Raw genomic sequence first — 57,671 nt, 5'->3', positions numbered from 1 at the left:
TATCCTGCACAGTCTCTTTCACAGAAGGTAAAAGACACTATTGCGGAATACACAAGAAGACTTGCAAAGGCACTTCATGTAATAGGCCTTATCAACATTCAGTTCATCGCAGTAGGAGATGAGGTATATATCATCGAGGCTAACCCGAGATCATCACGTACCGTTCCTTACATCAGTAAGGTCACGGGTATTCCGATCGTTGATCTTGCAACTCAGGTCATGCTTGGTAAGAAACTAAAAGACCTTGGCTATGAGCCGGGACTTCAGAAGGAAGCAGACCACATCGCCATCAAGATGCCTGTATTCTCCTTTGAGAAGATCAGAGGCGCTGAGATCAGCCTCGGACCTGAGATGAAGAGTACCGGTGAGTGCCTTGGAATCAGTAAGAGCTTCAACGAGGCTCTCTATAAGGCATTCCTTGGAGCCGGAGTAAACCTTCCTAAGCACAAACAGATGATCATCACCGTCAAGGATGCAGACAAGGGTGAAGTCATTGAGATCGCAAGGCGCTATGAGAAGCTGGGGTACATCATTTATGCAACAAGATCCACAGCCCAGACTCTCAACGAAAACGGCGTCAAGGCGAGAAAGATAAATCGTATCAGCCAGGAATCTCCTACAGTCATCGACCTTATCCTGGGACACAAGATCGACCTTGTAATCGACACTCCTACCCAGGGAAGAGACAAGACAAGAGACGGCTTCATGATCAGAAGAACAGCCATTGAGACAGGTGTTAATGTTATCACTGCCCTTGATACTGCAAGAGCCCTGGTTACAAGCCTTGAGTGCGCAGTGGGTGAAGAAGGTCTTGAACTGGTTGATATAAGTAAGATATGATTTAATAGACTTATAAAAATCTGATTGGAGATACAAATCTTTATGCCTAGAGTTATTTATGAGAATGCTCTAAGTAGTGAATCGGATATAAAGGATTTAGTACTTGAAGGGGACGCCGATATTTCTTTTTCCAAAGACGCATTGTGCATCAGCTCTTTGGGAGAAGCAGTACTTTGGTACTTAAAGCCCATTCCTGCGGACGTGAGAATAGATTTTGAGTTCAAGCCTCTTTCGGATGCCGGAAGAGCACAGCTTCACTTTGCTGCCAAGAATGCAGGGGACAGGATCTCGGAGTTTTTGCTCTCTTACTACAACAGAGAGTCGGAGAGGGAGAGGTCTTTTCACACCTGTGCACTGTACAAGAACGGATACGAAAACCTGGTTTATAGAGGTGCAGACCCCATGGCAGGCGCCGGAGAGGATGAGTGGTATCATCTCTCTACAGTAAAGCGCGGAAAAGACGTGTTCTACGGAATAGACAATCTTGAACTCTTACATTATCACGACGACGGAATTACTCTCGGTGACATCCTGACAGGAGGCAACATGGGCCTTGGCCAGCTTCCGGGGACAGTTGCTCTATACAAAAACTTAAAGGTGAGCTGGATATGAAGATACTTGTGATCAACGGACCAAACCTCAATTTCCTGGGGATCAGGGAAAAGGCAGTCTACGGTAATCAGGACTACAATTACCTGTGCAACATGATAAAAGACAAGGCAGCAGCCGACGGAGATGAGGTGGAGTGCTATCAGTCAAACCACGAGGGAGCCATTATCGACAGGCTTCAGGAGGCTTACAGCGATGGCACAAAAGGGATTGTCATAAATCCCGGAGCATATACCCATTACAGTTATGCTATCCATGATGCACTTAAGAGCCTTGAGAACATCATCAAGGTTGAGATCCACATCTCGGATATCCAGTCCAGGGAGGAGTTTAGAAAAGTTTCCGTAACAGCTCCCGCCTGCGATAAACAGATTTACGGACATGGCCTTAACGGCTATCTTGAGGCTATGGACTACATACACGAAGCACTAAAATAAACCACCAAAGGACTACTTACATGGCAAAGACAGTTAAGATGGCAGATATAGCCAAAAAAGTTGGAGTAAGTGTTGTCACAGTATCCAAAGCCCTCACAGGACAGAAGGGTGTCAGTGAGAGTACCCGTCAGCAGATCCTAAGGCTTGCGGATGAGATGGGATACGTTCAGCCCTCCGCTGCTATCCGCAGTGAAACAAAGGGCCATAACATAGGTATCATCATTCACGACAAGTACTTTAGTAAATACAATTCATTTTATCTGCAGATGTATCAGATGCTCACAAGCCGGCTTGGTGCTCAGGGAGATTTCACTATCTTAGAGCTTATAACCCATGACATGGAAAAAGAGCTGACGGCTCCGAATCTTCTTAAGGAAAACAAGATAGATGCCCTGGTGATGCAGGGCGAATTTTCACGGCAGTACTGCGAGTTCATAAAGAGCGTAGCAGGAGATATTCCTCTTGTGTATCTGGATTTCTGCGACGAGTCCAGAGATGAAGTGTCTGTTATATCAGACAGCTTCTATGGTTCTTACTATATGACCAATTATCTGTTTGAAAAAGGTCACAGAGATATAGCCTTTGTGGGATCTCTTTTGCAGACAACATCCATCACCGACAGATATCTGGGATATGTAAAGTCCATGATGGAGCATGGAATTCAGGTAAGACCTGACTGGCAGATTGAAGACAGAGATAAGAATACGGGAATCATCTTTGAACCGGATAAGCTCCCGCTTCCGCTGGAACTTCCGACAGCTTTTGTATGTAACTGCGATCTTACGGCAGGAGTACTTATTAAGAGGCTGGAAAAAGAGGGGTATAAGGTTCCCCGTGATTTCTCGGTAGTAGGATATGATAATTTTATCTTCCCGGGAGTATGCGACGTGGAGATAACCACTTATGAAGTAGATATGCCTGTTATGGTGCAGAAGGCAGTTTCCTATCTGACATCTCTTTTAAAGGGAGAGGATGTGAAAATGGGAACGCACATTATAACGGGACATCTTATAGAAAAAGACAGTGTAAAAGCTCTTAGCTGATGCTAAGAGCTTTTGTTTTTTCTGTATTCTGCAGGTGTCTGCGAGGTTTCTCTCTTAAAGAGTTTGATAAAATGACTGGTGTTGGCGATGCCAACGTCGTACCCGACAGCATTTACCGTTATATCTGTCTGCTCAAGAAGTGTCTTGGCCTGCTGGATCCTGACATTGTTGAGATATTGAAGTGGTGAGTGGCCGTAGTAGTTTTTAAACTCACGACAGAGCCTGTATTTACTTATTAGGAGCCTCTGCTCAAGGTTATCTAAAGTAATAAAGGTGTTATATTCCTGATCAAGTATTGACTTCATCTCCTGGATATAGCCGGGAATACCGGGAGTAGCTGAGGGGGCAAGGGCCTTTGAACCTGCAAGATACCCTTCCGTGAGGATATCGGTCAGGATTCTGGCTCTTAGAAGCTCTGAGTCCGCTCCCTGCCTTAGCAGCAGCCTTTGCAGGTAGGAGAGCTGCGTTCCAATATGCTTTTCTTTAAATTCTATAACCTTGGATGAATGCTCTGTATATAATCTTAAGGATTCCCCTGATAACAAAAACAAATGGAAATAGCAGGGAGTACTCTTGGTGTCGAAGCGGAAATTCTCGTAAGGCCTAAGAAGTATCATGCTTCTCTCCGGCATCGTTATGCTGTCTTTTGTCTTTATCAAGGCATCCCCTTTTTCGATATATAATAATAAATAGAATGGACTATCGATACATTCAAAGGTGGTTGGGATACCGTAGGTAATAGCTCCTCCAAAGACTGCTCTGAGGATAAGAGGATCCAATGACTCGCAGCCACAGGCCATGAATCTCTTGGTGTCAAGGACATCGGTAAAAGACGTACCACTACCGAAGAGTCTGTGGAAACGGAAGATATTATTCAGTTCATCGATCGTGGTGTATTTTGCCGGTGTCATGATATTACTCCTGTTTATGGGAACATTATAGTAAGTAAAAAGGGAAATATCAACCTAAAATTAACTAAAACGTTTAAGTTAGTTAGGTAAAAAAGATTAAATAATTAAGTAAAAAGCTAAAAAAGCAACAAATAAATTCATTAACGCAAGAATGAGCTATAAAACGCAAGAATAATAGATGATTAAAAAAAGTAAATAATGTATTCTTCAATCAGTAAATGAAACAGAGCTCGTTTAAAGGAGGATGAATATGAAATTGAAAAGAGCTTTAGCGGTTACACTTATTACAATCATGGCAGCAGGTGCGGTTGCCTGCGGGGAGACAACCGTATCTGAAAGCGGTCAGGAGACAGGCACAGATACAGGTGCAGTAGCACAGGCAGAAGACGAGCAGGTAGCTACAGCAGATGCTCCTGTATCTGATGCAGAAGGAGTTAAGCCTTATGCCGATCTTGTTCTCGGTGAAGACTTTACTGATCTTAATACAGAGATCTCTTTCTTCAGCAACAGAACAGACCTTGATTCAGAGGATTATGGCGGAGTTACATGGAAGGAATACATTGAGGCCTTCAATGAAGTTTATCCTGATATCACAGTAAACGTGATCACAGATACAAACTACGCAGAGGATGCCAAGACACATCTTCAGTCAGGAGATTATGAGACAGTAATCCTCATCCCTGCAATTGACAAGGCAGACCTTTCTTCATACTTTGAGTCATTCGGAACTCTTGATGTTATGAACGGACAGATCAACTACGCAGATCACTGGGAGTACCAGGGTGAGGTTTACGGAGTACCTTCAACAGCAACAGCTCAGGGTATCGTGTACAACAAGAGAGTGTTTGAGGAGGCAGGCGTAACAGAACTTCCCAAGACTCCTGAGGATTTCATTGCTGCTCTTAAGAAGATCAAGGAGCATGATCCTTCCATTATTCCTCTCTACACCAACTACGCAGCAGGATGGACAATGGGAAGCTGGGATGATTACACAGGAATCAGTGCAACAGGTGATGTAAACTACACCAACGGAACACTTCTTCATGAGAAGGATCCTTTCAGAGATTATGGCGATTCAACCCACCCTTACGCTGTATACAAGATTCTCTATGATGCAGTTGCGCAGGGACTTACAGAGGATGACTACTCAACAACCGATTGGGAAGGCTGCAAGGGTATGATCAACAGAGGTGAGATCGGATGCATGGTTCTTGGATCATGGGCTTATCCTCAGATGGAAGCTGCCGGAGATAATGCAGCAGATATCGGATACATGCCATTCCCTGTAACAGTAAATGGCAAGCAGTACGCTCTTGCAGGTCCTGACTACTGCTACGGTATCAACAAGAATGCTCCCGATGATGAGAAGCAGGCAGGAATCATCTTTGTAAAGTGGATGACTGAGCAGTCAGGCTTCGTATACAACGAAGATGGTCTTCCAATCAAGGCCGGAAGCACAGAGACAAAGCTTTCATTTGACAATGTTGAATTCCTTCAGGAAGCACCTGCAGCAGAGGGAGAAGAGGATCTTCTCAATGAACTCAACTCCGAGTCAGAGCTCAACTACAGAGCAGGCGGTGACAGAAGAATCCAGCTCATCATCGAGCATGCGTCAATGGGCGATATGGAATTCGATGACATCATGAACGAGTGGAACGAGAAGTGGACACAGGCTCAGGAAGTTCTCGGCGTATCAGTAAATGAGTAACTGTTAAAACCAAGGAGGATGGGGCAATGAAATGGCTTAAAAGTAGAAAGGGACAACAGACTGTAATAATAATCAGCTTTATCACTGTCCCATTACTTCTTCTTGCTATCTTTACCTACCTGCCCTTTGCGCAGATGGTACAGTTTAGCTTTTACAAAATGAAATATCTTACACCACCGGACAAAAGAGTCTTTGTGGGATGGAAAAACTATATTGATGTGTTTACCAGAGACGATTGTTTCAAGGCATTAAAGCTCAGTTTCTATTACTGCGCCGGTGCACTGTTTCAGCTGGCACTGGCACTGTTTCTAGCAACGATCTTAAGCTTTGGGGTAAAGGGCGGAAACATCTTTAAAGGAATGATGTTCTTTCCTTATCTCATAAGCGGAATTGCTATCGGTTTTATCTTCAAGTTCTTTTACACAAGAGGATTCGTCCTTGATTCAATATTGGGGATCATTGGAGTGAACAAGGACATTCTTCCCTACTGGCTAAAAGATCAGAGTGTAAATAACTGGTCCCTGGTGGCGACCTCTGTATGGCGTTACTTTGGACAGAACATGGTCCTTTTTATCGGAGCGATCATGTCGGTGGATGCTGAGCTATATGAGGCAGCTTCCCTGGACGGAGCAAATCGCTTCCAGCAGTTCTTTCACATAATTCTTCCGAGTATCAAGACCATTGTCACCTTAAACGTGATCCTGTCAATAACCGGATCCTTAAGTGCTTTTGAACCTCCGTTTGTAATAACGGGAGGTGCTAACGGAACAGGAACCTACTTCGTTATCATGAACGAGATAGCTCATGTCACGCAGAAGGTTGGACTTGCAAGTGCCATGGCTGTGGTACTTCTGGTGATCATATTCATAGTCACCATATTGCAGAAACTGTTCTTTAAATATGTTTTCAGAGAGGCAGACGCATGAAGATAAGAAAGTTATTAATAAACATAATTAAATACCTGATCCTTGTATTCTTTGCGTTTGCAGCTGTGGTACCTGTAGTATCCTGCATATTTACGGCATTCAAGACATCGGAGGAGTATCAGACAACAAATGTAATTACACCCCCCTCAAACTGGTTATACTTCAATAACTTCGTCAAGGCCTTTCAGACAGCAAACATGGGCAGGGCATTTATGAACTCCCTTATAGTAATGGTGGTTGTTCTCGTGGTCTCTGTTGTAGTCGGAACACAGCTTGCTTATGTACTGAACCGCTTTGAGTTTTTAGGAAATACCCTCATAAGAAATCTGTTTTTGTTTGCATCACTCCTTCCGTCAATTGCCATGCAGGTTACAGTGTACAAGATCATGAGTACCTTGGGATTTGTAAATCACCTCTACGGCTACATCATCATGATGTGCGGAACTGACGTCATCTCCATTTATATCTTCATTCAGTTTATGGAGAATATATCAAATTCAGTGGATGAGTCGGCAATCATAGACGGCGCTTCCTACTGGACAGTTTATTGGAAGATCATTCTGCCGCTTTTAAAGCCCGCAGTTGTGACGGCGTGCATATTAAAAGGAGTATCGGTCTACAACGAGTACTACTGCGCCAATCTTTATCTTATGGACAAGGAGATACGAACCATGTCCACTTCCCTTTATACCTTTGTTGGTCCCATGGGAAGCCAGTACAACCTGATCTGCGCAGGTGTCCTTATTTCGATCTTCCCGGCGTTTTTGGTATTTATCCTTTGCCAGAAGCAGATTTACAGCGGAATAACGCAGGGTGCAGTTAAGGGATAAAAGAGTTTTTGAGGTTTTGAAATGTTACAGGAAATACAAAAAGAGTTAACGGAACATATCATACCCTTCTGGAAAGGGCTTAGAGATGATGAATACGGCGGCTACTACGGCCTTATGGATTTTGATCTTAAGTTGGATAAAAAAGCCGAGAAAGGCGCCATACTAAACAGCCGCATTCTCTGGTTCTTTTCAAGGGCATTTAACGAGTTAAAAGACATATCGCTTCTTGAAGAAGCAGACCACGCCTACAGGTTTTTAAAAGACAAACTTGCAGGTGATGGAACAAAAGGAATCTGCTGGTCTGTTACCTACGACGGCAAGGTTCTCGATAGCACAAGACATACGTACAATCAGGCATTTGCCATATATGCTTTATCGGAATACTACAGAGCAACAGCTGAACCGGAGGCGCTTAATCTGGCGCACAAGCTCTTTTTCCTGATAGAGGAGATGTGCAGGGACAATGACGGTTATCTTGAGGCTTTTGATGAAGACTTTAACCTTCTTCCCAACGACAAGCTCTCCGAGAACGGAGTTATGGCTGAAAGAACCATGAATACAGCGCTTCACGTGCTTGAAGCCTACACGCTCTTATATGATGTGACAGATGATCCTGCCATCAAAAAGTGTATAGGAAAGAAACTCTCAGACTTGCTCCTTATCTTTAAGGACAGAATCTACAACAAAAAGAAACACAGGCAGGAGGTCTTCTTTGACATAAACTACAACTCTCTGATAGACCTTCACAGCTTCGGCCATGATATTGAAAGCTCCTGGCTTATCGACCTTGCGCTCGATACTCTTGGCGGTGAGTACCTAAGAGCAAAAGATGCAGAGGAGATTCGGAGTATGACCCTTGATATGTTGGAGAACACCTATAAAAAAGCCATGGTTGATGGATCTTTTGTAAATGAATGCGAAGCCGGAGTAAGGGATGATACCAGAATCTGGTGGGTGCAGTCGGAGGCCATGGTAGGGTTTGTAAATGGCTACCTAAGAAGCGGAAAGCCTGAGTATTTGCAGGCTGCAAAGAGCATATGGCAGTACACAAAGAGCCATATCATCGACAAGAGAGAGGGCTCGGAGTGGTTCTGGCAGGTTGATGAAAATGGAAATCCGGGCAAAAGACCTATAGTAGAGCCCTGGAAGTGTCCCTACCACAACGGCAGAATGTGCTTTGAAATGATAAACAGACTTAAAAAAGGAGCAGCAGATGATTCACGAAAAGTATTACGAGGAGCTTGAAAAGCAGGAGAGGCTTATCACAAGGAAGAATGAGCCGTCTGATTTTTATAACGGTCTGTATAACAGATATAAATATCCTGTTCTCACAAGAGAACATATTCCGCTTACCTGGAGATACGATCTTGATAAAGACGAAAATCCCTACTTCATGGAGAGACTTGGCGTAAATGCAGTCATGAATTCAGGAGCTATCTATCTGAACGGGAAGTATTACCTTGTTGCACGAATTGAGGGAAATGACAGGAAGTCATTCTTTGGAGTTGCAGAGAGTGAGAATGGAATAGACGGTTTTAGATTTTGGGATCATCCGGTTCTGTTGGAGGATACCTGCAAGGAAGAGACAAATGTTTATGACATGAGACTTACCCAGCATGAAGACGGATATATCTACGGAGTTTTCTGCTCGGAGAGTAAGGATACATCTGTAAGTGACCTCTCTGCAGCAGTGGCTTCGGCAGGAATTGTGAGAACAAAGGATCTAAAGAACTGGGAGAGACTTCCGAATCTTGTCACCTTGAGAAGCCCCCAGCAGAGAAACGTTGTTCTTCATCCTGAATTTGTAGATGGCAAGTATGCCTTCTATACAAGACCGATGGATGATTTTATTGAGACAGGAAGCGGAAGCGGAATCGGATTTGGGCTTTGCAGCGATATCACTCAGGCAGTGATTGACGAGGAGAAGATGACGAGCCTTCGTAAGTATCACACCATCACCGAGGCTAAGAATGGAGCCGGTGCTGTGCCTATAAAGACAGCAAGAGGATGGATACATATAGCTCACGGAGTAAGAAATACGGCAGCAGGGCTCAGATACGTTCTTTACTGCTTTGTGACAGATCTTAAGGACCCGTCCAAAGTTATCGCTGAGCCGTCAGGTCTTTTAATTGGACCCAGAGGTGATGAGAGAGTAGGAGATGTCTCCAATGTTGTGTTTACAAACGGAGCGATAGTTAATGAGAAAGAAGAGGTGTTTATTTATTATGCATCATCAGATACAAGAATGCATGTTGCAACAACCACAGTGGACAAGCTACTTGACTACTGTTTCAAAACCCCGCAGGATCCCGGCAGGTCGGTCCTGTGTGTAAGACAAAGAGACGATTTGATAAACAGAAACCTTGAACTATTGGGTAGTATAAACCAATCGTGAAGACAGTAGACCGTCCTAAGGAATCCACCGCAAGCGGTACCCCCTTAGGACCAAAAAGGAGAGAAAACTAATGAAGTACGAGATTTTCGGACCCGGAACAGAGCGCATGCCCTGGCAGGATAAGCCTGAGGGACTTAAGGGAGCTCCTATCTGGAGATACAATGCCAATCCCATAATTGACAGAAATCCTGTGGAGGGAGTTGCAAGAATATTTAACAGCGCAGTAATGCCCTATGAGGACGGATTCATAGGAGTTTTCAGAGGAGAGCAGACAAACGGTATTCCTACGATCTACATGGGCAGAAGCGCAGATGGAATTAAGTGGGATATTGATAGTGAGAAGATTCCTTTTACGGATGAAGATGGAAATCCCTTTATGCCTCAGTACGCTTATGATCCGCGTCTTGTAAAGGTTGAGGATGATTACTATATCATCTGGTGCCAGGATTTTTACGGAGCATCCATAGGAATAGCAAAGACAAGAGACTTTAAGAAGTTTGTGAGAATTGAGAATCCTTTTATTCCCTTTAACAGGAATGCAGTTCTTTTCCCAAGAAAAATAAACGGAAATTATATGCTGCTCTCAAGGCCGTCAGACTCAGGCCACACTCCTTTCGGAGATATCTTTATAAGCGAGAGCCCCGATATGACTTACTGGGGTAAGCACAGACATGTCATGGGCCCCAACGAGAACTGGTGGGAATCGCTTAAGATAGGCGGAGGAGCAACTCCGATTGAGACAAGCGAAGGCTGGCTTTTGTTCTACCACGGTGTTACCGGAACCTGCAACGGATATGTGTATTCCATAGGAGGTGCAATCCTGGATATAGACAACCCTTCTGTTGTTAAGTACAGGTGTGAGACATTTCTTTTGACTCCGCAGGAGTGGTATGAGGAGAGAGGCTTTGTGCCCAATGTCTGCTTCCCATGTGCAACGGTACAGAACAGGGAAACCGGACAGATCGCCATCTATTACGGAGCTGCCGACAGCTATGTTGGACTGGCATTTGGATATACCGATGAGATCATCGACTATATTAAGGAGCACAGTAAAACTTCCGAGACGGACCGTGAGATTGGAAGGCGGTGATTTGAGCGATGAGAGAAAAACCAATCATCACTTATTCAAAAGAGCCTGTGCTGGAGCCAAAAGAGGGTTGTGCCTGGGCGGATACGATGGTGCTGAATCCTGCGCTGGTTCTTGATGAAGACGGAAAGACCATTCACATGCTCTTTCGGGCAACAGGCCCCTGGCCGGAGGCTAATCTTAAAGGAAAGTCAGATCCATATCCGATATTCCTTGGATATGCAAAGAGTACCGATATGGGAGAGAGCTTTACAGCTGACTTTGAAAGACCTGCTCTTGCCCCGAAGCTTGCCTATGATGAGCAGGATATGTACGTGATAAATGATAAGGGAGAGAAAGTCATTAACTATGCCAACGGGTGCATAGAAGATCCAAGGCTCTTTTACATAGGAGCGCAGCTCTATCTGACCGTTGCCTGCAGACTCTTTCCTCCGGGACCTTACTGGGAAGGGGATAAGAGAAAAGACAACCTGCCTGACTGGGTTATGAATCCGGACTCTCCGGTGGGAGTTCTTGCCAGGAGAAATGATACTGTCACGGTTCTTTATAAAGTCAATCTTAATAAGCTGAAAAAAGGAAAATACGAAGAAGCATTCTCTTATGTAGGACCGCTTACGGACGGGAATCTTAGTGATAACAGGGACGTTTTCTTTTTCCCAAAGAGAATGAATATCGGTGGAACAAAGAAACTTGTTATGCTCCACAGGCCTGAGAGAAGCTATGAGTTTCCGACAGGTGAAGGTGTAGAAACTCCTGCTATCTTCCTGGCAGCAGCGGATGAGTTTGAAGACTTTGTCACGGCGGATGCTACCCACAAGCTGCTGGCAAAAAGTGAGTTTGACTGGGAAGAGGAGAGAGTCGGAGCAAGCTTTCCTCCACTGGATTTAGGAGATGGAGAGTGGCTCGTATCTTATCACGGAAAAGAGCTTCCGACTTACGGCTACACACAGTCATTCATGATACTTAAGGAAAGAGACGGTGACTTTCCCGAAATAAAACACCGTATGTCTGAAAGACTGATTTATGCAAGACAGAAATGGGAACTTCCCGATAAATTCCCATGCCCCTGTATCTTTACAACCGGAGCGGTGGTGGCAGGTGATGAACTGATCATGGGCTATGGAGCAGCTGATCAGAAGATCGGGATAGCTAAGGTAAATCTAAAAAATCTGACGGACTATGTTCGCGGATTTGACGCATGCGGAAACAGGACGGATTGACCAAGTAAACAGCGATTGAATTTGCGGTTTTGCAATCGCTGTTTTTTTGTTGCCCAAAATTGGAGGAGAGAATGAAAGAAAACAATCTTGAGATACTATTTTTGGAGCCTGTCTGCAAGCACACCATCTGGGGCGGAACAAGGCTGAAGGACGAGTTTGGATGCAATGAAGAAGGAAATGATATAGGAGAGCTGTGGGGAATATCGGCTCATCCAAGCGGTGATGTAACGGTGAAAAATGGAAAGTATAAGGGCATGCATTTGTCTGAACTGTGGGAGAAGCACAGAGAGCTCTTTGGAGATGAAGAAAGTGATGTGTTCCCGCTTCTGGTTAAGATCATTGATGCCAGAGACGATCTTAGCATACAGGTTCATCCCGATGACAGGTACGCTGCAGAACATGAAAACGGGGCTCTTGGAAAGACTGAGTGCTGGTATGTCCTTGATTGTCCGCCGGAAGCAAGTCTTGTCATCGGGCACAGCGCCAGAGACAAAAGTGAACTGGATGAGCTTATAGATCAGGGCAGATGGGGACAGCTTATAAATAGAGTTCCCGTAAAGAAAGGGGATTTTTTGCAGATAGATCCCGGAACGGTGCATGCGCTTACGAAGGGCTGCCTTATTCTGGAGACTCAGGAAAACAGTGACATCACCTATCGCGTCTATGATTACGACAGACTTGAAGGCGGAAAAAAGAGAGAACTTCACCTTGAGCAGAGTAAGGATGTGATCATGACTCCGGCAAGACCCATAGAAGAATGCCTGGTTCCTGCATGCAAAAGGGACAGAAGAGCAAACACCCTTCACAGTATTTACGGATGTGAGTATTACCACGTCTATGAGATGAAGGTTGAAGGACGGGCACAGATTTTAGGTGTGTCTGAATTCATGCTGGTAAGTGTTGTGGAAGGATACGGAGAAGTGGATGGATGCGCCATCTCAAAGGGAGATAGTTTTATCATACCAAAGGGATATGAGAAGGCGGGCTTTATAGGCAGCATGAAGATCATAGCATCAACACCGGGACAGAAGGAGCAGAGGAGAATAGGATGAAAAGAGATTACAGAGATGAGTTTGGAAAATGGAAAGAGGCAAGTCTTCTTGATGATGATCTTGTAGCTGAACTTTATGTTATGGAAGAGAATGAAGCAGAAATGGAGGATGCCTTTTATAAGGATCTTTCCTTTGGGACGGGAGGCTTAAGGGGCGTTATAGGCGCCGGTACAAACCGTATGAATGTCCATACTGTCATAAAGGCCAGCAAGGGAATAGCGGATTATTTAAATGACGAATTTGGTGATGAGAAAAAGAGCATCGCTATCTCTTTTGACTCAAGGATAAAGTCGGAACTCTTTGCAAATACAGCTGCAAAAGTCTTTGCCGGATGCGGGATCGATGTGTACATATATAAAGAGCTTATGCCAACTCCCTGTTTGTCTTTTGCAGTGAGAAAACTTGGGTGCAAAGCCGGAGTCATGATCACAGCCTCCCACAACCCTGCCAAATACAACGGTTACAAAGTATACGGTCAGGATGGATGCCAGATAACCACCGAGGCTGCAGCAAAAATCCAGGGGTATATCGATAAAGCAGATGCACTTGATGTGAGAATGGTCAGTGAGAGTGATGAAAGGATTTCTTTTGTGCCTGATGAAGTCTATGAATCTTTTATCAATGAGGTGTTAGGACTCTCGTTGATCGGCGAAGAAGATGGCGATAAAAGTGCGAAGATAGTCTATACTCCTCTAAACGGAACCGGAAGAAAGCCTGTTACAGATGTCCTTAAAAGAGCCGGATTTGTGGATGTCCATATTGTAAAAGAGCAGGAGAATCCCAATGGTAATTTCCCGACATGCCCTTATCCCAATCCTGAGATTCCCGAAGCGATGAGGTTAGGAATGAACTATGCGGAGGAAATAGGTGCAGACCTTCTTCTGGCGACTGATCCCGACTGCGACAGAGTTGGAGTTGCGGTAAGAGATAAAGAAGATTTTGTCTTGCTCACCGGAAATCAGGTGGGATGTCTTTTGCTAAACTACGTATGTGAACGCAGGATCAGCATGGGAACTATGCCAAAGAACCCTGTTATGGTCAAGACCATTGTCACCAGTGATCTCGGTGAAAAGATTGCTGATCACTACGGCGTAAAGACCGTCAATGTCCTCACGGGATTCAAGTTCATCGGAGAGCAGATAGGCCTTTTAGAATCACAGGGCAGAAAAGATGATTATGTCTTTGGATTTGAGGAGAGCTGCGGATATCTTTCGGGCACTCATGCAAGGGACAAGGACGGAGTTAACGCGTCTCTCCTTATTTGCGAGATGTTTGCATATTATAGAAAGATGGGTAAAAGCTTGGTCCGTGTACTTAATGAGCTCTATGAAAGATACGGTTACTATCTGAATACACTCTATAGCTTTGAGTTTGAAGGCCCCAAAGGGCAGGAGAAAATGAAGAACATCATGGAGAGATTCAGAAACCTTAAAGGAGAGCTGTGCGATCAAAAAGTTGCCCTGACCCTTGATTATCTTGATGGAGTAGATGATCTTCCAAAGTCAGATGTCCTTAAGTTCTCTCTTGAAACAGGTGCAGGCATAGTTGTAAGACCCTCAGGCACAGAGCCCAAGATCAAGATATACCTCTCGGTTCCGGGAGATGATAAGGCCGGTGCACAGAAAGCGGAAAAAGAGCTGTCTGATAGATTAAAGGCTATGGTGGAAACTGCGTGACTTAAGGGATTTCTTTGATGATGCGATTCTTGCCGTTGTTTTTGCCGTAATAAAGCATTTGATCAGCAGTGTTTATCACCTGCTCATATTTATGGAGATCATTACCACTTGCAAGACCGATGGTGGCAGTGAAGTTGATGGATTTACCAGCGAAATTAACCTGATGCTCTCTGATACTCTCCAGCATTTTCTCGAGCATTTTTTCTGCTGAGTTCATATCTGTACCGGGCATAAACAGGATAAACTCTTCTCCACCCCATCTGACCGCGATATCATTTTCACCCATGGAGTTCATCAGAATCTCAGAGAGATCTTTTAACACGGCATCGCCGACTTCATGGCCATAGGTATCGTTGATCTTTTTGAAATTATCCAGGTCCACCATGGCGAGTGAAAACTCTTTGGTGGATCTTTTGATGGTTTCTATGGCTGAATAGAAATACCTTCTGTTATAGAGTCCGGTAAGCTGATCATGGTTTATATTGTACTCAAGTATGGCCCTGTTCTGTTCCTGCTCGGTTATATAAAGATAGGAAACATAAACCATGGTGATAACTGTTACCAGCAGGTTGGCGAAGACGATAAAAGGCTTGTGGTATCCTAAATCTATTGCTATATTTTTAATTGGTACATAGTTTGTAATGTCTATGAGATAGATGATGAAAGTACCTATGATGCTCATGACCTGAAGCAAGGTTTTCTTGGCCCTGGTGGTTGATACAAGGTGAAAGATCACCGCCACCATGCCAAGCGGATAGTAGATAAAACCGCAGCTTCCAACGGTGAGAAGCTCGCAGATAACAGAGTATATCATGATCTCTAAAAAGGCTATCATGATATTTCTTTCGTTTCCCGATTTTGCTATTATCAGCAGAATAATATAGAGAGCTGAGCTAAGGACATTGACAATGGCAAGATAAGTGGCACCGTAGTACAGATAGTACATAAAAGCTGTGACGTGTACATACAGACAGGTGGATAAAAATACAGTATTTTTCTTATTTGCCAGAAAGTCAAAGATCTTGCTCATTGGTTATTCTCCTGTGTGAGAAAAACGACGAAAAACAGTGACTTATTATATAATTTTAAGTTCATCAAACCTATAGTTCAATAGATATAAATATTAAAAGATTGTAACGTCAGGAAGTATTTAACTTTGGCAGAAAGAGGATTTTATGAATATCTATGCGGTTGAGAGATACAGGCATCTGAATAGGGGCGTAAGGAAAGGACAGATACTTTTTGTGGGTTCATCTCTCATGGAACACTTTCCTATAAATGAGATTCTGGTAAACAGAGGACTTGACCTGGCAATCTATAACAGAGGCATAAGCGGATACACAATCCCTGAGCTTCTTGAGTCAATGAATGAGCAGATCTTTGATCTGGAGCCTTCGGTTATTTTCATTAATATCGGAACCAATGATATTAGCAGATCCGAGGAGACCAAGGAGGATCTGTACAGGGATTATAAGGAAGTCCTGCGGCAAATAAAAGAAAAGCTTCCTTTGACGAAGGTCTATATGATGGCATATTATCCGGTAAATCCGGCTCTTGCCAAGGAGATACAAGCCTGGCCCGAGGCAGCAGAGGCAGCAAGGCTTCGTAAAGAGCGCCTTCCCGGCGCCAATGATATTGTAAAAAAGCTCGCAGCAGAATTTTGCTATGAGTATATAGATGTAAATGAAGGTCTTTATGATGACGCGGGAGAGCTAAAACGCGAGCTCTCAACAGATGGAATTCACATGTGGCCTGAGGCCTATGAGCTAATTTTTGACAACATGAAGGATTACTTGTCAAAAACAGTTGAAAAATGATTAAGGATAGTTTATACTATCTTAGTTGTTTGAGTTATGTATTTTAGGAGGAATATTTATGATTTCTGCAAGTGATTTCAGAAATGGTGTAACCATCGAGATCGATGGCAACGTATGTCAGATTATTGAATTTCAGCATGTTAAGCCTGGTAAGGGCGCTGCTTTCGTAAGAACCAAGCTCAAGGATATCATCAATGGCGGTGTTAAGGAGACAACCTTCCGTCCTACTGAGAAGTTCCCTGCAGCTCGTATTGATAAGAAGGATATGCAGTATCTCTATCAGGATGGCGACATCTTCAATTTCATGGATTCAGAGACTTATGAGCAGATTGGTCTTACTAAAGATCAGATCGGCGATTCTCTCAAGTTTGTTAAGGAGAACGAGACCTGCAAGGTTATGTCTTACAACGGCAACGTATTCGCAGTTGAGCCACCTATGTTTGTAGAGCTTACAATCACAGAGACAGAGCCCGGATTTAAGGGTGATACAGCTACAGGTGCTACTAAGCCTGCTACTGTTGAGACAGGTGCTAACGTATCAGTTCCTCTTTTCGTTAACGAGGGAGACGTTATCAAGATCGACACAAGAACCGGTGAGTACCTCTCCAGAGTTTGATAATACGTAACCATATCTGATGCAGTAAAGGTCATATTTTAATAGAAACTAATTAAGACAATAGGATTTTCGGCATTAAGCGCCGAGGGACTATTGTCTTTTTCTTTTACAAAAAAATTTGATTTTAAAGGAGATTATTCAGATATGGAAATTAAGGAATTTAGCCGTGTAATGGCAAGAGAAGTAAGCGATAAATTAGGAGAGGGTGTTCAGATTGAGTGCACTGAGGTTTTAAAGAATAATGGAGTTGTGTACCACGCTCTTACCATCAGGAAACAGGACCAGAACGTAGCACCAACAATTTACATCGATCATATGCTTGAGAAGTACAACAGAGGAGCTATGCTCATGTCGCTCGTCGATGACGTGGTGGGCATGTATAAACAGTGTGCACCGGCTACAGATACAAATGTGGACTTTTTTGATGATTTTTCAGTGGTTTCAGAGCGCCTTTTCTTCAAAGCAGTGAATTATAAGAAAAATGAGAAAAAGCTTGAGAATGTGCCTATAAAGAGAGTATTGGACCTGGCACTGGTTCCGCTTGCACTTTTCGAGCATCCAAAACTTGGATCGGGAACAATAATGATTGAGAACTCACATCTTGATATCTGGGAGATAACAGCTGAGGAACTCTGGGAAAATGTGATTGATAATGCTCCGAAATTTCAGAGTGTGAAGATCAAGGGAATCATGGATGTACTTGAGAAAATGACCGGGATGCCTGCTCCGATACCGGGCGGTGGGGATGAACTCTGCGGCATATATGTGATATCAAATAAAGAAGAGTGCCTGGGGGCTGCCACTATCTTTTATCCCGACGTACTTAAAGGCCTTTCTGAGGACTTTGAGAGCGATATTTTTGTTATACCCTCATCAATCCATGAGTGTATTGTGATCCCTGATACGTTCCTCGGACTTGATGTGGAATATCTTAGAAGAATAATTCATGAGGTCAATGTAACTACTGTGGCTGATGAGGAAATCCTGAGCGATAACCTCTACAAATACGACAGGGACAGCGACAGACTCTTTATCGTCAAAGAGGCATGAAAAATGCACCCGACTGGACTCGAACCAGCAACAAAGGCGTCGGAGGCCTACGTTTTATCCATTAGACTACGGGTGCAACATAGATTATGATACCACACAAATGGTGACGCGTCACTAGTGCCAATTGGTGTACCAAGGCCTTCAAACTTGACTTGACCTGGGTTTACCATTAAAATCTTTTTGGTGGTTTGCGCCAAACCAAAATTTCGAGGTTTTATTTTATGAGAAAAAAGAAGAATAGTGTAACAAATTGGAGAAATGAAAAGAAGGATATATTTGCTATCCTTGGTGATAATAAGAAATTCCTGATGCCGGCTATTTTAGTTATTGCAGTGATCATCACAGTAGTGATCGCAGTAAGTGCCAATCACAGAGCGACAGAGATCGCAGCAAACACTGCTGCTGAGGCAGAATCTACTACCTTTGAAGTAACAGAAGCTGCAATGGAAGAGAATGCTCATCCCGAAGTTAATGCCCTGGTTGAGAAATACTATGAGGCTTCCGCTGCAGGAGATGCAGATGCTCTTAAAGAGATATACAAGGGACTTGATGAGACAGAGATCCTAAAGGCTGTTGCTACTTCAGAGTATATTGAGAAAATCGATAACATAACAGTATATACCAAGCCCGGTCCTGTTGAGGGAAGCTATGTTGCTTACGTATACAATGAGGTTAAGCTCTTTGATTATGAGGGCAAGGTACCCGGTCTTGAGACTTTGTACATCTGCACAGATGAGAGCGGAAATCTCTACATCAACGGTGATATTGCCGATGCAGGTGAACTTGATTACATTAAGCAGATAAGTGTACAGGCAGATGTTATCGACCTTAATAACAAGGTTGCTTCAAGCTATAACGAGATGGTCAGCGGCGATGAGGCTCTTGCAGAGCTTCTTACCAAGATGCGTTCAGGAGTTCAGGTTTCCGTAGGAGAAGCTCTTGCTACATCAGAGGCTACAACTCCCGAGGATAATGCTGCAGAGGAAGCTTCGGAAGAAGAGACAGAACCAGGCAAGACAACCATTACCACAAGGATCATCAAGGCTACAGATGTTATCAATATCAGAAGCTCCGATTCAGAGACTGCGGATATTTTGGATAAGACTACACAGGGCCAGGAGTTTAAAGAGCTGGAAGCTCTTGCGAACGGATGGAGTAAGGTTGAGTATAAGGGCAAGGAAGCTTATGTAAAGACTGAGTTCTTCGAGGTTGTTTCTGAGGAGACGACAGTAGTTGATAACGGCGAAGAGAATACAGAAGAGGCTGACAATGCATCAGCTGCAGCTGCTTCTTCAGCATCAACGGATTCATCAGCTGCTGCTTCTTCATCTGCTTCAACGGAGAGTTCAACCAAGGTTTCATCTGCCAAGACAGGTAAGATGACAGTTACGGATTCTGTTAAGTTCCGTAAGGGACAGAGCACTGACAGTGAGGCTATTACAACAATTTATGCCGGTTCCACTGTAAATGTTATTGAGCAATATGCCAGCGGATGGGCTAAAATAGAGTATAATAATAAGACAGGATACGTTAAATCCGAGTTCCTCAAAGACTGATAAATACATATTTCCTTCCAAGGAGGTAACATCTATGTTTGGACGTTTGAAAGTTGCTATCATGGGAACCGGCAAGATTGCCGGAACAATGGCAGAGACATTAAAGGAAACCAAAGGTGTTACGTGTTATGCAGTTGGATCACGAACATTAGAAAATGCCGAGAAATTTGCCAGGGACTATGGCTTTAAAAAGGCCTACGGTTCTTATGCGGAGCTTGTTGCAGATCCAAAAGTCGATCTAATCTATGTTGCAACTCCGCATTCGGAGCATTATGAGAATGTTAAGCTTGCTATTTCCGCAGGCAGAAACGTTATCTGCGAAAAAGCTTTCATGCTCAATGAAAAGCAGGCAAAAAAGATCTTTGAATTTGCTGAGGAGGAAAAGGTTCTTGTCACAGAAGCTATCTGGACAAGATATATGCCCATGAGGACCAAGCTCATGGAGATCCTTGCCAGCAATGTCATCGGTGAGCCCACTATGCTCACAGCTAATCTCAGTTACAATATCGCTTATAAAGAGAGAATCCAGAAGCCTGAGCTCGGTGGGGGAGCTCTTTTGGATCTTGGTGTTTATTGCCTTCATTTTGCATCCATGGTATTCGGAAATGATGTAAAAGACATTGCATCAATATGTACCTTTAACAATCTCGGAATGGATATGCAGGACAGCATCACCCTCAGATATGCTGATGGCAAGATGGCTGTTTTAAATGCCTCAGTTCTTTCAACGGGAGACAGAAACGGTGTCATCTACGGAAGCAAGGGCTTCATCGTAGTTGAGAACATCAACAATCCTGAGGCTATTGCTGTATATGACAACAACTACAACAAGACTGCCTATTACAAGAGACCCAAGCAGAAGACCGGCTATGAGTATGAGATCGAAGCCTGTGTTAAGGCTATCGGAGAAGGATGGCTTGAATGCCCGGATATTCCTCATGCCGAGACTTTGAAGATTCTTAACATGATGGACTTTATCAGGAATAACAATCACATCGTATTCCCGGGTGAAGATGATAATAGTGAAGCTATAGAAACACCCGCAGAGACTACTGATGAATCTGTAGAGGTAATTGAAACTATACCGGAAACAGAGGCTGAGGCTTCTGAAGAAATTTCAGAAGCAGTGGAGCAGGGAGAGTATGAAGAAGAAGTTAATTCTGGGGATGATACTTCTGGCACTGACGTTTAATCAGTTTTCTTTCGTCAGTTTCGCAGATGAAACTGATGATGCTATTTCTGAGATGAGGGAGAGGGAGGCCGAGACACAGGCAGCCATCTCCAATCTTCAGAAGCAGACCAAGGAAACAAAGGAAGCAATCAGTGCCCTTGAAGGTCAAAAAGAGCAAACACAGCAAAGCGTAAGCAATCTGGAAAGCCAGAAGAGCTCTCTTCAGAGCACCATAAATGGCTATTCAAGTAAGCTTGAGACGCTTAACAATGAAATTGACGAGGCTGAGGCAGCAATGGCCGTAGTCTCTTCTGAAATTGTCCGCCTGAATAATGAGCTTGCAGAGGCTCAGAAGCAGGAGGCAGACAGATATGCACTTCTCAAAAAACGTCTGCAGTCTACCTACGAGAGTGGAGGCTCATCAGGACTTATCCGTGTTCTACTTGAATCCGGGTCTATTGGTGAACTTCTGACCAAGTTTGAGTATCTAAATGCAATTGTCAGATATGATCGCACAAAAATAGCTGAATATCAGGGACTTCAGGCTCAGATCGAGGAGCAGAAAAGAGTTGTTGAGGAAAAGGAAGCAGAGCTGGATGCTTATCAGGAACAGCTTGATGAGAAGCACACAGAACTGTCAAACCTCACTGATGAAGTAAAGGGGCAGCTCTCTTCAACCAAGAATTCGCTTTCGAGTGAGAAGAACAAGCTTTCAAGCTATGAAGACCAGCTAAAAGAGCTTGATAAGAAAATGAAAGATCTCGAAGCTCAGACAGCTGCAGCTCAGGCAAAGCTGGCTCAGCAATTGGCAGAGCGCCTTGCTCTTTCAAAGGAAAACCTGGGTGGTTCCTATGATGCCAGTGAACAGGAGCTTATCTGGCTGGCAGCTACCATACAGGCCGAGTCGGATGGCGAATCCTATACAGGTAAACTTGGTGTCGGCTCAGTTATCATGAACAGGGTAAAGAGTTCGGCTTTCCCTAATACAGTCATAGGAGTTATTACACAGCCTATGCAGTTTGCACCCTACAGATCGGGAAAGGTTGAGTTCATCATTGCAAATGGCCCAAATTCCACCTGTATAAGGGCAGCACAGGAAGTTTTGGCCGGTGCCCGTATCGGAGACTACCTTTTCTTTATGACTCAATATTGGGCCGATTATTACAGAATAAAGAACTATACAATGATAGGTCACCATGCCTTCTTTTATCGCTGGGAGACCTACGATCCGCCTGCAGAGGAAACTCCACAGGAAGACCCTGCACCACCTGAGGAAAATCAGGACAATGGCGGCGGTGAAAATACAGAAAATACAGAGAACACAGAAAACCAGGAAGAAAATTCCGAGTCCTCAGAAGGTGGCGGCGATAGCGGCGAGAGCAGTGAAAACAGTGAGGATGGCGGAGAAAACAGTGAAGAAAGTTCCGGAGACGGAGGATAAATTAAGCCCCATTACAGCGTAAAAACTGTAATGGGGTATATTTATAAAAAACTCTTGCGCTTTAAACCACCAAAGTGTATAATTGTATACAATTATTGATGCTAACGAAATATAGGAGGAAGTAAAGCTATGTCATACGTAGATGAAGTCTACAACTACGTTGTAGAGAAAAACCCGGCTCAGCCTGAGTTCCATCAGGCAGTTAAGGAAGTGCTTGAGTCACTTCGTGTTGTTATTGAGGCTAATGAAGAGGAGTATCGTAAGGACGCTCTCCTTGAGAGACTTGTAACTCCTGAGAGACAGATCCTTTTCAGAGTACCATGGGTTGATGACAAGGGACAGGTACAGGTTAACAACGGTTTCCGTATCCAGTTCAATTCAGCAATCGGACCTTACAAGGGAGGACTTCGTTTCCATCCTTCAGTAAACCTTGGTATCATCAAGTTCCTTGGCTTTGAGCAGATTTTCAAGAACTCACTTACAAGCCTTCCAATCGGCGGTGGTAAGGGTGGATCTGACTTCGATCCTAAGGGCAAGTCTGACAGAGAAGTAATGGCATTCTGCCAGAGCTTTATGACAGAGCTTTTCAGACATATCGGTGCTGACACAGACGTACCTGCCGGAGATATCGGTGTAGGCGGACGTGAGATCGGCTTTATGTACGGACAGTACAAGAGAATCAGAGATACATACGAGGGTGTTCTTACAGGTAAGGGACTTACATACGGCGGATCACTTGCTCGTACACAGGCTACAGGATACGGCCTTCTTTACCTTACAGAGGAGCTTCTTAAGTGCAACGGCTCTGACATCAAGGGCAAGACAGTAGTTGTATCAGGTGCTGGTAACGTTGCTATCTACGCTATCGAGAAGGCTCAGCAGCTCGGTGCTAAGGTTGTTACATGTTCAGATTCAACAGGCTGGATCTATGATCCTGAAGGAATCGATGTAGCTCTTCTTAAGGAAGTTAAGGAAGTTAAGAGAGCAAGACTTACAGAGTATGCAGCTGCAAGAAGCTCAGCAGAGTACCACGAGGGCAAGGGTGTTTGGTCAGTTAAGTGTGACGTTGCTCTTCCTTGCGCAACTCAGAACGAGCTCCTTCTTGACGATGCTAAGCAGCTGGTTGCTAACGGCGTTCAGGCTGTATGTGAGGGCGCTAACATGCCTACATCTATCGAGGCTACAGAGTACCTCCAGAGCAACAAGGTTCTCTTTGTTTGTGGTAAGGCTTCAAATGCCGGTGGTGTTGCAACATCAGCTCTTGAGATGAGCCAGAACAGCGAGAGACTTTCATGGACCTTCGAAGAAGTTGATGCTAAGCTTAAGCAGATCATGGTTAACATCTATCACAACATTGATGACGCTGCAAGAAAGTATGGCATGGAAGGCAACTACGTTGCAGGTGCTAACATTGCAGGCTTCCTTAAGGTTGCTGAAGCTATGAAGGCTCAGGGTATTGTTTAATAAATAACCCTCCAATTTGATTTAACCGACAATAATAAATCCTCCGGTAATTGCTTACCGGAGGATTTTTTATTTATTGCTTTATTATTCTTTAGCAGATTCTTTTAATAACTTTTGTATCTCACCTTCTGTATCAAGAGCCATAACCTTGGCTGCAAGATCGTCAGCTTCCTGCTTGGTCCACTTGGAGATGATACATCTCGCTGTAAGAACAAGAACAGGATTTACTGAAAACTCAGTAAGACCAAAGGAGATGAGAAGAGGTATCATAAGCGGATCTGCAGCTGCTTCTCCGCACATTCCAACAGGTATTCCCGCTTCAACACCGCACTCTATTATGTGCTTGATGGAGCGAAGAACCGATGGCTGGAAGGTTGAGTAGAGATATGCAACATCTGCATTTCCTCTGTCAACGCTCATGGTGTACTGGGTCAAGTCATTGGTCCCGATTGAGAAGAAGTCGGATTCTTTTGCAAGAAGATCAGCGATGAGAGAAGCAGAAGCTGTCTCAATCATGCAGCCAATCTCGATATCCTTGTCATAGGCTATACCGTTTGCATCGAAGTCTTTTTTGATCTCGGCAACCATCTCTTTTACTGCACGAATTTCTTCCACGCAGGTTACGAGAGGAACCATGATCTTAACCTTACCGAAAGCGCTGGCTCTCACAATAGCACGAAGCTGGATCATGTAGTTGTCTCTGTTTCCGAGACAGTACCTAACAGCTCTGTATCCGAGGAAAGGATTCTCTTCCTTCTTGATATTGAGGTAAGGAATATCCTTGTCTCCACCAACATCCAGAGTTCTGATTATAACAGGCTTGCCACCAAGAGTCTCAGCTGCCTCTTTATAAGCTGCAAACTGCTCGTCCTCTGTGGGCATCTTGGTGTTGTCCATGAACAGGAACTCTGAACGGAAAAGACCTACACCTTCACCGTCACATTCTACAGCCTTCTTGGCATCTTTTGGAGTTCCGATGTTGCAGAAGAGTTCGAGATTAATTCCATCTGCAGTCACAGTCTCTTTTCCAAGGAAGCCCTTGAGCTCAGCCTGTTTCTTGATGTAATCCTCACGCTTAATGATGTACTGTGAAAGAATGTCTCCCTCGGGATTGATGTAAACATTTCCTTCTGTTCCGTCTACAATAGCAGTGTCCTTGTCTTTTACAAGGGTTGTAATGTCAGGGACGGAGAGTACTGCGGGAATTTCCAGAGCCCTTGCAAGGATAGCGGAGTGGGAGGTCTTGCCTCCAACCTCTGTTATGATACCTGCTACGTTCTCCTTGACTATCTGTGAAGTCATGGAAGGAGTCAGGTCTCTTGCAACCAGGATAGTTCCCGGTGCAACCTTGCTGATATCAATGTCTTCAATCCCAAGAAGGATCTTGAGAAGGCTGACCTTGATATCGCTGATATCTGAAGCTCTCTGACGCATCATGTCATCATCCATTTTGGAGAACATTCCGATGAACATGTCGCAGACAGCTTCTACAGCAGACTCCGCGCACTGACCTGCGGCGATCATCTTACCCATTTCTCCGGACATGGAGGGGTCAGACATCATTACAAGGTGTCCCTCAAGGATCTCAGCCTCTTTGGGACCGATGCGCTTTCTGATATCCTCAGCCATTTCAGCGGTTTCTTTTTTGAACTGCTCAACAGCTTTGTCAAAGCGCGCTTTTTCGCTTTCTGTGTCTTCTACTTTGACAGCATCATACTTGAGCTCGTGCTCAGTAATAACACAGATGCTGCCGATTCCGATTCCGCGGGATGCGGCGATTCCGTTGTACATATCAGTCTCCTAATCCACTCTCAACAAGTTCAATAGCTTTCTTAAGTGCATCCTGTTCGTCAGCGCCGTCGCACTGGATCTCGATCTCAGCGCCGCACTTGATGCAAGCGCTCATAAGCATCATAACGCTCTTTGCATCATAAGCTGTTCCGTTAAAGACAACCTTTACATCACTTGCAAAGGGAGTCATAGCCTGTGAAAAGACACTTGCCGGACGCATGTGCATTCCCTGTTCGTTTGTTACTGTGATTTTCTGTGATACCATAATCTGTTTTTTCCTTTCTGTTAATCAGACAATAATAAAGCTGTTAGTTTATTTTATGCTTCCTGAGCATTCTTTTTAAGAATACCAAGAAGAAGACATCCAACTGCAGATCCTACTAAAAGAGCTACCAGGTACATTGCAACGTTTCCTACTACAGGGAATACGAAGATTCCGCCGTGAGGTGCCATAAGTGTGCACTTGAAGGCCATTGAGAGAGCACCAGCAACTCCTGATCCAACAAGGAGTGAAGGAATTACATGGAGAGGATCAGCTGCTGCGTAAGGGATAGCACCCTCTGTGATGAATGAGAGACCCATGATGAAGTTAACAGGACCGGACTTTCTCTCAGCTGCAGTAAATTTGTTCTTAAAGAAGATGGTTGCAAGAGCGATGGCAATAGGAGGAACCATTCCGCCTACCATGATTGCTGCCATAATCATGTAACCTGTCTCGTTCTGGTTAGCAAGTGAAGCAAGACCGAATGCGTAAGCAGCCTTGTTGAGAGGGCCACCCATGTCTGTTGCCATCATTGCTCCAAGGAGTGCACCAAGGATGATGATTGATCCGTTTGACATTCCTGTAAGAACACCTGAGATCCAAGCGTTAAGTGCACCAACAACAGGATTGATGAGGCACATAACAAGACCGATAAGAAGTGTTCCGATGAGCGGATAGATAAGTACAGGCTTGATTCCCTCAAGAGCAGGAGGAAGAACCTCACATACCTTGCGAAGACCAAGAACAATGTAACCACCTACAAAACCTGCTACAAGAGCACCAAGGAAAGCTGAAGGAACGTCGCCTCCGGGAGAAGCGAATGTAGCACCGGTTGATGCAAGATAACCACCTACGAAACCAACTGCAAGACCTGGACGGTCAGCAATACTCTGTGCAATAAAGCCTGCAAGAATAGGAAGCATGAATCCGAATGCAGCGCCGCCGATTGACTTAAACCATGCAGCTACAGGTGTGTTTGAACCAAAGTTACTTGGATCGATTGAGTAGTCATCCAAAAGGAATGCGATAGCAATAAGGATACCGCCACCGATAACGAATGGAAGCATATGTGATACACCGTTCATAAGGTGTTTGTATGCTTTTCTTCCTGCACTCTCATTTGATGTTGTCTCTGACTTTGTAACTGCGCCTGTGTGATGGTAAACAGCTACGTCACCTGCCTGAGCCTTCTTGATGAGATCTTCAGGACCGTGGATAGCTTCTTTGGTAGAAGCGATGATAACCTTCTTACCATCGAATCTTCCCATTTCGATGTTCTTGTCAGCTGCTACGATAACAGCATCAGCATCAGCGATTTCTGCTGCTGTAAGGACATCCTTTGCTCCGCCTGAACCGTCTTTTTCTACCTTGATGTCAATGCCCATCTCTTTAGCCTTGAGCTCAAGAGCCTCAGCTGCCATGAAGGTGTGAGCGATTCCGGTAGGACATGCTGTAACACCAACGAGCTTTCTAATTGAAGGAGCAGCAGGAGCAGCAGGAGCAGCAGCGGCTGCTTTCTTCTGAGCTTCTTCAGCATCCTTTGCAGCTTCCTTACTATCAATTATAGCAAGGAATTCATCAGCTGTTTTAGCATCGATGAGCTTTTGTGAAAAACGCTGATCCATGAGAAGTGTCATCAGCTTTGAGAGCACTTCAAGGTGTGTGTCTGCTGCTGTATCAGGTGCAGCTATCATGAAGAAGAGCTTACTTGGGTTTCCATCAAGTGACTTGTAATCAATTCCTGCAGGAATTGTCATAGCAGTAACACCTGCTGTTGCTACAGCTGCTGACTTTCCGTGAGGAACTGCGATTCCCATACCAACTGCTGTTGAACCCTTTTCTTCTCTTGCGAGGATTGCTTTCTTAAACTCCTCCGCATCCTTTAAGTTACCAACCTTTGAATGGAGCTCGATGAGCTTGTCGATTGCTGCATTCTGGTCAGCGGCATCTACGCCGAGCGCAATGCCATCCTTTCTTAGTAAATCTGTGATTTTCATAGACCCTCCTTTTGGCTTTTTGCCGTCATAGTATCCCCTTTACAAAATCTTTTCCTCTTTAAAGATTTTTATAAAGCTCGAGAATTGCTTCTCCTGTGGCGAGATCGTCTGAGAAAGCAGTAGCTGATCCTGCTGCAGTACCCATCTTAAGAGCTTCTTCATAACTCTTATTCTTAAAGTATCCTGCGATGAAGCCTGCTACCATTGAATCTCCTGCGCCAACGGAATTTTTAACCTTGCCCTTTGGAACTCCGATGCGGAACTTTTCTCCGGTCTCGGCTATGAGCATTGCTCCGTCGCCTGCCATTGAGATAAGTACGTTCCTTGCACCAAGCTCCTGGAGCTTTTTGGCGTAAAACTCAATCTCGTCATCAGTCTTAAGCACTGTGCCAAACATCTCACCAAGCTCGTGATTATTTGGCTTTATTAAGAATGGATGATATTTAAGGACATTCTTTAAAAGATCCTTTGTCGCATCCACAACGACATCAACTTTTTTATCTGCAACCAGAGCGATGAGCTTTTCATAGACATCGTTTGGAAGAGAATTCGGAATGCTGCCGGCCAGAATGATCATGTCGCCGTCTTTAAGAGCAGCGACCTTGTCAAAGAGCTTTTTCCTAGCATCTTCAGGAATCTTGGGCCCCTGAGCATTTATCTCTGTTTCGGCTTCGCCCTTGATCTTTACATTGATCCTGGAGATTCCTTCATCCAGCTGGATGAAATCTGCGATGATACCTTTTCCGATAACGCTTTCCTCAATAGCCTTACCGGTAAAGCCTGCAGTGAATCCAAGAGCAGTGCTCTCAAGACCGAGGTTTTTAAGAATTGTTGAGACATTAATGCCTTTGCCACCAAAGTAACAGTCTTCGGAATCTGAACGATTGGTCATCCCCGGAAGGAGTTTGTCGCTCATTCTTACGATGTAATCAATGGCAGGATTAAATGTAACCGTATAAATCATTTGTGCCTCCCTTTTTATTCAACTACCTTGATAATGGTCTTACTGTGGTAGTTCTTGCCGACTTCTTTGTCGGTGATAATGCAGCAACTGGAAATGTCTGCAAAAGTAACTGAACTTATCTGTCCAAACTTGCTGTGATCAGCAAGGATGTAGGAGATATAAGCGTGCTTTACCGCTTCCTCTTTTACAAGAGCTTCATCCACGTCCGGGGTGGTGTAGCCTGCATTTATGGAGATTCCGTTGGTTCCCATGAAGGCTTTTGTGAAGTGATACTTCCTGATGCCTTCGATACAGTCTGGGCCGATGATAGCCTCAGTGGCTGCCTTGCATCTTCCGCCGATTATCATGGTGTTCAGGTTCTTCTCAAGGAGCTTTTTGGCATGGACAATACCGTTGGTGATGTATTTTGCCTTGGTGTTGTCTATATACTTGATCATCTCCAGGGTGGTGGTACCTGAGTCAATGTAAACGAAGTCGTCATCATTTATCAGCGAAGCTGCATACTTACTTATGAGGTCTTTCTCCTCGACATTTAATGTGGCCTTGGCTGATACTGTGGGCTCGAGTGTGATTACATCACTTGCTGAAAGAGATGTGGCACCACCGAAGACCTTTAAGATCTTTCGCTCATCGTGAAGGACGGATAAGTCTCTTCTGATGGTGGCTGCCGAAGCATCAAACTCTTCCATGAGCTCGTTTACCGTGACGGCGTTTTTTTCGTTTATATATGAAACAATCAGATCTCTGCGTTCCTGAGTGAGCATATAACCCTCCAAACAAAAGTCAGCTATCTTATAGATTGAGGATAGCACTTTAAAAAATCAAATTCAATCAAAATAAATCACAAATAATCAATGAGCTTTTTATTAAATAATCACAAATTAATATAAAATGATAAAAATCAATCAACAAAAAAGCATCAAATGATCACTCCCGAAAGCACAGTATATTCTAAAAAAAGCATAAAGCTTTTCTTATAACCGTATATCTGCCTTTACAAAAGCTCCCCAAATAAACTAAAATAGAAGAGGATTCTGTACAAAAGACATATTGGAGGTGACTGACTTTGGAAGATTTTATGCTGAACAATGAACAGATTGATATTCTCGGTGAGATTGCAAATATCAGTATGGGTAACTCAGCAACAACCCTTAGTATGATGGTCAATAGAAAGGTAGACATCACTACTCCCAATGTTAAGGTCATTAAGAGGAGCGAAGCTCTCGATGACTATGAAAAGACATGCATTTTTGTTCAGATTCATTATGTAAAGGGACTTCAGGGCAACAATGTGCTTGTCCTTAAGGAGCATGATGTAAAGGTTATGACCGACCTTATGATGGGCGGAGACGGCACAAATACATCAGGTGATATTACAGACCTTCATCTTTCCGCAGCGTCTGAAGCTATGAACCAGATGATGGGAACCTCTGCAACCAGCCTTTCATCTATGCTGGGAGTTGCTACTGATATCAGTACGCCTATTGTTAATCAGATAGATGTAGAGAGTATTAAAGTTTTTGAAAAAATGTTTGATACTACTTACGATAAATTTGTTAAAATAGCATTTAGGATGACCATAGGAAATCTTATCGATTCCATTATGGTCCAGCTTTATCCAGTGGATTTCGCAGTGGATATGTGCAACAAATTTATGAGTAAAGGAAAATAAAGTATCAAATGAATAAGGCAGAAACACTAGAGATCAAGAAACAGTTTACACAGGAGAGATGTACTATCGACCACATTTGCGGATGCTATGTGGACCATGAAAAGAATAAAAAGCTTACCTTCAGGAAGGCCTTTGGCCAGCTGCCTGAGGAGGAGACTTTCAAGTATCTGGATATATTCCAGCACACTCTGACAGGAACCTTTGGCAAAAATCTAATAAGTCTTGAGTTTCCGCTTGACCAGGAGATGCCTGGAGGTACTCAAGACTTTCTTTTGACCTTAAGAAACTCAAAGCTTGAGGATGACGAACTGGTTGATGAGTGCTATGACAAGATCATCGCCAACTATGTCAACGGTGAGAATTACTACATTATCCTCGTTCATGCAGCCTATGATGTTCCGGGTATTACAAGGGACGGCATAGAGATGGAAGATGCCTCGGATAATGTTTATGACTACATCCTTTGCAGTATCTGTCCCGTTAAGCGCTCAAAGGCAGGTCTTGGCTATAACGAATCCGAAAACGTGATAGAGGAAAGATACAGAGACTGGGTCGTTGAAGGTCCGGTGAAAGGATTTCTTTTCCCGGCATTTATAGAGAGAAACACAGATATTCACAATATGCTTTACTTCACCAAAAAGCCTGAGGATCTTCAGCCTGAATTTGTTGAGGCGATGTTTGGCGGAAGAGCTCCGATATCAGCTCCCGAGCAGAAGGATATCTTTGATGCAGTCGTGCAGGAAACCATAGGTGAAGATGCCGACTATGATATAATGAAGAATGTCCATGATAACCTCAATCAGATGATCGAGGATCACGCAGAGGATGCTGAGCCTTTAGAGCTTACCAAAAATGATGTGAAGCAGCTCCTTTCAGACAGTGGTGTATCTCAGGAGCGCTTGGGATATTTTGACGAGAACTATATAAAGTGTGCAGGAGATGAGGATTATCCTCTGCTTGCAAGTAATATAGCTCATACAAAGAAATTCGACATTGAAACCCCCGATGTTGTCATCAAGGTTAAACCCGACAGAACAGACCTTGTTGAGTCAAGAATTGTTGACGGAAGACAGTGTCTTGTTATTGAAGTGGATGATCATATTGAGGTCAATGGTATCAATGTCAGAACATTTATGAACAAGTGATATGATCCATACCCTCTTAAATTTTATTCAAGTTAATAATGCTGAGATTTGCGAGATAAAAGAGTATTTCGATATTTGCAGCGATGAGATAGACAAACGTAATCTGTTCATGTTACGCAGAGTGTGTATGTACACTTCTCTGGTATACCTGGGCATGATTGCTTTGGCCTTTATGATTGTGCCCGGATTTAAAATGAATCCCGGGCACATTGCGATTATTCCGGTGCTTGTTGTGTATATGTTCATCAATTCATATACAAGGAAAAGGAATGATATCGTTGGCCCTATGGCAAGCGCTATATGCCTTTGTTATTATGCTCTGATGCTGATCTGTCTGATAGCTGTAGATCTGTCCTATACTACAAGGCCGGCTTTATGGCTGCCCTTGTGTCTAATGGTCTATTCGGTCATCTACATTGACAGGCTCTTTATGTATGGTATCGAAGAAACTATCGCAGTTGTTATATATGCTGTCATTTCATACCAAAAAAAAGCATACCCGCAGTTTATAAATGAACTGTACATGATCATAGCTGCCTATGTCCTTTCTTTGATAATCGGGAGAATCATCCTTGGTGTAAGAAGTAAGGAAGGACTTGCCATGGCTGAAGTCAGAAGATTCAGCAAGGTGGACAAGCTTACCAATGTTCTCAACAAGGGAGCGCTGGTGTCTGAGATAGACAATTACTTCAATCACAGAAGAGAAAACATTCCCTGTGCAATGTGCATCTTTGATGTGGATGATTTTAAGCAGGTCAATGACGGAATAGGACACGGAGGCGGAGATATACTCCTTGAGCATGTGGGAGGCCTTCTTTTAAAGAGCTTTAGACCCTCTGATATCATCGGAAGATTCGGCGGAGATGAGTTCGTTGTATTTATGCCTAACATGAAAGAGATTTCTCTTGTTGAATTCAGGTGCAAATCTCTTCAGATGATGCTCCATGAATTTACCATCGACGATAAGGGCCCATTTACATTAAGTATCGGAGCTATCGTAGATAAAGGCGGACACAGCCGTGACGAAGTATTCAGAATGGCGGATGATGCCCTCTATAAGTCCAAGATAGGCGGCAAAAACAAATGTAGTTCCTGGGTTGTGGATAAGGATACTAAGTTTACAAGGCCGGTAATGGTTTTCCTTACATCACTGGATGAAGAAAATGCACTGATTCTTTTTAAGGAAGAGTCAGACAGATTCGATATTCTTCCCTGCAATGACAACGATGAAGCCATAGGATATATCAGCCAGTACCATAACAATATTAAGATAGTTGTGGTTGAAGTAAATGATGAGAGCCTCATGGGAGGCCTTGCGATCAGATATATAAAGGAGAGGGAGTTCTTCAGATCAATTCCTGTCCTTGCTGTTGTAAGTAACGATGACACCATTTCGCTGGCAAAAGAGTTCGGTGCAGATGCCGTTTTAAAGACAGATGATCCTAATGAAACATTTGCTCTTACAATAAAAGAACTTTCGGGTGTATGATAATATAGTTATTTACTTATAGAAGGGAAGACATAAATGTTAAAGACACTATTATCGCAGGTTAAGCAGTATAAACTTGCATCCATTCTCACTCCGCTGTGTATGATCGGCGAAGTAATCTGTGAGATGATCATTCCTGTTCTCATGGCGGGAATAGTGGATAAGGGTATCTACGGTAACAACATGGGATATATCTTTTCCACCGGAGGAAAGATGATCGTCATTGCTGTTTTGGGACTTCTGGCAGGACTTTTAGGAGCTTACTATGGTTCCATGGCATCCACCGGATTTGCCAAAAACTTAAGAAAGGCCATGTTTGATAACATCCAGACCTTTTCTTTTTCCAACATCGACAAATTCTCAACTTCAGGTCTTGTAACAAGACTTACCACCGATGTTTCCAACATTCAAAATGCATATATGGTTACACTCAGAATGGCTATGAGAGCACCGGCATCTATGATAGTTGCCCTGGTCATGAGCTTTATCATCAGCCCTGAGCTTGCAAGAATATATCTGGGAGCAGTAATATTCCTGGCTGTTGTTGCAGTTCTTCTTATGAGAAGAGCTACCAGATACTTTAAGCAGGTGTTAGAAAAGTACGATGAACTCAATGAGAGCGTACAGGAAAATGTATCAGCCATCAGAGTTGTTAAGGCTTATGTAAGGGAAGACTATGAGAACGCCAAATTTAAGAAAGCTGCCCTTAATATCTACAACATGTTCGTTAAGGCAGAAGGAAATGTTGTATACGTATCTCCTTTAATGACAGGAACCGTTTACGTATGCATTCTTCTTATCAGCTGGTTCGGTGCACACATGATAGTGGCCGGAAACCTCTCGACAGGAAGCCTTATGAGCCTTCTTACCTACTGCATGAGTATCCTTATGAGCCTTATGATGCTGGCTATCATATTTGTAATGATGACCATGGCTGAGGCAAGCGGAAAGCGTATTGCAGAGGTTATCGAGGAGAAAGCCGATCTAACAAATCCCGAGAATCCTGTAATGGAAGTTGCGGACGGAAGCATCTCTTTTGACCATGTATATTTCTCATACAATAAGAGCTCGGATGAACCTGTGTTAAAAGACATTACTCTTGATATAAAGTCCGGTGAAACGATAGGTATCATCGGAGGAACAGGTTCAGCCAAGTCATCTCTTATAAACCTTATCAGCAGACTCTATGATGTTACGGATGGCTCTGTAAAGGTCGGCGGAGTGGACGTAAGGGACTACGATATGGAGGTCCTCAGAGACCAGGTATCTGTGGTTCTGCAAAAGAATGTCCTGTTCTCCGGAACTATTCTTGATAACCTCAGATGGGGCGATAAGAATGCTACTGAAGAAGATGCAAAAAGAGCTTGTGAAATGGCCTGTGCAGATGAGTTTATTGAGAAGATGCCCGATGGCTATAACACAGTTATAGAGCAGGGCGGAACCAACGTATCAGGCGGACAGAGACAGAGACTCTGTATTGCAAGAGCTCTTTTAAAGAAGCCTCGCATACTTATTCTGGACGATTCAACAAGTGCCGTAGATACTGCTACGGATGCCAAGATCAGAAAAGCATTTGCTACGATGATCCCCGGTACTACCAAGCTTATAATTGCTCAGCGTATCAGTTCAGTTCAGGATTGTGACCGTATAATCGTTATGGATGACGGTAAGATCAACGGCTTTGCAAGCCATGATGAACTTCTTAAGACCAACGAGATCTACAGAGAAGTTTACGAGTCACAGACCGGAGTAAGCGGAGATGCTGATTTTGATTCAGCTTCAGGGCAGTAATTGGAGGTAAAACATGGCAGAGACAAAAGAAATTAAAGGAGGCCCGGGCGGCGGAGCAAGACGCGGAATGCCAAGGCCCAAGATAGATAATCCCGGTAAGCTCTTCGGAAGGCTTATGGGATACGTATTTAAATTTTATCCGATACATATGCTGGCGATTGTGGTCTGCATAGTGCTTACAGTATTTTCATCGGTTCAGGGAACTCTTTTTACAAGGACTCTGATCGATTCCTACATTCAGCCGATGCTGGATAATCACAGCACAGACTATGGCCCTTTACTTGGAGCCATGGGAAGAGTTGCGATATTCTACGCAGTTGGTGTCCTGGCAGCCTTTGTTCAGGCAAAGGTAATGATCTATATAAACCAGGGAACACTTAGAAGGCTCAGAGAAGAGCTGTTCGTTCATATGGAATCTCTTCCTATCAAGTATTTTGATACACATGCCCACGGCGATATCATGTCGATCTATACAAACGATATTGATGCCTTAAGGCAGATGATAAGCCAGAGTATTCCTCAGCTCCTCAGCAGTGCAATCACCATTGTTTCAGTGCTGGCATCCATGATCGTTCTCAGCATTCCGCTTACCATAGTTACACTTCTCATGGTAGCAGTCATGCTGTTTTGCTCAGCTAAGGCGACAGCTTCTTCGGGTAAGAACTTCGTTGCTCAGCAGAAGAATATAGGTGAGCTTAACGGTTTCATTGAAGAGATGATGACAGGACAGAAGGTCGTTAAGGTCTTCAACCACGAGTCAGAAGCTATCGAAAAGTTTGATGAATTAAACGAGAAGCTCTGTGAGAGTGCATTTAAGGCTAATGCATATTCAGGAGCTCTTGGCCCTATTAACGCACAGCTCGGTAATACCAGCTACGTACTCTGCGCCATGATCGGTGCAGCAATTGCCCTTTCAGACAGCGTGGCGGTAGGGTTTACCGTTGGTATGCTGGCGAGCTTCCTTACCTTTAACAAGAGCTTTTCAATGCCCATCAACCAGGTCAGCATGCAGTTTAACTCAATCATCATGGCTCTGGCAGGTGCAGACAGAATCTTTAAGCTCCTTGATGAGCCGGGAGAGACTGACGACGGCTATGTAATGCTGGTTAATTCTGAAGAAAAAGACGGGCAGATCGTCGAGGCTGATCACCACACAGGACACTGGGCCTGGAAGCATTATCACAAAGCTGATAACACAACAACCTATCAGCCCATGGAAGGTGATGTTACCTTTAACGATGTTGACTTTGGATATACAGATGAGAAGATGGTTCTGCACAACATAGTTCTTCATGCAAAGCCAGGACAGAAGATAGCCTTTGTTGGCTCGACCGGTGCAGGAAAGACCACCATCACCAATCTTATCAACAGATTCTATGACATTCAGGACGGTAAGATAAGATACGATAACATCAATATCAACAAGATCAAGAAGGCAGACCTTAGAAGGTCTCTTGGAATAGTTCTTCAGGATACGCACCTCTTTACGGGTACTGTTATGGAGAACATAAGATACGGCAAACTCGATGCCACAGACGAAGAGGTTAAGGCAGCAGCCAAGCTCGCCAATGCCCACAGCTTCATTAAAAGGCTCCCTGACGGGTACAACACAATGCTCACAGGAGACGGTGCAAACCTCTCCCAGGGCCAAAGACAGCTCCTTGCAATTGCAAGAGCAGCTATCGCAGATCCTCCGGTTCTTATCCTGGATGAAGCTACTTCCTCCATCGATACAAGAACAGAGAAGATTGTACAGGATGGTATGGACAAGCTTATGAGCGGAAGAACAACCTTTGTTATTGCTCACAGGCTCTCCACAGTCAAGAACTCAGACTGTATCATAGTTCTTGAACACGGCCGCATAATAGAGCAGGGAACACATGATGAACTTATTGCTAAGAAGCAGAAATATTACCAGCTCTATACCGGAATGAAATCCGAGACAGCATAAGTTAGTGGGGACGGTTATGTTGACTCCTCGCAGAGGTTATTTATGCCCCGCTGCCTGGGATTGTAGCACATAATAAAACCGGAGCCAAAGGCTGCCCAGGCGCCAAAAAGCGGCACCCAGCGTACTGTCCTTTGACTCCGGTTTTCTTATGTGCATCATGGTCACTAAGCGGGGCTTGCATAAGGGGTGCATGGTCTGCCATAATCTGTGGCGGATAGCCAGCTTATAACTGCCGGGATATGAAAAAAGAGTACATGGTCGAGGATCAAAAAGTTTTTCTACCTATACGGTCATAAGTAGCTCATGGGCGTAGAAAGCCGAGGGGAGAGAATTTGCATAAGGGGTATTTTTCTACCTATACGTACAAAAGTACCCTGTGGGCGTAGAATGCCCTGAGGTTATTTCTACTTATATCCAAAAAAGTTGTCCTTGGGCGTAGAAAAAAAGAGGTGTTTAATTTTTTACAGGAAATTCCTTCTACCTATATTGTGAAAAGTACGTTCTGGGCGTAGAAAATCTTTGAATCTGAGATTTTCTATATATGTGAATCTAACTTGGATTGGGGTATGGAAAATGCAGAGAATCGAAAAGCTTGATTCTTGATTTTTCTCTATATAACTTAAAAAGTTGCCTTGGGGTATGGAAAGTCGTTGGCGAGCCAGAGCAGATTTCTATATATATGAGTAAAAGTAAGCATGGGGTATAGAATTAAAGGCATTCAAAGTTTTTGTGCAAATTTATTTTCTATATATATCAGGCAAACTCATCGCAGGGTATAGAAAAATCGGCAGACAAAAAGTTTTGGAACTCGCTTTTCTTCATGACCCGCTTAGTGACAAAAAATGCCTTAGCAAATGAATGTCAATGGCACCGTGGAATACCGCAGCACGCATTTTGCGAGGATATGCCGCGAAAGGCCATTGATATTCATTTGCTAAGGCATACAATTCCTAAGCTGCGAGTCATGAAGGAGGGAGTCAAAAAGAACCGTCCCCGTGACTTTTTTACTTATGCCTGTCGCGCAGCATCTTCAGAATCTCAAATATCGCATCAACCAAAAGAAGCATGCCACAAGATAGCATATACCAACTGTTTTCGATATCCGGAGTTACAAGGATATATCCTCCCAGGAACACCGTCACAATGCCTTCAAACGATGACCTGAAGCGGTCAAAGACCTTGGTCTGGTTCCTGAAATTGATAACGTTCTGATATGCAAGAGTAAGGAGCACAACTCCGATTATCATGCTGGATATTACGAAGAGAGCATCGGGCTTTATCATGATAGCTGATGTCAGAACCAGCAGTATGATACACATGATAACTCGTGGCCGCTCTTTACGAAATTCCAGTCCGGAATCTCTAAGGTGCTTGATGGTAAGGACTACTTCATAGACACAGACTATGAGAAGTGCCAGAAATACCACGGATTCCATGGCGAAATCCGGAAATGCAAAGCACAGAGCGGACAGGAATAAGGAAAGTCCGATCCTGATCAGCTGTTTTCTGTTTATAAGGCCCCATATCCTGACAAAAAGACCCTTGGAGTCATCATCCTCTTTCTTGATGCTTCTGGCTTTGTTTTTGAGGTTTAGAGCGTCATTTCCGGCCATCTTCATGATCAGCTCCTCAAAGGCCGAAGGCCCAAGGGAAGCGAACTCTTTTATGGTGTTTACTCCTGTATCAGACATGGAATCGAAGAGAGTATCAACGAATTTTTCTCTGGCGGACATATCCATCCCCTCAACAAATCTGTCGATAAGATCGTTTAAAAGATGGCTCTCCGGAGCATGGTCGTCACACATGACAGGACCGTTTGAATCAAGGACCCAGGTCTGTATGCTGTGCTGGATCAGCGGATTGGCAGAGCTCTTTATGATGATGCTTTCGCCTGCCGGAGGCTCAAAGATCCTACCGATAATTGAGTATTCGGGAGTGATTTTGGTGATCTTGCTAAGAATCCTGTAGATAAGGGATTTATCCAGAATGTCGGGACAAAAACCGGGACCGTCATTGATATAAACATGAAGGAGCTTATCCTGCTGAGAACCCTCCAGATGGGCAGCGGCGTAGAGGGCGAGATGAGCGCCCTTTGAATGGCCCAGGATTATAACGCTGCCATCAGCTTCGTCTACGTGCTTTGTGGCGTAGGAGAGTGCCAGATCCTGAGAGGGAACGTTTGTGTAACTTATCATGAAGTCTTCCTTCCATCCGATGATGGTGGAGTCTGTTCCTCTGAATGCGATTATCGTAGGACCATTTGGAATCTTATAAGTTACTGCAGCAAATTGTTTGTCCTGGCTGTCATAGATATCCTGAAAATCATAGAGACAAATGTCTTTGTACCTTGCACAAGCAGCACAGTATCTGGCAAAGTCCAGATCTTCTTTTCCCGCGCCTGCTCTTGTACTTTTTAAAAGACCTTTAGAGTCCAGCTCGTTTATCGCCTGCTCGATGGTCATGGAACGGCCGTCCTTTAAAACACTCTTAAAGTCTATATAAATGAGTTCGGAAAATACAAGGTTATCTTCAGTTTTAAATTCTCTTTCGGAAAAGGTAAGGTCACCTCTCCAGAGAATATAATCATTTATATGCGCCATGTCTCTACCTTAAAAATAGATATATTTAGTCATGAAAAGAGGAGCTGCAGCAAATAGTTGCAGCTCCTTTATTTTATCATAGATTATCAGAGCTATGCGGATTTAGCCGATAGCTTTTTTAACTGCCTCGAGAACACGATCAGCCTGGAAAGGCTTAACGATGAAGTCCTTGGCTCCTGCCTGAATAGATTCAATAACCATTGCCTGCTGTCCCATAGCAGAACACATGATACAAACTGCATTAGGATCTGCAGCCTTGATTCCCTTCAAGGCTCCGATACCATCAAGCTCGGGCATTGTGATATCAAGAGTTACAAGGTCGGGTTTTAACTCATTATATTTTTCGATTGCGACTTTTCCGTTCTCTGCTTCGCCGGCAATCTCATATCCGTTCTTTGAGAGGATATCCTTGAGCATCATGCGCATGAAAGCGGCGTCATCTGTAATGAGTATTCTTTTTCCCATATTGAACCTCCAATAAGTATTTTTAGTTGCGTAAGAAAAAATGCAAATTCATTTTGAGAATTATTATTGGTACATAATCTATTGTACCACGTAATTCTGTTTGTGAGCGTTAAATCGTCATGCAAATAATTAAAATTTGATAAAGTCTCTGAGAAAATTGTTTGAAAATCACATTCATTATTTCAGTACCGGAAGAGTGCTGTCATAATTGAAATCGCCGTGATTTACAATTTGCCACTGGATAATAGACAATGTATTGTCTGAATTGGATGAGTTGTTTGTGCTATTTGCATCTATGGCGATATCCAGAGACTGATTATCGGTTATTGGTATACTTTCTTTCATTATACCATCCTCCGAGCCTTTAGAATAGCCTGAATTTACGGCTGCGACAAAGGCATTTCCTTTATGACAGGCTTCGTAGTATAGTTTATGTCTCTCGGTAAGATTATTGCTTAAATTGTAGTCAGCTTTTGAGTTTACAAGTGTCAGAGTGGCAAAAGAGATTATGCTGAGCACGGTAAATATCAGAAGGATGGAAGCGCTGCCAATATGAGAGCCACCGGATGCTTTATTCATATCATCTGCCCTCCTTTCCAAGATAAGTGTCAACACTTACTGACATTATGATCCTCTTAGGATCGACTGAAGCTTCAGGAGTAAGTTCATCTAAACCTCTTATATCAATAACTGTAATTTCGCCTACTGCAGCCTTTCCTATAAGAGAGATGCCATAGTCTGATACATCTGAGTAAACCCTGCTTGCATCTTCCGTGGTGATGCTGAGGTTTGCAACATAAGAGGAATTTGCAAGACCGTTTACCTGATTCCACTTATCATCAAAGAAAAGAACAAGGCTTCCGTCACTCATGGAAGGATCTGATGTTGTATAGCTTATGACAGCATCAGGAAAGAGATCAGCCATATCAGACAGCCGTCCTTTTTTGCCCTCAAAAGCTTCCGCCAGATTCTGGGTCCAAATGGTGGCATTTGACAGATTCTCAGTGGTTTCAGCCATTATATGGGCAGAGGCAAAAAGCCTTACGCAGACTGCTGCAGAAAGGGAGAAAAACATAATTGCCACTATTAGTTCCATCAGGAACAGACTTAAGCGCGAATTACTCCTCTGATCCATTAGTTACCTTCCGTACTTCTTTTTGTGATGTATAAAAAGTCTTCGGTTCCGTCTTCAAGTACTACTTCAATACTAAACATCCTGTCTGATACTTCTTCAATCTCAAGAGATTTTATATCCATGATCTTCTGCCCTGACTGTGGATAGACAACTTCCAGCGAATCTCTTGCCATAAGCTCCATCAGCTGGCCGTCATAATCATAGATATAGGTGGTGTAGAGCTCACCGTTTACTTCCTTACTCATGGCAAGTACATTCTCGCCAAAAAGCTCTTTTACCCGCACGGTTCCGTTTATATCGGACTGCCTTACCTTCTCTGTAATGTAGGCACTGGCAATCCTGTGGGAATTGTTACTTGCCATGGCGGAGACATTCTTTTGGTAAATGCTTGCGCCGATGGCGATAACTGACAATGCGCACAGAACAAAGAGCAGCATAAGGCATATGACAAAGACAGAATCTATAACGTGTTTGTCTTTTTTCTTTGGTGTTAATGTCGTTTGTTCCATAAGCTTTTGTTACCTCAGGATAACTGTGTAATCAGGATAAAGATTTGCTGCGATGGGCTGATAGTCTACGAAAAACGTGTTCTTGTCATAGGTAAGACCATAGTGCTGTTCCATATACTCAAGGCTTGGTGGGTACATTCCCTCTATGGCGTAGCACTGGACTATATCCCTTGAAATGGCATTCTCAAGAGACTCCTGCTGCTTTTCAATGGTGCTTCTTCCGGAGTACTCAACAGCCAACAGGAAGAAAGCCACAATAAGTGCAAATATTGCGACTGAGATCACCCTGTAAAATGCAGGAGAAGGTGTGAAAATGTGTTTTTCGTTATCAAATCTGTTAGCCATTTAAGACCTCTTTAACCTATGGTGGTCATTATTCCCATAAGCGGGAGAATTACTGACAAAAGGATCATTCCGACAATGAGAGAAAGAATGATTACCAAAGTGGGCTCAAGTACCGAAATGAGGGAGTAGATCCTGCGCTCGGTATCCTTTTCAATTCTCTCTGAAACCTGCTTCATGGCCTGGTCCATTGAACCTGACTTAAATCCGACTGAGACCATCTGTGCATAGAAGGATGTGAAGATTTCAGTCTTTTCAAGGGCTTCAGGGAAGCTGTCTCCGTCGAGAAGGAGCTCTTTACACTGGTCGATCTTGTTCTTCATGTCATCATCGCCGGTAAGTTTTTTAACGAGCCCCAGACCTTCGTAGGTATCCATACCACTGGAGAGAGTGAGCACCATTCCGCTGGCAAATCTCTCGAGCTCGATGTCGTGCATCAGCTTTCTTGTGGGGCCGAATTTCCTCATGAGCTTCTTGAAATTCTCTTTTCCTGCAGAACTTGAGAAGTAGAGGAAGCACGCTGCGAATATCACAAGGATCGCCACAAGGATAATGGAGTATCTGTTGAGGGCACTTCCCAGGGACAAAAGAGACTGTGCAAAGCCACTCATGCTGGTCCCGAGCTGTGAAAATACCTGCTCGAAGATGGGCAGTACCTTTGTGATAAGTACCAGTACAACGATCAGCATCATAAATACCATGATTAGCGGATAGCTCACGGCACTTCTTATGCTTGACTCGATATTTTCTTCCCTCTCGTAGTAGTCCGCCAGGGATTCCATTACGGTGTCCATGTTTCCGGATTCCTCACCGATGGTGACCATGTGGACAACATAGTCGGGAAAGACCTCACTCATACTGAGGGCTACATGGAATTTTTCGCCGCTGTGGAGAACATTACTGATGGCGCTGTATACCTTTTTGGCGGATGCATCCTTGGTGTCCTGCTCAAGGATATCTATACCGTCGGCCGGCGCAATTCCTGCTCTTAGCAGCAGAGACATCTGTCTGCAAAAGCTTGAGATCTCATAACTTTTTAATTTGCCAAGTTTTGCTGTAGTGCCCATAAGTTCCTCCATCATGAACTCTTGTCAATAAATGTACTTTACGGAGTAATTTGAACCGTCTCCGATGAACTCTTTTAAAGCCTTGTCTTTGGTGTTAGAAGCAAAGGTCGGATCCATCAGCGACCATTCGTTGCCGTCGAATTCAATCATACCGTTTACCCAGCCTACGTCTTCGATATAGGTGGACAGCCATGCGTGATACGCGGTTCCGGCGTAGCCGATCTCCATTCTGGTGGGGATTCTCTGGCTTCTTAGCATGGTGGTCATGAGGGCTGCATAGTCGAGACAGATTCCGGTCTTGGTATAAAGAACTTCATCCACATCCGGAAGGTATCCGCTCTGGACGGTTTCAGCCTCCTCGTGGTCGTAGGTGATGTTACTTATTATGTAGTTGTAAACTTCGGATACTACTTCAAGGTCCGAGTTACAGACATAGGCGAGATACTCGCTCTTTGCAACGGCCTCGTTGGAGCCGGTGAAATTTACGTACTGATTGGGATATAGGAAAGGTGAAAACTCGTTGGTTATGTTTACATCAATCATCTGGCTGTAGGCCTGTGAATACTGGGTTCCCTCGATGTTCTCGAAGATGTTTACCATATACTGGCCGTTGCCCTGCTGAAGAGGAAATACTTCTTCTTTGGGAATGCTGGAGATGTTGTAGGTGTAGGTCACTTCTTTCGGACCTGTGATCTGGAGTTTTACCTTTGGTGAATTTCCGTGGTAGGTTACAACAATGTAACCTTCGGAAATGTTGGAAGCATCCACCTTGGCGTATTCGTTTTCATAGACGACTTCGCCCGGCGCTTTAGGCACAAGACAAACAGGGGTGTTGTCACGGCTTCCCTTTACGCGCTCTGTATCCGGAACTTCCACATCGGGAGTGGGAGCGGGAGCGGCCTGATCGGAGGACTTTGAAAACTCAGCCACCGGATCATCTGCTTCTCCGCATCCGGAAAGGACAGTGACAATACCCAATATTAGGATAAGTGAACAGGATATTAGTTTTTTCTTTTTCCTAAGAAAATCTCTTCTCATAAGTTAAGAAAGTGTTAGAGGCATCTCGCGGATCCTCTTGTAGCCCAAGGAAATAAGGTCGGAAATATTATCTGCATGTTCATCGCAGTTAAGGATTCTTGTGTAGATGACTTCGATAGGTGTTCCGACTTTCATTTCGTTGTAGCCGTGGATCCTCTTTGTGAGTTCAAGTAAAAACATATCGGCAGCAGTGCTGTCGCAGTTCTCGATAAGGATGATGAATTCGTTTCCCCCGTTTCTGCCGACGTATCCGAAATTCGCACTTACATCTTCGAGGATGGTTGAGAATTCAGAGATAAGCCAGTTGCCGTTGTCATGTCCGTTTTCATCGTTGGTGGAATCGAGGTTTCCAAGCTTCATCAGCATGAATCCGGCCATTGGAAGGCGCTGAGGGTTATTAAAGCTTTCAATCAAAAGATCACAACTGTATCTGTTGGGAAGACCGGTCAGATGGTCAAGATACGCCATCTTGTTCAGATGCCTTCCTATAGAAGCAGTCTTAGTCAGAATATAGAAATCAAATAGAATGGAAAAGACATACAGAACAAGGCAGATTCCGCCGACCACAAAAAAAGCAGGGGTCGATTTATCCGAAATCAGATGAAAGATCTCTTTGTCCCTGTGAAACAAAAAAGCCAGGACTATGGTAAGAATACCAAGTATGATCAGAGAAATCATCTTATATACATAAACACTGTTATATACGTTAGTACGTTTACTCTTGTCATAAAATTCAGGCTTCATTTGAATCCTCCATATAGAATAATTGTACTATAAATATGTGCACTCTTAAAGTGCATGAGGAGTCGGAATTCTCTTTTCATAAGTGAAATATTCGTCAAAACCGCACGATTTTGCGATTTCGCACATTTTTTCAAAACCGCAGGCAACTTTTTGTGGCGTGTGTGCATCGGACCCTATGGTTATGATTCTGCCGCCCAGTTCTTTATATCTTTTAAGAACCTCGGGAACAGGATTTGGCAAAAGAGATATGTCATTCCCCAGAAGCTTTGAATTAAAATCAAGACCCTTGTCATTCTTTATAAGGTAGAGCAGTATTTCATCGATCTGATCTGCAAAGCGCTCATAGCTATAAGTGTTATCACCCTTTGGCGCATATCTCGAGACATAGTCAAGGTGGCCCAAAACGTCAAAGTCCGTAAAGAGCTTTATGTTTTCCAAAGTCTGCTCAAAGGTTCTTTTGTAGATGTTCTCGGGAGTATCCCCGTCCCAAAAAGAAGGGTAGTAGGGATCTTTTTTGTCAACAAGGTGGATTGAGGCGATGACAAAATCAAAGCCGCCCTTTTTGACAAAATCGAGGTTTTCTTTTACGACCTGAGTCTGCATTCCGACTTCCACGCCAAAATGCATTTTGATCTTATTCGCATAGAGCTCTTTGTAATGAAGAAACTCATCCCTGTAGGAATCGACGTCAAGGATAAAGGGAAACTCCGGAAGATCGTAGCAGGTAGGGTAGTCCTCGTCCTGGTGCTCTGTGAAGCAAATCTCCTTAAGTCCCTTGTCTATGGCGCTTTTGATCATGTCCTCCATGGGGGCATCGCTGTCGCCTGAATTGTGTGTGTGCATGTGATAATCTGCTAAAATCGGCATTTTGATTCTCCGTAAAATTGAGTGTAAAAGATCCAATTAATTCATATCGTCAGTTTACTAATTTTTTATTATATAATCTAGCATAAATTTAATATTCTCACTTGATTTATGGGCAAAAGTCGGATAGAATTGTAGGTGCTGATAAAAATTTATCAAGATAGATAATTTATGAAACAGCAACTCATATAAAATTCATTTTAGGAGGAACTTAAAATGGCAGTAAAAGTAGCAATTAATGGTTTTGGCCGTATCGGTCGTCTTGCATTCAGACAGATGTTTGGTGCAGAAGGTTACGAAGTTGTAGCTATCAACGATTTAACAAGCCCTAAGATGCTTGCACATCTGTTGAAGTATGACTCATCACAGGGACGTTACGTAGATCTCGGACACGAGGATGACGTAACAGCTGACGACGAGGCTGGAACAATCACAGTTAAGGGTAAGACAATCAAGATCTACAAAGAGCCCGATGCTAACAATTGCCCTTGGGGAGAGCTTGGTGTAGACGTTGTTCTTGAGTGCTCAGGATTCTACACATCTAAGGATAAGGCACAGGCACACATCAATGCCGGCGCTAAGAAGGTAGTTATCTCTGCTCCTGCAGGAAACGATCTTCCTACAATCGTTTACAACGTAAACCACACAACACTTACAAAGGACGACAAGATCATTTCAGCTGCTTCTTGCACAACAAACTGCCTTGCACCTATGGCTAAGGCTCTTAATGATTACGCTCCTATCCAGTCAGGTATCATGTGCACAATCCACGCTTACACAGGTGACCAGATGATCCTCGACGGACCTCAGAGAAAGGGCGACCTCAGAAGATCACGTGCAGGTGCTGTTAACATCGTTCCTAACTCAACAGGTGCTGCAAAGGCTATCGGCCTTGTTATCCCTGAGCTTAACGGCAAGCTTATCGGCGCTGCTCAGCGTGTTCCTACACCTACAGGATCAACAACACTTCTGTTCGCAGTAGTTAAGAAGGCTGACGTTACTAAGGAAGCTGTAAATGCAGCTATGAAGGCAGCAGCTACAGAGTCATTCGGATACAACACAGACGAGATCGTTTCATCTGATATCGTTGGTATGAGATTCGGTTCACTTTTCGATGCAACTCAGACACTTGTTAACAAGGTTGATGATGATACATACGAAGTACAGGTTGTTTCATGGTATGACAACGAGAACTCATACACATCACAGATGGTTAGAACAATCAAGTACTTTGCAGAGCTTGGCTGATTAACCTCAAATACGAAATAGACTTTAACGAGGTCCGGTCCATATGGGCCGGACCTCATTTCTTTTTATCAAACTTCTAAAATAAAAGAATTTCTTTTAAATAAAAATCCAGGAGGAAAAAAATATGTCACTCAACAAAAAGTCCGTAGATGACATCAATGTTAAGGGCCGTCGCGTACTTGTTCGTTGCGATTTCAACGTACCTTTAAAGAACGGTGAGATCACTGACGAGACAAGAATCGTAGCAGCACTTCCTACAATCAAGAAGCTGGTTAAGGATGGCGGTAAGGTTATCCTTTGCTCACATCTTGGTAAGGTTAAGAATGGCCCTAACGAGGGGGAATCTCTTGCACCTGTTGCTAAGAGACTTTCAGAGAAGCTTGGCAAGGATGTTAAGTTCATCAGTGATTACAACGTAACAGGTCCTACAGCAACAGGCGCTGTAGAGGCTATGAATGAGGGAGATGTAATCCTTCTTCAGAATACCCGTTTCAGAGGCAAAGAGGAGACTAAGCCTGAAGAGGCTGGTGAGGCTTTTGCAAAAGAGCTCGCTGACCTTGCTGATGACTATGTATGCGACGCTTTCGGATCAGCTCACAGAGCACACGCTTCTGTAGCAGTTGTTACAAAGTACATCAAGGAAAAGGGTGGAAACAACGCAGTTGGATACCTTATGCAGAAGGAGATCGACTTCCTCGGAAATGCAGTTGAGAACCCTGTAAGACCTTTCGTTGCTATTCTTGGCGGTGCTAAGGTTGCTGATAAGCTCAACGTTATCAACACTCTTCTTGACAAGTGCGACACACTTATCATCGGTGGTGGTATGGCTTACACATTCCTTAAGGCTAAGGGATACGAAGTAGGTAAGTCACTTCTTGACGAGACCAAGATTGACTACTGCAAGGAAATGATGGAGAAGGCAGAGAAGGCCGGCAAGCAGCTCCTTCTTCCTGTTGATACAGTATGTATCGATTCTTTCCCTGATCCTATCGACAACCCTAACATTGCAACAACAGTTGTAGATGCTGACAAGATTCCTTCTGACAAAGAGGGTGCTGATATCGGACCTAAGACAATCGCTCTTTACGCTGAGGCTGTTAAGTCTGCTAAGACTGTAGTTTGGAACGGACCTATGGGCGTATTCGAGAACCCTGTTCTTGCAAACGGAACAGAGGAAGTTGCTAAGGCTCTTTCAGAGACATCAGCAACAACAATCATCGGCGGCGGCGACAGTGCAGCAGCTGTTAACCAGCTTGGCTACGCTGACAAGATGAGCCACATCTCAACAGGTGGCGGAGCTTCTCTTGAGTTCCTTGAGGGCAAGAAGCTTCCTGGCGTTTACGCAGCTGACGATAAAGCGTGAACACTTAGTGAGGTTTTGTCGAACTTAGTGTGAACTCTGTTCTGGCGAGGGCCTGTGGCCCGAGAGCAGAACTTCCTTATGAATAAAAACTGGAGGATTACAAAATGGCACGTAGAAGAATAATCGCCGGAAACTGGAAGATGAACAAGACTCCCAGCGAGGCAGTAGCTCTTTGTGCAGAGCTTAAAGATCTTGTAAAGAATGATGACGTAGACGTTGTTTACTGCGTACCTGCTATCGATATCTGTGCAGTAGCAGAGGCAGTTAAGGGCACAAACGTACATGTTGGTGCTGAGAACTTCTACATCGTAGACAGCGGTGCATTCACAGGAGAGATTTCAGCTCCTATGCTTAAGGATGCAGGTGTTGAGTATGTTATCATCGGACACTCAGAGAGAAGAGATATCTTCGGCGAGAACGATATCCTTATCAACCAGAAGGTTAAGAAGGCATTCGCATCAGGCCTTACACCAATCCTTTGCTGTGGTGAGTCCCTTGCACTTCGTAAGGCTGACACATACAAGGAGTGGATCGAGAGACAGATCACATGGGATCTTAGCGGAGTAACAGCTGACCAGGTTAAGAAGCTTGTTATCGCTTACGAGCCTATCTGGGCTATCGGAACAGGCGAGACAGCAACAGCTGATCAGGCTGAGGAAGTTTGCGGACTTATCCGTGAACTCATCGCTAAGCTCTATGACCAGGCTACAGCTGATGAAGTTCGTATCCAGTACGGCGGATCAATGAACGCCGGCAACGCTGCTGAGCTTCTTTCAAAGCCTAACATCGACGGTGGTCTCATCGGCGGTGCTTCACTTAAGCCTGACTTCGGCAAGATTGTTAATGCATAATAAGTAATCAAAAAGGTGCCATCCCATAACTGGGATAGCACCTTTTTATTTGCACTATTTTTAAGTTCGGGGTAGGCTAATATCAGCCACCAAGTGTTTTGCTTACTAACTCTCTTGAAGCAGCTTCGTCGAGTTCTACTGCATCGTAAACATTGCCTTCGGAATCAACAATGATTCCAGAAACAAGGTCCTCGTTGAAGTAGTAACCGTACTCACCCATGGTGCCGATGAGCTTCTCATAAGTCTTGCCATCGTCTGTCTTGGTCTCTTCTGTTGTGAACATTCCATAGTCAAAAATATCACCGTCATTGTAGATATAGATGATATCGCCCTGCTCGTTTCTGAACATGCAGACATCAATCTTCTTGGCAGCATCATCAGCTGTCTTAAGACCGCCCATGAATACGAGAGAATCCTGTATAGCCTGAAGCTCTTCTTCAGGATTTGGCATTTCATCTTCTGCAGCAGTCTCAGTAGTTTCCTCTACTACCTCAGCAACCTCTTCTGTAGTCTCAGCAACTTCCTGCTTAACGTCTTTGTTTCCGCATGCTGCCAGTGAAAGGCACATGGTTGCTGCAACAATACCTACTACAATTCTTCTGATCACGTTGTTTTTCATAATATCTCCTCCTCACAAGAAATAATCAGTTACAACAGTTTTGAATTCTAGCAGCATATTTTGTATGTGTATAGACAATAAGCGGAATATTTAGAAAAAGTTTATTTTTTGCAACTTTTGCAATGTAAAACTTATTAGTACATGTTAAAATGTAAAATATATGAAAGCACTTACATATGGTCAAGATTTGCAACTTTTTGATGAAATAATGAAGTGAAAATGAATATTGTTTACATTATGATGATAGTGTAATTTACGTAACATAAATCCAAATTGTAGTAACGGGAGGGTTATATGGAACTTAGAACAGCATGTTCACCCAAGGATGAGAAGTACTACGACACAGCCAGACTTCGCAGCGAGTTCCTGATCGATGACCTGTTTCAGCCTGATGATATCAAGCTGGTTTACAGTCATATAGACAGGATCATTACAGGTTCAGCAGTACCGGTTAACAAAGAGCTGAAGCTTACTGCAGGAGATGAGCTCAGAGCTGAGTATTTCCTTCAGAGACGTGAGATGGGTGTCATCAATATCGGTGGCGCAGGAGTGATCACCATTGATGGCAAGAATTACGAGGTTGATTATAAGCAGGGCATGTACATCGGAATGGGAGCAAAAGACATCTCTTTTGCCAGCAAGGATTCTGCAAAGCCTGCCAAGTTCTACATCAACAGCGCACCTGCTCACAAGACATATCCCACAGTTCTCATTAAGAGAGAGGGAACACCTGAAGAAGGCGTTGTTATCATCAAGGATGAGAACAAGAAAGAACTTGGAAGCCTCGAGCAGGCTAATCACAGAGTTATCAACAAATACATTCTTCCCGGTCAGGTTGAGACCTGCCAGCTTGAGATGGGCATGACAGAGCTTAAGCCCGGATCAGTATGGAATACAATGCCATGCCATACACATGACAGAAGAATGGAAGTTTATCTCTACTTCGATATCCCTGAGGATGCACTTGTTATGCACTTCATGGGCGAGCCTACAGAGACAAGACACATCATCATGAGAAATGAGCAGGCTGTTATCAGCCCAAGCTGGTCAATCCACTCAGGATGCGGAACACAGGCATACACATTTATTTGGGGAATGGTAGGAGAGAACCAGGATTTCGACGATATGGATGACTGCGCAATGCAGGATCTTCTTTGATATAGGAATCCAGAAGCAACTACAAATATTTATTTAGGAGGGTATATATAATGTCAGATTTTTTAAAGAACTTTTCACTTGAGGGTAAGGTAGCATGGATCACAGGCGCATCATACGGCCTCGGACTTGCATATGCAGTAGCTTATGCAGAGAGCGGAGCTAAGATCGTATTCAACGATATCAACCAGGAACTTGTTGACAAGGGACTTGCTGAGTACGAGAAGAGAGGCATCAAGGCTTTTGGTAAGGTTTGTGATGTAACTAAGGAAGATCAGGTTCAGGCATTTGTTGCAGCTGTTGAGAAGGAAGTTGGAACAATCGACATTCTCGTTAACAATGCAGGTATCATCAAGAGAATCCCTATGCATGAGATGAGCGTTGAGCAGTGGAACCAGGTTATCGACGTAGACCTTACAGGTCCATTCATCTGCTCAAAGGCAGTTCTTCCTGCGATGATGGAGAAGAAATCAGGTAAGATCATCAACGCATGCTCAATGATGTCTGAGTTCGGACGTGAGACAGTATCTGCTTATGCAGCTGCTAAGGGCGGACTTAAGATGCTCACAAGAAACATCTGCTCTGAGTATGGTCAGTACAACATCCAGTGCAACGCTATTGGACCCGGCTACATCGCAACACCTCAGACAGCTCCTCTTCGTGAGAAACAGCCAGATGGATCAATGCATCCATTCGACAGATTCATTCGTTCAAAGACACCTGCTCAGAGATGGGGCAGAACAGAAGACCTTATGGGACTTGCAGTATTCCTTGCTTCTCCTGCTTCTGATTTCATCAACGGCCAGGTTGTTTATATCGACGGCGGTATCTCAGCTTACATCGGACAGGATCCAGGAAACCTTGATCCTTCCAAGTTCACAGATATCGACGAGAGCACAGCACAGTAATTATTTTTTATAAAAGAAAGGCATAAGAACATGGATAAGATTTGTGAAGAACTTTATAAGATCGGTATTGTTCCTGTAATCGCAATTGACGATGCTAAGGACGCTGAGCCTCTTGCTCAGGCACTTATTAACGGAGGACTTCCTGCAGCAGAGGTTACATTCCGTACAGCAGCAGCTGAGGAAGCAATTAAGATCATTTCAACAAAATTCCCTGAGATGATCGTTGGTGCAGGTACAGTGCTCAATGCTGAGCAGGCTGACAGAGCTAAGGCTGCAGGCGCTAAGTTCATCGTAAGCCCCGGCTTTAACAGAGCAAACGTTGAATACATTCAGTCAATCGGTGTACCGGTTGTTCCCGGAACAGCTACACCCGGTGAGGTTGAGCAGGCTATTGAGCTTGGCCTTGACTGCGTAAAATTCTTCCCTGCTGAGCAGAATGGCGGAATTGCCAAGATCAAAGCTATGGCAGCACCTTATACCAAGATGCACTTCATGCCTACAGGTGGTGTAAATAAGAACAACTTAAATGACTACCTCAGCTTTTGCAAGGTATTCTGCTGTGGCGGTAGCTGGATGGTTAAAAAAGACCTTATCTCAGCCGGCAAGTTCGATGAGATCGAGGCAATGACAAGAGATGCTGTAAATGCAATGCTTGGCTTTAAGCTTAAGCATATCGGTATCAACCAGGATAGCGCAGAGGCAGCTGAGTCTGTTGCAGATAAGTTTGATGCACTCTTTGGCCTTACCAAGAAGGTTGGCAATTCCTCTGTATTTGCAGGTTCAGCAGTAGAGGTTATGAAGTCAAAGGGCCGCGGAACATGCGGACATATCGCAATCGGCTGCAATAACATCGACAGAGCAGTATATCACCTTGGAAGACAGGGCGTTAAGTTTGATGAGACATCTTTCTCATACGATGCAGATAATCATCTTAAGGTTGCATATCTTGCTGATGACTTTGGCGGATTTGCTGTTCACCTTGCTAAGAACGACTGATTTAAGTGAACAATATAAAAATTTATTTACACAGTTATATATGAAAGGAATAAGCTATGGCAAAGAAAGTTGTTACATTTGGTGAGATCATGCTGCGTCTGCAGCCCGATAACTACTTAAGATTCGTTCAGGTTGATCACCTGGAGGCTACATTCGGAGGCGGAGAGGCAAACGTATCTGTTTCTCTTGCAAACTATGGACTTGATTCAGTTTATGTTACAAAGCTTCCTACACATGAGATAGGACAGGCAGCTGTTAACTCTCTCAGAAAGTACGGCGTTGATACATCCAAGATCACAAGAGGCGGCGACAGAGTAGGTATCTACTTCAATGAGAAGGGTGCTTCTCAGAGAGGTTCAAAGTGCATCTATGACAGAGCACATTCAGCAATCGCTGAGGCTGTACCTTCAGACTTCAACTGGGATGAGATCTTTGACGGAGCAGAGTGGTTCCACTTCACAGGTATCACTCCCGCTGTAAGTGACAGCCTTGCAGCTATCACACTTGAGGCTTGTAAGAAGGCTAAAGAGCACGGCCTTACAGTATCCTGCGACCTTAACTACAGAGGTAAGCTCTGGAGCAAAGAGAAGGCAGGCAAGGTTATGGGCGAGCTCTGCAAGTATGTAGATGTTTGCATCGCTAACGAAGAGGATGCTAACGATGTATTCGGTATCGCTGCTTCTTCAACAGATGTTACAACAGGTAAGCTCAACAGAGAGGGCTATATCGAGGTTGCTCAGAAGCTCACAGAGAGATTCGGCTTCAAGAAGGTTGCTATCACACTTCGTGAGTCTATCTCAGCTAACGACAACAACTGGAGCGCAATGCTCTATACAGACGGAGAGGCTTACTTCTCCAAGAAGTATGCACTTCACATTGTTGACCGTGTAGGCGGCGGAGATTCCTTCGGCGGCGGGCTTATCTACAGCTGCGTAAACGGATTCGGACCTCAGGAGACAATCGAGTTTGCTGTAGCTGCTTCAGCTCTTAAGCACTCCATCGAGGGCGACTTCAACCTTGTAACAGTTGATGAGGTTAAGAAGCTTGCAGGCGGAGACGGCTCAGGACGTATCCAGAGATAATCAAAATAAAAATTAAAAAAACATTAAAAAGCGTCATCTGTATTTCACACAGAGGCGCTTTTTTTGTATAATTTAATATGCAGAAGAATGCGAGGTTTTTATGAAACTGGACAAGACTACAGAAACACTGCTGGTATTTCTTGCAGCGTTTGTCACGCTGATAACTGCATATTTGGTTGAACAGGTATGTGCAGACAATAATGTATCTTCAGAGTACGCCATCGATATGAGCCTTACGGGAGCAAGGCTTTCTGATGGTGTCTATGCTTCTGTGGCCAAATCCGAGGAAAATGTAACCAGAAACCGATATATCGCTAAGTATGAGTTTGAGATTCATAACGATAGCAATGTCAATATCAGCAACTGGGCTGCATACATAACAGTTCCAAAGGACACCGAGATAACCAATTTCTGGGGAGTTGAGGCCAACATAGAAAAAGGAAGGCTAATATTTGCCCCTGAGTTTTATAATCTCTCTTTTTCCAAGGGGGACAGCTTAAGCTTTGGAGTAGTACTAAGCACCCAGAAGAGCTTTTATCCGGAACAGATCAGCTTCAGGGGCTACAAGAGCGGAAATTCAGGAGGCGTATTTACCAAGATACTTTATGGTGCTTTCATTATCTGGGCAGCTCTTTTTGTAGGCTTCTTTGTATCAAACTTCAATCTTAAGAACTACCGCGAGAAGCAGAAGAATGACGTGCGTATCATCCTTCAGTCCATGAATACCTTCATCAGTTTCATTGATGCAAAAGACCCTTACACCAGGGGTCATTCCAGAAGAGTGGCCATGTATGCTGCAGAGATCGCAAAGAGAATGCGCCTGTCTGAAGATGAAGTGCAGAATATTTACTATGCTGGACTTCTCCACGACGCAGGAAAACTTAGCGTTCCCGATGCTGTGCTGAATAAGCCCGGAAAGCTCACAGACGAAGAGAGAAAGCTCATTCAGGACCACACTGTGGCCGGTGGAAAGATGCTTAAGCAGCTGTCATCTCTTCGAGGCATCAGAGAGACAGCTCTTTATCATCATGAGAGATATGACGGAACCGGTTATCCTGAGGGCCTAAAAGGTGATACCATTCCGCTTTATGCAAGGATTGTCGGTGTTGCAGACTCCTATGACGCAATGTCCAGTAACAGAGTATATAGAAGACACCTTAACAAGGATGAGATTATAGAGGAGATCCAGCAAGGCTCCGGAACTCAGTTTGATCCAAACATCGTTCCTTACATGGTGGACATGATCAACGACGGATATGTAAACGTAGTTAAGATGGAAACTGCAGACAATGACGCCGGCAGAAGCGACTTCCATCTGACGGAAGACGACATCCCCGGCGTCTATATGGGATTCTGATTTCAGCAGCCGTAGAGGTGGCCATCGAATTCTTTGAAATAGGTTTCCTCAACTTTTTTCATAAAGACAGTGAGGTCGTCATCTCCAAAGTATAGTTCAATACGGACAGAGCCTACAGATTCTCCGATGAGGTGGAACCTGATATACAGGACATTTCTTCTAAACCATACGGCTCCGGCTGTGTATTTGCAGTCGTAGATGGGGAAAATACCATCTGCCATATCATTTATACCAAAGTAGAGCTTAAGGGCATTCTCGGGAAGCGAGGATGCCCTATTTTTATCCTTGTAAGTAAAAGTCAGGGACGAAGGATCATCCGAATTTAAGCTGACCTCAAGGGTATTAAATCCCTGAGAGTTTTTTGCAAGCTTGTACACCCTGTTAAAATTGTCATAGCGATCGGAAACATCTTCGCCTACATGAGTGAGGCAATAGTTTTCAGGAAGTCTTGGTGGCGCAATTCTAAGGCCTTCTGCGTAGGCTGACAGGTCTTCATAAGCTCTTTTACCATCGCCGGTCACGGCGCTATTTCCAAGGAGATTCGCATAAAGAGCGTCGTAGATAACCTGATTTCCACCGGCCATTCCCTGAGTGTCGGCAGTGGTTACAATCAGCATATTTTCCGAAGGAAGACTGATGCCGAGCTGACCGCCCATTCCATAGAGCACAAATCCTCCCTTTTCATTCTGCCAGATCTGCATACCGTATCCCTGTGCCTCACTGGGAAGAGGTGCGGTGGGAAGAGAATCGCTGATGTTTGCTGTGGCTTCCTGAGCAAACTCTTTTGGCAAAAGAGATCTCGTTACGCCATCGCCACATACAACAGTTCCGCCCTTGTGAAGCAGATACAGAATCTTAAGAAGATCCATAGGAGTTGCCATAAGGCCGCTTCCGCCCATGGATACTCCAAAAGGGTCTTTTACCATATAAGAATCCTTGGAAAAATCAAGATAGTTAAAGGCCTTTTCCTTCAGATAATCAAGCATGGACATTCCGGTGAGCTTCTCTGCAAGTGCGCACAGAGTGTGGGCTGCAGAGGTATCATAGTGGAAAATGGTCCCGGGCTTATGCGTCGGTGCTACCTTAAAAAAGCTCTCCACCCAGTCGGATTTCATATCGACCTTGTAGGTAGTGGAAGCGTGGCAGGTGCGCATCTGGAGCATGTTCCTTATTGTGGTCTGTCTTATCCAGGGATGAGTGTTCTCATCCGTATATTCAGGGAAATAGTCCGTTATTGAGGCTTCAAAGGAAAGCTTGCCTTCCTCCTGCAAAAGCGCTATCGCCATGGCTGTGATACTCTTACTTACGGAAAAGAGCCTGTGAAGAGTATCAGCTGTATATGGAGCATAGTATTTTTCAAAAATCAGCTTATCGTCCTTCATGATAAGGAGGCTGTGCATCGGAACGTCCTTTTTATCCAGTCTTTCAAGAACATTTTTTATGGCTTTAGAGGATATCCCGACATTTTCGGGAAGCGTTTTTTCAAAAGTGAACATAAGGTTTTCTCCATGTTTTTGATAAAATAAGTATAGCATAAACTGCTTGTGTTTCTTGAAAGAATGCGCCTTCTGAGTTATAATCTAATATTAGTTAGAAAATAAAGTGAGGTTTATATGTCTTCTATTATCCAGAACAATCAGGTCTTTAATAATGAAGTACCCTTCTGCAGGGTATATAGCGTAGAGAGCAAGAAGCAGCTCGAAGAGAGGTTTTTGGCACACCGTATCTCATACTTCATCGAGTGGCAGGACAAGTCAATTCTTCAGAGGCTCTTCGACAGAAAGGGCAGCAAGATAGTCTGCACCTTCAGGATCAATAAGGGTGACCTTGTGAGGGCAAAAGAGCTTTCTCAGGGAATCGAGGGTATCAAATACAAGGACTACGGTGAACTCAAGAATACAGAGCGTATCCGCAGAAGAAGCGAAGCAGTTAAGGAAGAGGGTACAGGCCTTGAAATGCCGGAGCTCAGATTTGAGAACAAGATCGGCGATACTGAAGATAACGAGAAATTTTAAAATAGAGCAGGGGATTTATTTCTCCTGCTTATTCTTTGCGTAAAGGAGACAACATGGCAGAGAAAAAAACAACTAAGAGCAGATGCCCTGTTTTCAAGAAGTGCGGAGCATGTCAGATGATCGACACTCCTTATGAGACACAGCTTCGTAAAAAGCATGCACATGTTGCGGAGCTTTTAAAGCCATACTGCAAGGTGGAGTCCTTCATAGGCATGGAGAGTCCGGAGCACTACAGGTGCAAGGTTCATGCGGTCTTTGACCATGACAGAAAGGGCAATCCTATAACCGGAATATACAGAGAAGGCTCCCACGAGGTTGTGCCTGTTGATAGCTGCCTTTTGGAAGACCAGAAAGCCGATGCGATCATTGCAACTATACGAGGAATGCTTAAGTCTTTCAAGA

General features: G+C 44.0%; 54 protein-coding genes and 1 tRNA gene (2 of these 55 only partly in view). 35 read left to right on the top strand and 20 right to left on the bottom strand.

All coding sequences use genetic code 11. The features are described 5' to 3' along the window. The 4 genes in view from carB to G633_RS0108260 are tightly spaced (at most 42 nt apart) and all read left to right on the top strand, a layout consistent with a single transcriptional unit that may run on beyond the window. A protein-coding gene (gene carB / locus G633_RS0108275) for a carbamoyl-phosphate synthase large subunit (RefSeq protein WP_026519634.1) crosses the window boundary here: on the top strand, positions 1-840 show its end. 2,424 nt of this gene lie to the left of the window's left edge; only the last 840 of its 3,264 coding nucleotides appear in the window; the start codon falls outside the window, past its left edge; it ends in the stop codon at positions 838-840. 42 nt (positions 841-882) lie between these two features. Further along, entirely contained in the window at positions 883-1,452 is a 570-nt protein-coding gene (locus G633_RS0108270; RefSeq protein WP_026519633.1) for a DUF1961 family protein, read from the top strand. Next, positions 1,449-1,886 carry a type II 3-dehydroquinate dehydratase gene (locus G633_RS0108265; RefSeq protein ID WP_026493937.1) on the top strand — a complete coding sequence of 146 codons (438 nt, stop codon included), beginning with the start codon at positions 1,449-1,451 and terminating at the stop codon, positions 1,884-1,886. The genes G633_RS0108270 and G633_RS0108265 overlap by 4 nt, the downstream gene beginning before the upstream one ends. Positions 1,887-1,906: 20 nt before the next feature. Beyond that, complete coding sequence (locus tag G633_RS0108260; protein ID WP_026519632.1) at positions 1,907-2,929, top strand: LacI family DNA-binding transcriptional regulator; 1,023 nt, start codon at positions 1,907-1,909, stop codon at positions 2,927-2,929. Between the two features lie 2 nt (positions 2,930-2,931). On the opposite strand, the gene G633_RS19250 is transcribed toward G633_RS0108260, so the two are convergent. Beyond that, complete coding sequence (locus G633_RS19250) at positions 2,932-3,840, bottom strand: helix-turn-helix domain-containing protein (RefSeq protein WP_026519631.1); 909 nt, start codon at positions 3,838-3,840, stop codon at positions 2,932-2,934. 250 nt (positions 3,841-4,090) lie between these two features. Here G633_RS19250 and G633_RS0108250 point away from each other — a divergent pair, with 250 nt between their 5' ends. The 9 genes from G633_RS0108250 (at position 4,091) to G633_RS0108210 (ending at position 14,734) form a co-directional block, all read left to right on the top strand. Continuing rightward, positions 4,091-5,548, top strand: coding sequence for an ABC transporter substrate-binding protein (locus G633_RS0108250; protein WP_026519630.1), 1,458 nt, complete (start codon positions 4,091-4,093; stop codon positions 5,546-5,548). A gap of 26 nt (positions 5,549-5,574) precedes the next feature. Next, positions 5,575-6,474, top strand: a complete 900-nt coding sequence (locus G633_RS17835; RefSeq protein ID WP_022764539.1) for a carbohydrate ABC transporter permease — start codon at positions 5,575-5,577, stop codon at positions 6,472-6,474. After that, positions 6,471-7,304 carry a carbohydrate ABC transporter permease gene (locus G633_RS0108240; protein ID WP_022769490.1) on the top strand — a complete coding sequence of 278 codons (834 nt, stop codon included), beginning with the start codon at positions 6,471-6,473 and terminating at the stop codon, positions 7,302-7,304. Before G633_RS17835 ends, G633_RS0108240 begins: the two co-directional genes overlap by 4 nt. A gap of 21 nt (positions 7,305-7,325) precedes the next feature. Continuing rightward, on the top strand, positions 7,326-8,549 hold the full coding sequence (locus G633_RS17830; protein ID WP_022769492.1) for an AGE family epimerase/isomerase: 1,224 nt from the start codon (positions 7,326-7,328) through the stop codon (positions 8,547-8,549). Beyond that, positions 8,518-9,699 carry a glycoside hydrolase family 130 protein gene (locus tag G633_RS0108230; protein WP_022769493.1) on the top strand — a complete coding sequence of 394 codons (1,182 nt, stop codon included), beginning with the start codon at positions 8,518-8,520 and terminating at the stop codon, positions 9,697-9,699. Before G633_RS17830 ends, G633_RS0108230 begins: the two co-directional genes overlap by 32 nt. 70 nt (positions 9,700-9,769) lie before the next feature. After that, on the top strand, positions 9,770-10,789 hold the full coding sequence (locus G633_RS0108225) for a glycoside hydrolase family 130 protein (RefSeq protein WP_022769494.1): 1,020 nt from the start codon (positions 9,770-9,772) through the stop codon (positions 10,787-10,789). 8 nt (positions 10,790-10,797) lie between these two features. Continuing rightward, entirely contained in the window at positions 10,798-12,006 is a 1,209-nt protein-coding gene (locus G633_RS0108220) for a hypothetical protein (protein ID WP_022769496.1), read from the top strand. A 71-nt stretch (positions 12,007-12,077) separates the two neighbouring features. Further along, positions 12,078-13,058, top strand: a complete 981-nt coding sequence (locus G633_RS17825; RefSeq protein ID WP_035770979.1) for a type I phosphomannose isomerase catalytic subunit — start codon at positions 12,078-12,080, stop codon at positions 13,056-13,058. Beyond that, on the top strand, positions 13,055-14,734 hold the full coding sequence (locus tag G633_RS0108210; protein WP_026519629.1) for a phospho-sugar mutase: 1,680 nt from the start codon (positions 13,055-13,057) through the stop codon (positions 14,732-14,734). Before G633_RS17825 ends, G633_RS0108210 begins: the two co-directional genes overlap by 4 nt. Position 14,735: 1 nt before the next feature. On the opposite strand, the gene G633_RS19245 is transcribed toward G633_RS0108210, so the two are convergent. Then, a complete protein-coding gene (locus G633_RS19245) occupies positions 14,736-15,764 on the bottom strand; it encodes a GGDEF domain-containing protein (RefSeq protein ID WP_051200054.1) in 1,029 nt (342 codons plus the stop codon). A gap of 145 nt (positions 15,765-15,909) precedes the next feature. Between G633_RS19245 and G633_RS17815 the strand changes: the two genes are divergently transcribed. The 3 genes from G633_RS17815 to G633_RS0108190 all read left to right on the top strand — a co-directional run bounded on the left by G633_RS17815 (position 15,910) and on the right by G633_RS0108190 (position 18,217). Next, positions 15,910-16,551 (top strand): GDSL-type esterase/lipase family protein, encoded by a 642-nt coding sequence (locus G633_RS17815; RefSeq protein WP_035770977.1) that lies wholly within the window; start codon positions 15,910-15,912, stop codon positions 16,549-16,551. 58 nt (positions 16,552-16,609) lie between these two features. After that, positions 16,610-17,167, top strand: coding sequence for an elongation factor P (gene efp / locus G633_RS0108195; protein WP_022769501.1), 558 nt, complete (start codon positions 16,610-16,612; stop codon positions 17,165-17,167). A gap of 144 nt (positions 17,168-17,311) precedes the next feature. Next, positions 17,312-18,217, top strand: a complete 906-nt coding sequence (locus tag G633_RS0108190) for a DUF5688 family protein (protein WP_026519628.1) — start codon at positions 17,312-17,314, stop codon at positions 18,215-18,217. Between the two features lie 4 nt (positions 18,218-18,221). Here G633_RS0108190 and G633_RS0108185 read toward each other — a convergent pair. Beyond that, positions 18,222-18,293 (bottom strand) — tRNA-Arg (locus G633_RS0108185). A gap of 145 nt (positions 18,294-18,438) precedes the next feature. Here G633_RS0108185 and G633_RS0108180 point away from each other — a divergent pair. The 4 genes from G633_RS0108180 (at position 18,439) to gdhA (ending at position 23,849) form a co-directional block, all read left to right on the top strand. Then, positions 18,439-19,773: an SH3 domain-containing protein gene (locus tag G633_RS0108180; RefSeq protein WP_026519627.1), complete on the top strand. Its 1,335-nt coding sequence runs from the start codon at positions 18,439-18,441 to the stop codon at positions 19,771-19,773. A 46-nt stretch (positions 19,774-19,819) separates the two neighbouring features. Then, on the top strand, positions 19,820-20,965 hold the full coding sequence (locus G633_RS17810) for a Gfo/Idh/MocA family protein (protein ID WP_081664759.1): 1,146 nt from the start codon (positions 19,820-19,822) through the stop codon (positions 20,963-20,965). Continuing rightward, positions 20,916-22,385: a cell wall hydrolase gene (locus G633_RS0108170; RefSeq protein WP_026519626.1), complete on the top strand. Its 1,470-nt coding sequence runs from the start codon at positions 20,916-20,918 to the stop codon at positions 22,383-22,385. Before G633_RS17810 ends, G633_RS0108170 begins: the two co-directional genes overlap by 50 nt. Before the next feature lie 129 nt (positions 22,386-22,514). After that, positions 22,515-23,849, top strand: coding sequence for an NADP-specific glutamate dehydrogenase (gene gdhA, locus G633_RS0108165; RefSeq protein WP_022769508.1), 1,335 nt, complete (start codon positions 22,515-22,517; stop codon positions 23,847-23,849). Positions 23,850-23,933: 84 nt separating this feature from the next. Here the strand turns inward: gdhA and ptsP are convergent, their stop codons facing one another. Genes ptsP through G633_RS0108140 form a run of 5 tightly spaced genes read right to left on the bottom strand, consistent with a single transcriptional unit; the run spans position 23,934 to position 29,627 of the window. Then, complete coding sequence (gene ptsP / locus G633_RS0108160) at positions 23,934-25,640, bottom strand: phosphoenolpyruvate--protein phosphotransferase (RefSeq protein WP_026519625.1); 1,707 nt, start codon at positions 25,638-25,640, stop codon at positions 23,934-23,936. Between the two features lies 1 nt (position 25,641). After that, the gene (locus G633_RS0108155; RefSeq protein ID WP_022769511.1) at positions 25,642-25,905 is read right to left on the bottom strand and encodes an HPr family phosphocarrier protein; all 264 of its coding nucleotides are present in this window, start codon (positions 25,903-25,905) and stop codon (positions 25,642-25,644) included. Positions 25,906-25,958: 53 nt separating this feature from the next. After that, the gene (locus tag G633_RS0108150; protein ID WP_026519624.1) at positions 25,959-27,899 is read right to left on the bottom strand and encodes a PTS fructose transporter subunit IIABC; all 1,941 of its coding nucleotides are present in this window, start codon (positions 27,897-27,899) and stop codon (positions 25,959-25,961) included. A gap of 58 nt (positions 27,900-27,957) precedes the next feature. Next, positions 27,958-28,863 (bottom strand): 1-phosphofructokinase, encoded by a 906-nt coding sequence (pfkB, locus tag G633_RS0108145; protein WP_022769513.1) that lies wholly within the window; start codon positions 28,861-28,863, stop codon positions 27,958-27,960. A 14-nt stretch (positions 28,864-28,877) separates the two neighbouring features. After that, positions 28,878-29,627 (bottom strand): DeoR/GlpR family DNA-binding transcription regulator, encoded by a 750-nt coding sequence (locus G633_RS0108140; RefSeq protein WP_022769515.1) that lies wholly within the window; start codon positions 29,625-29,627, stop codon positions 28,878-28,880. Between the two features lie 302 nt (positions 29,628-29,929). Between G633_RS0108140 and fliY the strand changes: the two genes are divergently transcribed. The 5 genes from fliY to G633_RS0108115 all read left to right on the top strand — a co-directional run bounded on the left by fliY (position 29,930) and on the right by G633_RS0108115 (position 36,911). Next, positions 29,930-30,535, top strand: a complete 606-nt coding sequence (fliY, locus tag G633_RS0108135; protein WP_022769516.1) for a flagellar motor switch phosphatase FliY — start codon at positions 29,930-29,932, stop codon at positions 30,533-30,535. A gap of 8 nt (positions 30,536-30,543) precedes the next feature. Beyond that, complete coding sequence (locus tag G633_RS0108130) at positions 30,544-31,680, top strand: DUF4317 domain-containing protein (protein ID WP_022769517.1); 1,137 nt, start codon at positions 30,544-30,546, stop codon at positions 31,678-31,680. 109 nt (positions 31,681-31,789) lie between these two features. Next, on the top strand, positions 31,790-33,169 hold the full coding sequence (locus tag G633_RS0108125; protein ID WP_196804246.1) for a GGDEF domain-containing protein: 1,380 nt from the start codon (positions 31,790-31,792) through the stop codon (positions 33,167-33,169). 36 nt (positions 33,170-33,205) lie between these two features. Beyond that, positions 33,206-34,960, top strand: coding sequence for an ABC transporter ATP-binding protein (locus G633_RS0108120; RefSeq protein ID WP_026519622.1), 1,755 nt, complete (start codon positions 33,206-33,208; stop codon positions 34,958-34,960). A gap of 13 nt (positions 34,961-34,973) precedes the next feature. Then, positions 34,974-36,911, top strand: a complete 1,938-nt coding sequence (locus G633_RS0108115) for an ABC transporter ATP-binding protein (protein ID WP_026519621.1) — start codon at positions 34,974-34,976, stop codon at positions 36,909-36,911. Positions 36,912-37,915: 1,004 nt separating this feature from the next. On the opposite strand, the gene G633_RS0108110 is transcribed toward G633_RS0108115, so the two are convergent. The 10 genes from G633_RS0108110 to G633_RS0108065 all read right to left on the bottom strand — a co-directional run bounded on the left by G633_RS0108110 (position 37,916) and on the right by G633_RS0108065 (position 45,678). Next, positions 37,916-39,511 carry an Mbeg1-like protein gene (locus G633_RS0108110; RefSeq protein ID WP_022769523.1) on the bottom strand — a complete coding sequence of 532 codons (1,596 nt, stop codon included), beginning with the start codon at positions 39,509-39,511 and terminating at the stop codon, positions 37,916-37,918. A gap of 102 nt (positions 39,512-39,613) precedes the next feature. Continuing rightward, positions 39,614-39,976, bottom strand: a complete 363-nt coding sequence (locus tag G633_RS0108105) for a response regulator (protein WP_022764589.1) — start codon at positions 39,974-39,976, stop codon at positions 39,614-39,616. Between the two features lie 177 nt (positions 39,977-40,153). Next, positions 40,154-40,555, bottom strand: coding sequence for a hypothetical protein (locus tag G633_RS0108100; RefSeq protein ID WP_022769524.1), 402 nt, complete (start codon positions 40,553-40,555; stop codon positions 40,154-40,156). Between the two features lies 1 nt (position 40,556). Then, the gene (locus tag G633_RS0108095) at positions 40,557-41,111 is read right to left on the bottom strand and encodes a hypothetical protein (protein ID WP_022769525.1); all 555 of its coding nucleotides are present in this window, start codon (positions 41,109-41,111) and stop codon (positions 40,557-40,559) included. Next, the gene (locus tag G633_RS0108090) at positions 41,111-41,620 is read right to left on the bottom strand and encodes a DUF4860 domain-containing protein (protein ID WP_022769527.1); all 510 of its coding nucleotides are present in this window, start codon (positions 41,618-41,620) and stop codon (positions 41,111-41,113) included. Before G633_RS0108090 ends, G633_RS0108095 begins: the two co-directional genes overlap by 1 nt. A 9-nt stretch (positions 41,621-41,629) precedes the next feature. Next, the gene (locus tag G633_RS0108085; RefSeq protein ID WP_022769528.1) at positions 41,630-41,965 is read right to left on the bottom strand and encodes a hypothetical protein; all 336 of its coding nucleotides are present in this window, start codon (positions 41,963-41,965) and stop codon (positions 41,630-41,632) included. Positions 41,966-41,976: 11 nt separating this feature from the next. Then, a complete protein-coding gene (locus G633_RS0108080) occupies positions 41,977-43,029 on the bottom strand; it encodes a type II secretion system F family protein (protein WP_022769530.1) in 1,053 nt (350 codons plus the stop codon). 24 nt (positions 43,030-43,053) lie between these two features. Then, the gene (locus G633_RS17805; protein WP_242838848.1) at positions 43,054-44,007 is read right to left on the bottom strand and encodes a transglutaminase-like domain-containing protein; all 954 of its coding nucleotides are present in this window, start codon (positions 44,005-44,007) and stop codon (positions 43,054-43,056) included. Between the two features lie 63 nt (positions 44,008-44,070). Continuing rightward, positions 44,071-44,811, bottom strand: coding sequence for a GGDEF domain-containing protein (locus G633_RS0108070; RefSeq protein WP_022769532.1), 741 nt, complete (start codon positions 44,809-44,811; stop codon positions 44,071-44,073). Positions 44,812-44,856: 45 nt separating this feature from the next. Then, positions 44,857-45,678, bottom strand: a complete 822-nt coding sequence (locus tag G633_RS0108065) for a histidinol-phosphatase HisJ family protein (protein WP_022769534.1) — start codon at positions 45,676-45,678, stop codon at positions 44,857-44,859. A gap of 213 nt (positions 45,679-45,891) precedes the next feature. Here G633_RS0108065 and gap point away from each other — a divergent pair, with 213 nt between their 5' ends. The 3 genes from gap (at position 45,892) to tpiA (ending at position 49,137) form a co-directional block, all read left to right on the top strand. Beyond that, positions 45,892-46,923, top strand: coding sequence for a type I glyceraldehyde-3-phosphate dehydrogenase (gap, locus tag G633_RS0108060; RefSeq protein ID WP_022769535.1), 1,032 nt, complete (start codon positions 45,892-45,894; stop codon positions 46,921-46,923). Between the two features lie 124 nt (positions 46,924-47,047). Continuing rightward, positions 47,048-48,286, top strand: a complete 1,239-nt coding sequence (locus G633_RS0108055; protein ID WP_022769536.1) for a phosphoglycerate kinase — start codon at positions 47,048-47,050, stop codon at positions 48,284-48,286. Between the two features lie 104 nt (positions 48,287-48,390). After that, on the top strand, positions 48,391-49,137 hold the full coding sequence (tpiA, locus tag G633_RS0108050) for a triose-phosphate isomerase (protein ID WP_026519619.1): 747 nt from the start codon (positions 48,391-48,393) through the stop codon (positions 49,135-49,137). 82 nt (positions 49,138-49,219) lie between these two features. Here the strand turns inward: tpiA and G633_RS0108045 are convergent, their stop codons facing one another. Next, positions 49,220-49,756 (bottom strand): hypothetical protein, encoded by a 537-nt coding sequence (locus tag G633_RS0108045; protein WP_026519618.1) that lies wholly within the window; start codon positions 49,754-49,756, stop codon positions 49,220-49,222. A 294-nt stretch (positions 49,757-50,050) separates the two neighbouring features. On the opposite strand from G633_RS0108045, the gene kduI reads away from it, so the two are divergent. The 5 genes from kduI to G633_RS19240 all read left to right on the top strand — a co-directional run bounded on the left by kduI (position 50,051) and on the right by G633_RS19240 (position 55,254). Then, a complete protein-coding gene (kduI, locus tag G633_RS0108040) occupies positions 50,051-50,914 on the top strand; it encodes a 5-dehydro-4-deoxy-D-glucuronate isomerase (RefSeq protein WP_026519617.1) in 864 nt (287 codons plus the stop codon). Positions 50,915-50,964: 50 nt separating this feature from the next. Then, complete coding sequence (locus tag G633_RS0108035; protein WP_022769542.1) at positions 50,965-51,819, top strand: gluconate 5-dehydrogenase; 855 nt, start codon at positions 50,965-50,967, stop codon at positions 51,817-51,819. Between the two features lie 30 nt (positions 51,820-51,849). Then, positions 51,850-52,815 (top strand): bifunctional 4-hydroxy-2-oxoglutarate aldolase/2-dehydro-3-deoxy-phosphogluconate aldolase, encoded by a 966-nt coding sequence (locus G633_RS0108030; RefSeq protein WP_026519616.1) that lies wholly within the window; start codon positions 51,850-51,852, stop codon positions 52,813-52,815. A gap of 56 nt (positions 52,816-52,871) precedes the next feature. Further along, complete coding sequence (locus tag G633_RS0108025) at positions 52,872-53,897, top strand: sugar kinase (RefSeq protein ID WP_022769545.1); 1,026 nt, start codon at positions 52,872-52,874, stop codon at positions 53,895-53,897. Positions 53,898-53,997: 100 nt separating this feature from the next. Further along, positions 53,998-55,254, top strand: a complete 1,257-nt coding sequence (locus tag G633_RS19240; RefSeq protein WP_051200050.1) for an HD domain-containing phosphohydrolase — start codon at positions 53,998-54,000, stop codon at positions 55,252-55,254. A 2-nt stretch (positions 55,255-55,256) separates the two neighbouring features. Here G633_RS19240 and G633_RS0108015 read toward each other — a convergent pair whose 3' ends face one another. Continuing rightward, entirely contained in the window at positions 55,257-56,750 is a 1,494-nt protein-coding gene (locus tag G633_RS0108015; protein ID WP_026519615.1) for a serine hydrolase domain-containing protein, read from the bottom strand. 117 nt (positions 56,751-56,867) lie between these two features. Here G633_RS0108015 and G633_RS0108010 point away from each other — a divergent pair, with 117 nt between their 5' ends. Together G633_RS0108010 and rlmD are read left to right on the top strand one after the other, a co-directional pair. Then, on the top strand, positions 56,868-57,269 hold the full coding sequence (locus G633_RS0108010) for a hypothetical protein (protein ID WP_026512561.1): 402 nt from the start codon (positions 56,868-56,870) through the stop codon (positions 57,267-57,269). Positions 57,270-57,322: 53 nt separating this feature from the next. Beyond that, on the top strand, positions 57,323-57,671 hold the 5' end (the start) of the coding sequence (gene rlmD / locus G633_RS17795) for a 23S rRNA (uracil(1939)-C(5))-methyltransferase RlmD (RefSeq protein ID WP_051200048.1). It continues 815 nt past the right edge of the window; the window shows 349 of its 1,164 coding nt (coding positions 1-349); the start codon lies at positions 57,323-57,325; its stop codon lies off the right edge, out of view.

It is taken from the genome of Butyrivibrio sp. FCS006, assembly GCF_000424525.1.
GTDB lineage: Bacteria > Bacillota > Clostridia > Lachnospirales > Lachnospiraceae > Butyrivibrio.
Note: the sequence above shows the minus strand (reverse complement) of the source record. Positions and strands in the feature narration are given on the sequence as shown.

What these genes read in the sequence shown, in the direction of transcription:
- G633_RS0108115 (WP_026519621.1), top strand. Translation starts at nt 34,974, where the DNA reads ATGGCAGAGACAAAAGAAATTAAAGGAGGCCCGGGCGGCGGAGCAAGA.
- efp (WP_022769501.1), top strand. Translation starts at nt 16,610, where the DNA reads ATGATTTCTGCAAGTGATTTCAGAAATGGTGTAACCATCGAGATCGAT.
- G633_RS0108230 (WP_022769493.1), top strand. Translation starts at nt 8,518, where the DNA reads ATGATTCACGAAAAGTATTACGAGGAGCTTGAAAAGCAGGAGAGGCTT.
- G633_RS17815 (WP_035770977.1), top strand. Translation starts at nt 15,910, where the DNA reads ATGAATATCTATGCGGTTGAGAGATACAGGCATCTGAATAGGGGCGTA.
- G633_RS0108015 (WP_026519615.1), bottom strand. Translation starts at nt 56,750, where the DNA reads ATGTTCACTTTTGAAAAAACGCTTCCCGAAAATGTCGGGATATCCTCT.
- pfkB (WP_022769513.1), bottom strand. Translation starts at nt 28,863, where the DNA reads ATGATTTATACGGTTACATTTAATCCTGCCATTGATTACATCGTAAGA.
- G633_RS0108045 (WP_026519618.1), bottom strand. Translation starts at nt 49,756, where the DNA reads ATGAAAAACAACGTGATCAGAAGAATTGTAGTAGGTATTGTTGCAGCA.
- G633_RS0108085 (WP_022769528.1), bottom strand. Translation starts at nt 41,965, where the DNA reads ATGGCTAACAGATTTGATAACGAAAAACACATTTTCACACCTTCTCCT.
- G633_RS19250 (WP_026519631.1), bottom strand. Translation starts at nt 3,840, where the DNA reads ATGACACCGGCAAAATACACCACGATCGATGAACTGAATAATATCTTC.
- G633_RS0108035 (WP_022769542.1), top strand. Translation starts at nt 50,965, where the DNA reads ATGTCAGATTTTTTAAAGAACTTTTCACTTGAGGGTAAGGTAGCATGG.
- G633_RS0108070 (WP_022769532.1), bottom strand. Translation starts at nt 44,811, where the DNA reads ATGAAGCCTGAATTTTATGACAAGAGTAAACGTACTAACGTATATAAC.
- G633_RS0108025 (WP_022769545.1), top strand. Translation starts at nt 52,872, where the DNA reads ATGGCAAAGAAAGTTGTTACATTTGGTGAGATCATGCTGCGTCTGCAG.
- G633_RS0108270 (WP_026519633.1), top strand. Translation starts at nt 883, where the DNA reads ATGCCTAGAGTTATTTATGAGAATGCTCTAAGTAGTGAATCGGATATA.
- G633_RS0108155 (WP_022769511.1), bottom strand. Translation starts at nt 25,905, where the DNA reads ATGGTATCACAGAAAATCACAGTAACAAACGAACAGGGAATGCACATG.
- G633_RS17830 (WP_022769492.1), top strand. Translation starts at nt 7,326, where the DNA reads ATGTTACAGGAAATACAAAAAGAGTTAACGGAACATATCATACCCTTC.
- G633_RS0108090 (WP_022769527.1), bottom strand. Translation starts at nt 41,620, where the DNA reads ATGGAACAAACGACATTAACACCAAAGAAAAAAGACAAACACGTTATA.
- G633_RS0108110 (WP_022769523.1), bottom strand. Translation starts at nt 39,511, where the DNA reads ATGGCGCATATAAATGATTATATTCTCTGGAGAGGTGACCTTACCTTT.
- gdhA (WP_022769508.1), top strand. Translation starts at nt 22,515, where the DNA reads ATGTCATACGTAGATGAAGTCTACAACTACGTTGTAGAGAAAAACCCG.
- G633_RS0108265 (WP_026493937.1), top strand. Translation starts at nt 1,449, where the DNA reads ATGAAGATACTTGTGATCAACGGACCAAACCTCAATTTCCTGGGGATC.
- G633_RS0108125 (WP_196804246.1), top strand. Translation starts at nt 31,790, where the DNA reads ATGTTACGCAGAGTGTGTATGTACACTTCTCTGGTATACCTGGGCATG.
- G633_RS0108220 (WP_022769496.1), top strand. Translation starts at nt 10,798, where the DNA reads ATGAGAGAAAAACCAATCATCACTTATTCAAAAGAGCCTGTGCTGGAG.
- G633_RS19240 (WP_051200050.1), top strand. Translation starts at nt 53,998, where the DNA reads ATGAAACTGGACAAGACTACAGAAACACTGCTGGTATTTCTTGCAGCG.
- G633_RS0108100 (WP_022769524.1), bottom strand. Translation starts at nt 40,555, where the DNA reads ATGAATAAAGCATCCGGTGGCTCTCATATTGGCAGCGCTTCCATCCTT.
- G633_RS0108240 (WP_022769490.1), top strand. Translation starts at nt 6,471, where the DNA reads ATGAAGATAAGAAAGTTATTAATAAACATAATTAAATACCTGATCCTT.
- kduI (WP_026519617.1), top strand. Translation starts at nt 50,051, where the DNA reads ATGGAACTTAGAACAGCATGTTCACCCAAGGATGAGAAGTACTACGAC.
- G633_RS0108180 (WP_026519627.1), top strand. Translation starts at nt 18,439, where the DNA reads ATGAGAAAAAAGAAGAATAGTGTAACAAATTGGAGAAATGAAAAGAAG.
- G633_RS0108260 (WP_026519632.1), top strand. Translation starts at nt 1,907, where the DNA reads ATGGCAAAGACAGTTAAGATGGCAGATATAGCCAAAAAAGTTGGAGTA.
- G633_RS0108065 (WP_022769534.1), bottom strand. Translation starts at nt 45,678, where the DNA reads ATGCCGATTTTAGCAGATTATCACATGCACACACACAATTCAGGCGAC.
- ptsP (WP_026519625.1), bottom strand. Translation starts at nt 25,640, where the DNA reads ATGTACAACGGAATCGCCGCATCCCGCGGAATCGGAATCGGCAGCATC.
- G633_RS0108080 (WP_022769530.1), bottom strand. Translation starts at nt 43,029, where the DNA reads ATGGGCACTACAGCAAAACTTGGCAAATTAAAAAGTTATGAGATCTCA.
- G633_RS0108170 (WP_026519626.1), top strand. Translation starts at nt 20,916, where the DNA reads ATGAAGAAGAAGTTAATTCTGGGGATGATACTTCTGGCACTGACGTTT.
- tpiA (WP_026519619.1), top strand. Translation starts at nt 48,391, where the DNA reads ATGGCACGTAGAAGAATAATCGCCGGAAACTGGAAGATGAACAAGACT.
- G633_RS17825 (WP_035770979.1), top strand. Translation starts at nt 12,078, where the DNA reads ATGAAAGAAAACAATCTTGAGATACTATTTTTGGAGCCTGTCTGCAAG.
- G633_RS0108120 (WP_026519622.1), top strand. Translation starts at nt 33,206, where the DNA reads ATGTTAAAGACACTATTATCGCAGGTTAAGCAGTATAAACTTGCATCC.
- G633_RS0108225 (WP_022769494.1), top strand. Translation starts at nt 9,770, where the DNA reads ATGAAGTACGAGATTTTCGGACCCGGAACAGAGCGCATGCCCTGGCAG.
- G633_RS0108190 (WP_026519628.1), top strand. Translation starts at nt 17,312, where the DNA reads ATGGAAATTAAGGAATTTAGCCGTGTAATGGCAAGAGAAGTAAGCGAT.
- G633_RS0108250 (WP_026519630.1), top strand. Translation starts at nt 4,091, where the DNA reads ATGAAATTGAAAAGAGCTTTAGCGGTTACACTTATTACAATCATGGCA.
- G633_RS0108105 (WP_022764589.1), bottom strand. Translation starts at nt 39,976, where the DNA reads ATGGGAAAAAGAATACTCATTACAGATGACGCCGCTTTCATGCGCATG.
- G633_RS0108010 (WP_026512561.1), top strand. Translation starts at nt 56,868, where the DNA reads ATGTCTTCTATTATCCAGAACAATCAGGTCTTTAATAATGAAGTACCC.
- G633_RS0108095 (WP_022769525.1), bottom strand. Translation starts at nt 41,111, where the DNA reads ATGGATCAGAGGAGTAATTCGCGCTTAAGTCTGTTCCTGATGGAACTA.
- G633_RS0108030 (WP_026519616.1), top strand. Translation starts at nt 51,850, where the DNA reads ATGGATAAGATTTGTGAAGAACTTTATAAGATCGGTATTGTTCCTGTA.
- G633_RS0108210 (WP_026519629.1), top strand. Translation starts at nt 13,055, where the DNA reads ATGAAAAGAGATTACAGAGATGAGTTTGGAAAATGGAAAGAGGCAAGT.
- G633_RS0108150 (WP_026519624.1), bottom strand. Translation starts at nt 27,899, where the DNA reads ATGAAAATCACAGATTTACTAAGAAAGGATGGCATTGCGCTCGGCGTA.
- G633_RS0108140 (WP_022769515.1), bottom strand. Translation starts at nt 29,627, where the DNA reads ATGCTCACTCAGGAACGCAGAGATCTGATTGTTTCATATATAAACGAA.
- G633_RS17835 (WP_022764539.1), top strand. Translation starts at nt 5,575, where the DNA reads ATGAAATGGCTTAAAAGTAGAAAGGGACAACAGACTGTAATAATAATC.
- G633_RS0108130 (WP_022769517.1), top strand. Translation starts at nt 30,544, where the DNA reads ATGAATAAGGCAGAAACACTAGAGATCAAGAAACAGTTTACACAGGAG.
- G633_RS0108055 (WP_022769536.1), top strand. Translation starts at nt 47,048, where the DNA reads ATGTCACTCAACAAAAAGTCCGTAGATGACATCAATGTTAAGGGCCGT.
- gap (WP_022769535.1), top strand. Translation starts at nt 45,892, where the DNA reads ATGGCAGTAAAAGTAGCAATTAATGGTTTTGGCCGTATCGGTCGTCTT.
- G633_RS19245 (WP_051200054.1), bottom strand. Translation starts at nt 15,764, where the DNA reads ATGAGCAAGATCTTTGACTTTCTGGCAAATAAGAAAAATACTGTATTT.